At 53.3% G+C, this 57,671-nt stretch carries 50 protein-coding genes, 1 tRNA gene, 1 other RNA gene and 1 pseudogene (1 of these 53 running past the window's edge); 19 read left to right on the plus strand and 34 right to left on the minus strand.

The annotated features are described in order from the left end of the window. Window positions 1-22: 22 nt before the first annotated feature. Complete coding sequence (ompW, locus tag ACKI5T_RS20095) at window positions 23-658, minus strand: outer membrane protein OmpW (RefSeq protein WP_407439731.1); 636 nt, start codon at window positions 656-658, stop codon at window positions 23-25. Window positions 659-838: 180 nt separating this feature from the next. On the opposite strand from ompW, the pseudogene ACKI5T_RS20100 reads away from it, so the two are divergent. From ACKI5T_RS20100 to yciA, 4 genes and pseudogenes are all read left to right on the plus strand, one after another. Next, window positions 839-919, plus strand: a pseudogene (locus ACKI5T_RS20100) (YkgJ family cysteine cluster protein); the annotation flags it as partial. A gap of 25 nt (window positions 920-944) precedes the next feature. Continuing rightward, complete coding sequence (locus ACKI5T_RS20105; protein WP_012017667.1) at window positions 945-1,688, plus strand: YciC family protein; 744 nt, start codon at window positions 945-947, stop codon at window positions 1,686-1,688. Between the two features lie 59 nt (window positions 1,689-1,747). Beyond that, the gene (locus tag ACKI5T_RS20110; protein ID WP_407439733.1) at window positions 1,748-2,287 is read left to right on the plus strand and encodes a septation protein A; all 540 of its coding nucleotides are present in this window, start codon (window positions 1,748-1,750) and stop codon (window positions 2,285-2,287) included. Window positions 2,288-2,410: 123 nt separating this feature from the next. Then, complete coding sequence (gene yciA, locus ACKI5T_RS20115) at window positions 2,411-2,809, plus strand: acyl-CoA thioester hydrolase YciA (protein WP_012017669.1); 399 nt, start codon at window positions 2,411-2,413, stop codon at window positions 2,807-2,809. A 28-nt stretch (window positions 2,810-2,837) separates the two neighbouring features. Here the strand turns inward: yciA and tonB are convergent, their stop codons facing one another. Beyond that, window positions 2,838-3,563, minus strand: coding sequence for a TonB system transport protein TonB (gene tonB, locus ACKI5T_RS20120; protein ID WP_407440100.1), 726 nt, complete (start codon window positions 3,561-3,563; stop codon window positions 2,838-2,840). A 221-nt stretch (window positions 3,564-3,784) separates the two neighbouring features. Here tonB and ACKI5T_RS20125 point away from each other — a divergent pair, with 221 nt between their 5' ends. Further along, window positions 3,785-4,081: a YciI family protein gene (locus ACKI5T_RS20125; RefSeq protein ID WP_407439735.1), complete on the plus strand. Its 297-nt coding sequence runs from the start codon at window positions 3,785-3,787 to the stop codon at window positions 4,079-4,081. 160 nt (window positions 4,082-4,241) lie between these two features. On the opposite strand, the gene ACKI5T_RS20130 is transcribed toward ACKI5T_RS20125, so the two are convergent. From ACKI5T_RS20130 to ACKI5T_RS20160, 7 genes are all read right to left on the minus strand, one after another. Further along, a complete protein-coding gene (locus ACKI5T_RS20130) occupies window positions 4,242-5,132 on the minus strand; it encodes an oxidoreductase (RefSeq protein WP_407439737.1) in 891 nt (296 codons plus the stop codon). 20 nt (window positions 5,133-5,152) lie between these two features. Next, window positions 5,153-5,980, minus strand: coding sequence for a DMT family transporter (locus ACKI5T_RS20135; RefSeq protein ID WP_407439738.1), 828 nt, complete (start codon window positions 5,978-5,980; stop codon window positions 5,153-5,155). Window positions 5,981-6,055: 75 nt separating this feature from the next. Then, entirely contained in the window at window positions 6,056-6,961 is a 906-nt protein-coding gene (gene gcvA, locus ACKI5T_RS20140) for a transcriptional regulator GcvA (protein WP_407439740.1), read from the minus strand. Window positions 6,962-7,133: 172 nt separating this feature from the next. Then, a complete protein-coding gene (locus ACKI5T_RS20145; protein WP_407439741.1) occupies window positions 7,134-7,652 on the minus strand; it encodes a DUF2569 domain-containing protein in 519 nt (172 codons plus the stop codon). Window positions 7,653-7,804: 152 nt separating this feature from the next. After that, a complete protein-coding gene (gene leuE, locus ACKI5T_RS20150) occupies window positions 7,805-8,440 on the minus strand; it encodes a leucine efflux protein LeuE (RefSeq protein WP_235133419.1) in 636 nt (211 codons plus the stop codon). A gap of 120 nt (window positions 8,441-8,560) precedes the next feature. Continuing rightward, window positions 8,561-8,692 (minus strand): KPN_01571 family protein, encoded by a 132-nt coding sequence (locus ACKI5T_RS20155; RefSeq protein WP_407439743.1) that lies wholly within the window; start codon window positions 8,690-8,692, stop codon window positions 8,561-8,563. Between the two features lie 141 nt (window positions 8,693-8,833). Next, window positions 8,834-9,007, minus strand: a complete 174-nt coding sequence (locus ACKI5T_RS20160; protein WP_012017677.1) for a YciY family protein — start codon at window positions 9,005-9,007, stop codon at window positions 8,834-8,836. A gap of 143 nt (window positions 9,008-9,150) precedes the next feature. Between ACKI5T_RS20160 and cls the strand changes: the two genes are divergently transcribed. After that, the gene (cls, locus tag ACKI5T_RS20165) at window positions 9,151-10,611 is read left to right on the plus strand and encodes a cardiolipin synthase (protein WP_012017678.1); all 1,461 of its coding nucleotides are present in this window, start codon (window positions 9,151-9,153) and stop codon (window positions 10,609-10,611) included. 34 nt (window positions 10,612-10,645) lie between these two features. Next, a complete protein-coding gene (locus tag ACKI5T_RS20170) occupies window positions 10,646-10,975 on the plus strand; it encodes an HI1450 family dsDNA-mimic protein (protein ID WP_012017679.1) in 330 nt (109 codons plus the stop codon). A 29-nt stretch (window positions 10,976-11,004) separates the two neighbouring features. On the opposite strand, the gene ACKI5T_RS20175 is transcribed toward ACKI5T_RS20170, so the two are convergent. The 7 genes from ACKI5T_RS20175 to ACKI5T_RS20205 all read right to left on the minus strand — a co-directional run bounded on the left by ACKI5T_RS20175 (window position 11,005) and on the right by ACKI5T_RS20205 (window position 18,937). Further along, complete coding sequence (locus ACKI5T_RS20175) at window positions 11,005-11,841, minus strand: ion transporter (protein WP_407440102.1); 837 nt, start codon at window positions 11,839-11,841, stop codon at window positions 11,005-11,007. Between the two features lie 47 nt (window positions 11,842-11,888). Then, window positions 11,889-12,893, minus strand: coding sequence for a murein tripeptide/oligopeptide ABC transporter ATP-binding protein OppF (oppF, locus tag ACKI5T_RS20180; RefSeq protein ID WP_133630128.1), 1,005 nt, complete (start codon window positions 12,891-12,893; stop codon window positions 11,889-11,891). Next, window positions 12,890-13,903 (minus strand): ABC transporter ATP-binding protein, encoded by a 1,014-nt coding sequence (locus ACKI5T_RS20185; protein WP_407439746.1) that lies wholly within the window; start codon window positions 13,901-13,903, stop codon window positions 12,890-12,892. The genes oppF and ACKI5T_RS20185 overlap by 4 nt, the downstream gene beginning before the upstream one ends. Before the next feature lie 11 nt (window positions 13,904-13,914). Next, window positions 13,915-14,823, minus strand: a complete 909-nt coding sequence (gene oppC / locus ACKI5T_RS20190) for an oligopeptide ABC transporter permease OppC (protein WP_407439748.1) — start codon at window positions 14,821-14,823, stop codon at window positions 13,915-13,917. Between the two features lie 14 nt (window positions 14,824-14,837). Next, window positions 14,838-15,758: an oligopeptide ABC transporter permease OppB gene (gene oppB / locus ACKI5T_RS20195; protein WP_012017684.1), complete on the minus strand. Its 921-nt coding sequence runs from the start codon at window positions 15,756-15,758 to the stop codon at window positions 14,838-14,840. A 124-nt stretch (window positions 15,759-15,882) separates the two neighbouring features. After that, entirely contained in the window at window positions 15,883-17,517 is a 1,635-nt protein-coding gene (oppA, locus tag ACKI5T_RS20200) for an oligopeptide ABC transporter substrate-binding protein OppA (protein ID WP_133630125.1), read from the minus strand. A gap of 772 nt (window positions 17,518-18,289) precedes the next feature. Beyond that, window positions 18,290-18,937 (minus strand): YchE family NAAT transporter, encoded by a 648-nt coding sequence (locus ACKI5T_RS20205; protein WP_407439751.1) that lies wholly within the window; start codon window positions 18,935-18,937, stop codon window positions 18,290-18,292. 487 nt (window positions 18,938-19,424) lie between these two features. Here ACKI5T_RS20205 and adhE point away from each other — a divergent pair, with 487 nt between their 5' ends. Then, window positions 19,425-22,100 (plus strand): bifunctional acetaldehyde-CoA/alcohol dehydrogenase, encoded by a 2,676-nt coding sequence (gene adhE, locus ACKI5T_RS20210; protein WP_407439753.1) that lies wholly within the window; start codon window positions 19,425-19,427, stop codon window positions 22,098-22,100. Between the two features lie 83 nt (window positions 22,101-22,183). Here adhE and tdk read toward each other — a convergent pair whose 3' ends face one another. Beyond that, entirely contained in the window at window positions 22,184-22,798 is a 615-nt protein-coding gene (gene tdk / locus ACKI5T_RS20215; RefSeq protein ID WP_012017688.1) for a thymidine kinase, read from the minus strand. Between the two features lie 548 nt (window positions 22,799-23,346). Here tdk and hns point away from each other — a divergent pair. Then, on the plus strand, window positions 23,347-23,760 hold the full coding sequence (gene hns / locus ACKI5T_RS20220) for a histone-like nucleoid-structuring protein H-NS (RefSeq protein WP_407439755.1): 414 nt from the start codon (window positions 23,347-23,349) through the stop codon (window positions 23,758-23,760). Between the two features lie 200 nt (window positions 23,761-23,960). Here the strand turns inward: hns and galU are convergent, their stop codons facing one another. From galU to rssA, 3 genes are all read right to left on the minus strand, one after another. Further along, entirely contained in the window at window positions 23,961-24,869 is a 909-nt protein-coding gene (gene galU / locus ACKI5T_RS20225) for a UTP--glucose-1-phosphate uridylyltransferase GalU (RefSeq protein WP_012017690.1), read from the minus strand. Window positions 24,870-25,066: 197 nt separating this feature from the next. Continuing rightward, window positions 25,067-26,080 carry a two-component system response regulator RssB gene (gene rssB, locus ACKI5T_RS20230; RefSeq protein WP_407439757.1) on the minus strand — a complete coding sequence of 338 codons (1,014 nt, stop codon included), beginning with the start codon at window positions 26,078-26,080 and terminating at the stop codon, window positions 25,067-25,069. Between the two features lie 92 nt (window positions 26,081-26,172). Beyond that, window positions 26,173-27,075 carry a patatin-like phospholipase RssA gene (gene rssA, locus ACKI5T_RS20235; RefSeq protein ID WP_407439759.1) on the minus strand — a complete coding sequence of 301 codons (903 nt, stop codon included), beginning with the start codon at window positions 27,073-27,075 and terminating at the stop codon, window positions 26,173-26,175. 115 nt (window positions 27,076-27,190) lie between these two features. Here rssA and ACKI5T_RS20240 point away from each other — a divergent pair, with 115 nt between their 5' ends. The 4 genes from ACKI5T_RS20240 to ACKI5T_RS20255 all read left to right on the plus strand — a co-directional run bounded on the left by ACKI5T_RS20240 (window position 27,191) and on the right by ACKI5T_RS20255 (window position 28,955). Next, the gene (locus ACKI5T_RS20240; protein WP_407439761.1) at window positions 27,191-27,649 is read left to right on the plus strand and encodes a YchJ family protein; all 459 of its coding nucleotides are present in this window, start codon (window positions 27,191-27,193) and stop codon (window positions 27,647-27,649) included. A 47-nt stretch (window positions 27,650-27,696) separates the two neighbouring features. After that, complete coding sequence (gene purU / locus ACKI5T_RS20245) at window positions 27,697-28,539, plus strand: formyltetrahydrofolate deformylase (RefSeq protein ID WP_012017694.1); 843 nt, start codon at window positions 27,697-27,699, stop codon at window positions 28,537-28,539. A 156-nt stretch (window positions 28,540-28,695) separates the two neighbouring features. After that, window positions 28,696-28,780: transfer RNA gene (locus tag ACKI5T_RS20250), tRNA-Tyr, on the plus strand. 44 nt (window positions 28,781-28,824) lie between these two features. After that, a non-coding RNA gene (locus ACKI5T_RS20255) (RtT sRNA) lies at window positions 28,825-28,955 on the plus strand. A 159-nt stretch (window positions 28,956-29,114) separates the two neighbouring features. On the opposite strand, the gene narI is transcribed toward ACKI5T_RS20255, so the two are convergent. From narI to ACKI5T_RS20280, 5 genes are all read right to left on the minus strand, one after another. After that, the gene (gene narI / locus ACKI5T_RS20260) at window positions 29,115-29,792 is read right to left on the minus strand and encodes a respiratory nitrate reductase subunit gamma (RefSeq protein ID WP_235133432.1); all 678 of its coding nucleotides are present in this window, start codon (window positions 29,790-29,792) and stop codon (window positions 29,115-29,117) included. Beyond that, complete coding sequence (gene narJ, locus ACKI5T_RS20265) at window positions 29,792-30,502, minus strand: nitrate reductase molybdenum cofactor assembly chaperone (RefSeq protein ID WP_407439764.1); 711 nt, start codon at window positions 30,500-30,502, stop codon at window positions 29,792-29,794. The genes narI and narJ overlap by 1 nt, the downstream gene beginning before the upstream one ends. Further along, window positions 30,499-32,034 carry a nitrate reductase subunit beta gene (narH, locus tag ACKI5T_RS20270; protein WP_407439766.1) on the minus strand — a complete coding sequence of 512 codons (1,536 nt, stop codon included), beginning with the start codon at window positions 32,032-32,034 and terminating at the stop codon, window positions 30,499-30,501. Before narH ends, narJ begins: the two co-directional genes overlap by 4 nt. Next, window positions 32,031-35,774 carry a nitrate reductase subunit alpha gene (locus ACKI5T_RS20275; protein ID WP_407439768.1) on the minus strand — a complete coding sequence of 1,248 codons (3,744 nt, stop codon included), beginning with the start codon at window positions 35,772-35,774 and terminating at the stop codon, window positions 32,031-32,033. Before ACKI5T_RS20275 ends, narH begins: the two co-directional genes overlap by 4 nt. A gap of 382 nt (window positions 35,775-36,156) precedes the next feature. Beyond that, complete coding sequence (locus ACKI5T_RS20280) at window positions 36,157-37,554, minus strand: NarK family nitrate/nitrite MFS transporter (RefSeq protein ID WP_407439770.1); 1,398 nt, start codon at window positions 37,552-37,554, stop codon at window positions 36,157-36,159. Between the two features lie 310 nt (window positions 37,555-37,864). Here ACKI5T_RS20280 and narX point away from each other — a divergent pair, with 310 nt between their 5' ends. Then, on the plus strand, window positions 37,865-39,661 hold the full coding sequence (gene narX, locus ACKI5T_RS20285; protein WP_407439772.1) for a nitrate/nitrite two-component system sensor histidine kinase NarX: 1,797 nt from the start codon (window positions 37,865-37,867) through the stop codon (window positions 39,659-39,661). Beyond that, window positions 39,654-40,304, plus strand: coding sequence for a two-component system response regulator NarL (narL, locus tag ACKI5T_RS20290; RefSeq protein WP_012017701.1), 651 nt, complete (start codon window positions 39,654-39,656; stop codon window positions 40,302-40,304). Before narX ends, narL begins: the two co-directional genes overlap by 8 nt. 2 nt (window positions 40,305-40,306) lie before the next feature. Here narL and ACKI5T_RS20295 read toward each other — a convergent pair whose 3' ends face one another. From ACKI5T_RS20295 to nasR, 7 genes are all read right to left on the minus strand, one after another. Beyond that, the gene (locus ACKI5T_RS20295; RefSeq protein WP_407440103.1) at window positions 40,307-41,713 is read right to left on the minus strand and encodes a YchO/YchP family invasin; all 1,407 of its coding nucleotides are present in this window, start codon (window positions 41,711-41,713) and stop codon (window positions 40,307-40,309) included. Window positions 41,714-42,205: 492 nt separating this feature from the next. Further along, window positions 42,206-44,713: a molybdopterin-dependent oxidoreductase gene (locus ACKI5T_RS20300; RefSeq protein ID WP_407439774.1), complete on the minus strand. Its 2,508-nt coding sequence runs from the start codon at window positions 44,711-44,713 to the stop codon at window positions 42,206-42,208. Then, the gene (gene nirB, locus ACKI5T_RS20305) at window positions 44,710-48,696 is read right to left on the minus strand and encodes a nitrite reductase large subunit NirB (RefSeq protein ID WP_407439776.1); all 3,987 of its coding nucleotides are present in this window, start codon (window positions 48,694-48,696) and stop codon (window positions 44,710-44,712) included. The genes ACKI5T_RS20300 and nirB overlap by 4 nt, the downstream gene beginning before the upstream one ends. A gap of 10 nt (window positions 48,697-48,706) precedes the next feature. Next, the gene (locus ACKI5T_RS20310; RefSeq protein ID WP_407439777.1) at window positions 48,707-49,495 is read right to left on the minus strand and encodes an ABC transporter ATP-binding protein; all 789 of its coding nucleotides are present in this window, start codon (window positions 49,493-49,495) and stop codon (window positions 48,707-48,709) included. 9 nt (window positions 49,496-49,504) lie between these two features. Continuing rightward, a complete protein-coding gene (gene ntrB, locus ACKI5T_RS20315; RefSeq protein WP_407439779.1) occupies window positions 49,505-50,386 on the minus strand; it encodes a nitrate ABC transporter permease in 882 nt (293 codons plus the stop codon). A 1-nt stretch (window position 50,387) separates the two neighbouring features. After that, window positions 50,388-51,635: a CmpA/NrtA family ABC transporter substrate-binding protein gene (locus ACKI5T_RS20320; RefSeq protein WP_407439781.1), complete on the minus strand. Its 1,248-nt coding sequence runs from the start codon at window positions 51,633-51,635 to the stop codon at window positions 50,388-50,390. Between the two features lie 227 nt (window positions 51,636-51,862). Next, complete coding sequence (nasR, locus tag ACKI5T_RS20325) at window positions 51,863-53,047, minus strand: nitrate regulatory protein NasR (RefSeq protein WP_407439783.1); 1,185 nt, start codon at window positions 53,045-53,047, stop codon at window positions 51,863-51,865. 73 nt (window positions 53,048-53,120) lie between these two features. Here nasR and ACKI5T_RS20330 point away from each other — a divergent pair, with 73 nt between their 5' ends. The 3 genes from ACKI5T_RS20330 (at window position 53,121) to ACKI5T_RS20340 (ending at window position 55,821) form a co-directional block, all read left to right on the plus strand. Next, complete coding sequence (locus ACKI5T_RS20330; RefSeq protein ID WP_407439785.1) at window positions 53,121-53,474, plus strand: DsrE/DsrF/TusD sulfur relay family protein; 354 nt, start codon at window positions 53,121-53,123, stop codon at window positions 53,472-53,474. Window positions 53,475-53,580: 106 nt separating this feature from the next. After that, the gene (locus ACKI5T_RS20335) at window positions 53,581-55,365 is read left to right on the plus strand and encodes a methyl-accepting chemotaxis protein (RefSeq protein ID WP_407439787.1); all 1,785 of its coding nucleotides are present in this window, start codon (window positions 53,581-53,583) and stop codon (window positions 55,363-55,365) included. 213 nt (window positions 55,366-55,578) lie between these two features. After that, complete coding sequence (locus ACKI5T_RS20340) at window positions 55,579-55,821, plus strand: DUF1883 domain-containing protein (protein WP_012017712.1); 243 nt, start codon at window positions 55,579-55,581, stop codon at window positions 55,819-55,821. Window positions 55,822-55,868: 47 nt separating this feature from the next. Here the strand turns inward: ACKI5T_RS20340 and ACKI5T_RS20345 are convergent, their stop codons facing one another. Beyond that, window positions 55,869-56,564, minus strand: a complete 696-nt coding sequence (locus ACKI5T_RS20345; RefSeq protein ID WP_407439789.1) for a gamma-glutamylcyclotransferase — start codon at window positions 56,562-56,564, stop codon at window positions 55,869-55,871. 178 nt (window positions 56,565-56,742) lie between these two features. Beyond that, window positions 56,743-56,973, minus strand: a complete 231-nt coding sequence (chaB, locus tag ACKI5T_RS20350) for a putative cation transport regulator ChaB (protein WP_012017714.1) — start codon at window positions 56,971-56,973, stop codon at window positions 56,743-56,745. Window positions 56,974-57,243: 270 nt separating this feature from the next. Here chaB and chaA point away from each other — a divergent pair, with 270 nt between their 5' ends. Next, window positions 57,244-57,671, plus strand: the start of a protein-coding gene (gene chaA / locus ACKI5T_RS20355) for a sodium-potassium/proton antiporter ChaA (protein ID WP_407439791.1). 667 nt of this gene lie beyond the right edge of the window; the window shows 428 of its 1,095 coding nt (coding positions 1-428); it begins with the start codon at window positions 57,244-57,246; its stop codon lies off the right edge, out of view.

Consider the following 57,671-nt stretch of genomic DNA (forward strand, 5'->3'; position numbering starts at 1 on the left):
AGAAGGGTTTTGCAGAAGAGCTTTAGAAACGATAACCCGCCGAGAACATAAACACCCACGGGTCCAGTCGTGTATGGACACTTTGCTGTTCACCGCCCGCTTTAAAGCGCACGTCGGTGTCGATATCCATGTACCAGACCGACATATTCAGCAGCCAGTCACGATTGACTAAATAGTCCAGCCCCACCTGCCCCGCAGCGCCCCAGGAATCTTTCAAACTGAGATCCGACAGTCCATTCTCTTTGCCGTTATCGTTAAATTTTTCGTCAAAGAACGTCGTGTAGTTAACGCCCGCCCCAATATAAGGGCGCGCCTTGCTGGCGGCATCACCGAAATACCATTGCGCCATAAGCGTCGGAGGGAGCTGATGAACGGTTGCAATATTTCCCGTCGGTCCTGTGCCTACTTTATGGCGGAACGGCGTAGCTGCCAGCAACTCAACGCCGATATTTTCCGTCGCCATATAGGTGAACGTTAAACCTAACTGCGTGTTATTGCTGACGTTAAAGCCACCGAGACTTCCCAATACGTTATCCGATCCTTCCGTCGGGCGAACTGTTGCCGAACCCGCGCGAATAAAGAATTCGCCAGCTTCATGCGCATAAGCGCCACCAGAGAGACTGCTTAAGATCAGGGCTGCCACTGCTAATTTTTTCATATCCGCTCCATCGTTGTGGTTTTATTGGCGCGGAGAATATAACTACAAATGAGTAGAAAGTGATCCAACACAGATCACATTCAGCCCAGCAATTTAACATTTGTTGATCCAGATTAATTTTTACCAAAAATAGATAAACTTGATTCCCCCAATCAGGTCAAATCTGTTCAATACGCTTTGCTTTACAAAGATATGCTTTTCCATACAAGTCATGGTGCTGCCACGACAGAGTTATCCAGGGTACAATTGCCCGCTTATTAACACCTGCAATACTCAAGGAGAGTGCATGTCTATCACGGCGAAGTCCGTCTACCGTGACACCGGGAACTTTTTCCGCAATCAGTTCATTACTTTTTTACTGATCGCTTTGCTTTGCGCGTTAATCACCGTCGTGCTTGGCCATGCGTTTTCACCGAGTGATGAGCAAATTGCCAGCCTCAGCCAGGGCGACAATCTCGCTGGCAGCGTAGGGTTATTTGATCTGGTGCAGAACATGACGCCTGAACAGCAGCAGATTTTGCTGCGCGCCTCTGCGGCCTCAACCTTTTCTGGGTTGATCGGCAACGCGATTATGGCGGGGGGAGTATTGCTCATGGTTCAGTTGGTTTCCGCGGGGCAACGCGTGAGTGCACTGCGCGCCATCGGTGCCAGCGCGCCGGTGTTACCAAAACTGTTCATCCTGATCTTTTTGACCACGCTGCTGGTGCAAATGGGGATCATGCTGGTCGTCGTGCCGGGTGTGCTGCTGGCGATTATCCTCTCCTTTGCTCCTGTGATGCTGGTACAGGACAAGATGGGGATTTTTACCGCCATGCGCAGCAGTATAAAACTGGCGTGGTCGAATATGCGTCTGGTTGCGCCTGCCGTCATCGGATGGCTGCTCGCCAAAACGTTACTGCTGCTGTTTGCACCGAATTTTGCAGTGCTCACGCCAAACATTGGCGCGGTGGTTGCGAATACGATCAGTAATCTGATCTCCGCCGTATTGCTGGTTTACTTGTTCCGCCTGTATACGTTGATTCGCCAATAATATCCTGATGGCAGAGTGCGCGCGTGCACTCTGCCCCACGCAGAAAATGGAATCTAAGAATGAAGCAGTTTCTTGATTTTTTACCGCTTGTCGTGTTTTTCGCATTTTATAAGCTGTACGACATTTATGTCGCAACAACGGCCTTAATCGTCGCCACCGCCATCGTGTTGATCTACACCTGGATTCGCTATCGCAAAGTCGAAAAAATGGCATTGATCACTTTTGTCTTAGTTGCTGTGTTTGGTGGCCTGACGGTGTTCTTCCATAACGATGAATTTATCAAATGGAAGGTTACGGTAATTTACGGCCTGTTTGCCAGTGCCCTACTCTTCAGCCAGTGGGTGATGAACAAACCGTTGATTCAACGCATGCTGGGCAAAGAAATCACGCTGCCGCAAGAAGTATGGTCGCGACTGAACATTGCCTGGGCCGTATTCTTTATTCTCTGCGGACTGGCGAATATCTATATTGCGTTCTGGATGCCGCAAAATATCTGGGTCAACTTTAAGGTGTTTGGTCTGACGGCTCTGACGCTGATTTTTACCCTGCTCAGCGGTGTATACATTTACAAGCACATGCCTCAGGACGATAAGCACTGAGCCCCGTATGCCAGGCGGTACGCCGTCTGGCCATTTTATTCGTGTCTGCTTTTCGTATTTCCCACCGAGTGTAAATCATAGTAGCATCCCGCCTGTCGTCTTCCGTCACGAGCACAAATAGCAATGACAACAACGAATGACGCCCCTCAGGGCGAACTGGTTTTACGCACACTTGCAATGCCCGCCGACACCAATGCGAACGGTGACATTTTTGGCGGTTGGTTAATGTCGCAAATGGATATGGGTGGCGCGATCCTGGCTAAAGAGATCGCGCACGGCCGCGTGGTGACGGTCAGAGTCGATGGGATGACGTTTTTACGTCCGGTCGCGGTGGGCGATGTGGTCTGCTGCTACGCCCGCTGCGTTAAGCGCGGTAACACGTCAGTTTCCATTAATATTGAAGTGTGGGTCAAAAAGGTAGCTTCGGAGCCAATCGGCCAGCGCTACAAGGCGACCGAAGCGCTGTTCATCTATGTTGCGGTGGATAACGACGGGAAACCTCGCCAGCTTCCGCAGGTATAAAAAAAGCCTCCATTCTGGAGGCTTTTTACTATTCCATCTGCGCCCCGCCGTTCAGGCGGAACACGATATTCACGATCATTCCATTTCCCGGTTTCCCGGCTTCATATCGCCATTTGCGCATCGCCGCTTTCACTTCGCGCTCAAACATATTAGCAGGCTGAGCGGAAAGAATTTCCACGTTATCCACACGGCCATCAGCCGTCACGTCAAATTTCACGCGCAGACGCCCCTCAATACGCAGGGCTTGCGCACGCGCAGGGTACTGCGGCTGATTGCGGCTTAGCGCGCGCGGGCCAGAAGGTGCCGAGACCACCGGTTTTGTCGTTGCCGGCGAATTATTCATCACGGGTTTCGCCGGCACCGTATTTTGCACGGTCTGCGTCGCACGCGGTTCAACGGGACGCTCTTCTCGTTTTGGACGCTCTTCCACCTTTTTAACCGGCTTTGGTTTTGGCTTCGGTTTCGGCTTTGGCTCCGGCTTATGGATCACCACTGGCGCTTCTTTCGGCGGCTCAGGGATCGGCTCCGGTTCAGGTTCCGGCTCGACAACCGGCTCTGGCGGTGGCGGTGGCGGGACAACCTGCGGCTCTAGCTCAGCAGGCGTCACCATGGTCACCGAAATCGGCTGCGCGGGCGCTGGCATTTCAATAACCTGATGTACCGATGTGTAGAGCAGACCCGCGACGACAGCACCGTGAATCACAACGGAGAGCAGCGTCGGCCAGGGAAAGCGGCGAGGTAAATCCAGGGTCATCGAAGTCATAATCGTTACAGTTAAAAAACCAGACCCCGATTTTAAATGCAAATAGCAATCATATTCAATAAGACACTCCATCTTCTCGCAATTTAAGTGCGCGAGCGGCGTGTGTGGGCCGTTCTTTGTTACAGTTTTAACAAGGTCGTTATCTTTACATTGCAGTCATCGCTGCTTTCACATAACGTAAATGCCACTTTTTATGGTTAAGGAGCTCCGCCGTGCTTTACGTTATCTACGCTGAGGATGTTGCTGATTCTCTTGAAAAACGCCTTTCCGTCCGCCCTGCGCATTTAGCGCGACTGCAACTGTTGCACGACGAAGGAAAACTGCAGACCGCGGGGCCAATGCCTGCCGTTGACAGCAACGACCCCGGCGCGGCTGGTTTTAGTGGCTCTACGGTAATTGCCGAATTCGAATCCCTGGAAGCAGCACAGTTTTGGGCCGAAGCCGACCCGTATGTCGCGGCAGGCGTTTACGCAAAAGTCACCGTCCGCCCGTTCAAGAAAGTGTTCTGAGGTCGTGAATAAAAGCGTCTTTACGCGCTGTTAAAACACCTCAAAAATTGAAATAAATGAATTTGTTGCATGACAGCCCCGCGCAGACGGGGCTTTGTTTTTTACGGGCCAGTTCAATTAGATGTCACCCGTTCTTTTGCTAAGTGTAAGGCTCGCAATTTCACCCCGGCCCTTCGCTTCCTGCCGCCAGCAGAGGGACCAGCACGTCACTGATGGGCGTAGGAATTCCATGGGATTTACCTAAACGCTGGATCACGGCGTTACGGACTTCCCATTCCATCGGGCGGTGAGACTGACGATCGGCCAGAATGGAAGTGCCTAAGTCCGCAGGTGCACGACGAAAACCGTCCACAATTTCACGCGCAACATCATCGTTCAGGATTGCCTTTTGCGCACGCGCAACCGCCAGACACTCACGCAGGTAAGTCAGTGCCAGTTCAGTGACATCTTCCCGCGAGAACATGCCAGCGCGGCGATTGGCAAGTACCATCAAACCCGCCACCGCATTCTGAAGCAGTTTGCGCCAGGCGATGGACGTGAAATCCTCGGAAAGCTCAACGGCGCAACGCGTATCAATAAGCGCATCAGCAATCCGTTTTGCCTGCGGCGTATCCGGCAGCGTCAGACGTGGTTTGGCACGCAGCCAGACAGAAGCGTCCGGTTCGCGCTGTGCCGGAAACCAGACGACCGAAGGCACGACCGTGGCACCATTAACATAAGGCTCCAGCTGGCTTTTCTGCTCTACCCCGTTTTGCAGCGCGCAGACCACCGTGTTTTCATCACACAGTTTGTTCAGCCAGCCTGCGCTGGATGCCGTCTGGGTCGCTTTCACCGCAATGAATACCAGATCGCACGGCTGAGTGATATCCGCTACGTTGCTCAATACAGGACCGGGCACGGTAATCTCGCCCTCGTCAAAGCGCAGCACTAATTTCGGATGGGCTGTGCGCCCGCACAGTATCGGCTTGCGGCCAACCTCATGCAGTAGCGCCGCAATGGTGGTACCGATTGCGCCGGGACCGATGAGGGCAATAGTTGGACTGTCAGACATGTCACATTCTCCCAAACTCGTTAACCGATAATGAGCGTGCCGGTTGCGATGACGATGCACGCAAGCATTTTTCTTAGCGTTAGCGATTCGCCGAGGAATAAATAGCCTAATACGGCGGCAAAAAGCACGCTGGTTTCACGCAAAGCTGAGACGGTGCCCATCGGGGCGCCCTGCATGGCGTAGATAATGATCCCGTACGCCAGAAGTGAAACAAGGCCCCCAATCGCTGCGCGAGGTAAACCTGGCTGCCAACGTAACAAACTTCTGCGGTCGCGCAAGGCGATATAGAGTGCGGGCATCAGTCCTCCCCATAAGGTGCTCATCCACGCGGTGTATGAGAGCGCATTGCCGGACAATCGCACACCTATCCCGTCCACCACGCTATACGCCGCGATGAAAGCACCGGTTGCCAGCGCATATTCCAGGTCCGGCATCGCCAGTTTGTAGCCCTTCATGGCGAGCATCAGAATACCGCAGAACACCAGCGTGATACCGCCAAGCGTGTTCAATTCAATTTGTTCACCGGCGAAAAGTGCCGCCGCGCACGCGACCAGTAGCGGAGAGCAACCGCGCGCAATCGGATAGGATTGCCCAAGATCCCCGCTCTGATAGCTGCGTATCAGACACAGGTTATAGCCCACATGCAGCAGCGCCGAAACAAACATGTATTTCCAGCTGGCACTGGACGGCATTGGCGCAAACAGTGCGATTACGGCGCTGGTCACGGCAATCGCTACGCACATAATGGTCATCGCCCATAACCGGTCAGTTGCCCCGCGTAACAAGGTATTCCAGCTGGCATGCAGCAGAGCGGCGAATAGCGTCAGGAAAACAATATGGCTTGGCATAGGGTGATGCTAAGCAACCTATGCCAATTTTAAAAGTGATGTGTCGTCATCCAGTCATGAGTGGAAACTCATACCTCAGGTATAGCTCAGCTGCGCCCTATGTGATTCTGCCATAAGCCAGGAGCAGAATTTCATAATGTGCGGCTGGGTTTCGATGCCTCTTGGGCAGACAAAATAATAGGCAGCGGGCGACGGAAAACGCACATTAAACAGCCTGACCAGACTGCCCTCCTTGATCTCTTTTTCAACGTGTCCGCTGCGCGCTAACGCAATGCCCTGTCCCAGCAACGCGGCTTCAATTGTCATATTGGTGTCGGCGAAGCGGACGCTTTCATGCAACGCATCCGTCTGTATGCCCGCCCGTTCAAACCAGGAGTCCCATTTAGGAACCAGATCCGCACCGTCGCGCGTCAGAAGCGGATAACGCAGCAGCTCAGCCGGGTCATGGGGTGTTCCAAAACGTTGTAATAATGCCGGACTGGCAACTGGAAAAAGCTGCTCGCGAAACATAAATTCCGAGTGCAGCGCGGGGTAATTGCCGTGACCAAAGCGGATCGCCACGTCGGAATCTGAATGGGTGAAATTAATGGCCCTGTCGGTGCTTTCAAGCGTAACCAGAATCTCAGGATGCAGCCGTGTTAACTCAGGAAGACGTGGTAGCAGCCACTTCAGCGCGAAAGAATAAGTGGTGCTTACACGTAATCGAACACGACTTTTTTGTTCGCGAAGGTCGGCTAATGAAGTTTCCAGCTTACTGAAGAACTCACGCACGATAGGCGCGAGCGCAGCGCCCGCAGGCGTCAGTGTGAGAGTTTTGCCGCGCTGAAAGAGCTGCAGCCCCCATAATTCTTCAAGATTTTTTAACTGATGGCTGACCGCACTCTGCGTGATGAATAGCTCTGTGGCGGAGGAAGTAAAAGTGGGATGGCGGGTAGCGACTTCAAACGCACGTAGCATGGCTGTGGGAGGAATGTCTCGCATCTGTCTTTTCCTGTGAATGAACTCAGACTCATGACACGATAGGCCGACTCCTCTGCAAAAGAAAGCGTAAGAGTGATTGCCATCTACGCGGATATTACGCTGAGATGTTTCACCATCAATAAAAATGGCTGCGAGAATATGGCAGCCATAGACTGTTTAAGACTCGATTGGGTTAACGAATGAAAGTCTTCTTAGCGCGCACGGAAAAGCGGAAGTAAGGGATCCAGATGCAGGCGTAAATTATGTGGGTAACAATTGGCATGATCTGGTTAAAGTCCAGGGCAATCTGTGGGAACAGGTAAGGTGTGATGCACCGGTCAATCAACATGACGACGATACCAGCGACGAGCAACACACTGTACACCAGCGGAAGTTCTTTCTTCTTACGCAAAAAGAGTGAGGCAACATAGATAATGTAAAGCAAGAAAACAAAATTCACCCCCGCAGAAATAAACAGATAGGCTGATTGCGGAAGCGGAAGATAACCTAGCGTATCAATGCTGGCCTTTAATGTGACGGCCAGTGAAGTGAAGTAACCATACGCAATGAGGAACATGTTCAGAAATGGCACAAACAGCAAACCGCCAATTTTGCGATACCGTTTTTCCTCACATTCAGGACAGTATTCCTGGTGCTGTGGAATGGTCTTATCACATTTAATGCACGTCCATTTGAAAGCGGTATCGGTCATTATTTTTCCTTATTAACACGCAGGCTCTTAACGGCTCAGCTTGATTCCAGAGTGGGTAAAATGGGTACTCAGAGATATCGGCTAATCCAGGCGCAATCTTGAGCACTATTACACTCATCGCATCTCCGCTCTCAGCAACGGTATGCGTTCCTTCAGTGTAGCGATGCAAGTCGTGCAGCAAACCCTACAAACAACAGCCCGATCAACCCATTTCCCAGCTTCGCCAGTTTCTTTTTCGTCTTGAGATAGCGCGTCACAAATGCTCCAGAGAAAATCAAGAAGCTCATGTACATGAAGCTGATCAGTTCTAAGGTCGTTGCGAGGATCAGGAAAGAGGTGCCTGTATTTGTCGCGCTGACATCAATGAACTGCACGAAAAACGAGACGTAAAACAAAATGGCCTTGGGATTGGTCAAACTCAATACCAGCGAACGCTTAAGGATCGTACTGGACGGTTCAGCCCCCCCAGCCTGAGCGCTGTTTTTGCGCATGATGACCGACCAAAGCATTTTGCCACCGAGCCACAGCAAATACAGTGCGCCAAGATAACGGACAATATTGAATAGCACGGGTGTGGTTTGAATTAGTGCCGCCACGCCGGCCCACGCCAGAAACATCAATACGGCATCGCCGATAAATACGCCCGTAGCGGCCAGATAGCCTTTTTTGACGCCGTGACCTATGCCCGTTTTGAGAACAAATAAGGTATTGGGGCCAGGAACGAGAACAATAAAGAAAGCGCCAACAACGTAGGTCCAAAAATTCAGTACACCAAACTCCGCAAACACAACCTGCTCCTTTTTAAAATAGCGCGTCACGGGGTGGCGAAGAGAACCGAAGACCGTGAACGCGCTATGCGTGTCATTTTGACGTTCGCCAACCTTTGCTGACGTCAGTACCGTCTGTCCTTAAAGCATCACCCAATGCACAAAAAGAGCGTAAATAAATTGCCCTAGCTGCGTGAGTGACGAAAGCCCTAAATATTCCCTTAATACATCTACGGCTAAAATGGCTATTAATACCCAAAGGAAAGGATTCATTTTTCTTATTCATAGCCTAAATCGCCGCACATCATACCGCAGCAGGATGAGGATTTAACAAGCGGGAAGCAAAATAATACGCGCTCAGGCGCTGATGGCCTAAAAAAACATCAGGCACCAAAAAAGGTGCCTTCAGGGAACTCAGAGATCGCGGACAGCGAACACCAGTGCATTACGGTGACGGCTTAGCCCACATTTCCTGATAGCGTGAATACGCATATTGCGGCGGGATTGAGCTTCCAGCCAGCGAGCCTTGCGGCGGCTCGTTTGTCGCAACATACGCCAGCGCCCTACTTCTGTTCTACTGCGCTTCATGGTTAAAACTCTTTCCTTAACAGAAACGCCATTATAAACCCTTGGTCGCGGCAAACCAGCGCTTTTAGCCGTCCTTTTTATTTGCCAGATCAATTCTGATGCGTACACTCATAACAATACGCTTTCAAAAGGATTTTTAAATTATGACAACCTTCTACACCGTGGTGAGTTGGCTGGTCATTCTGGGATACTGGCTGCTGATCGCAGGTGTGACGCTTCGCATCCTGATGAAACGCCGAGCTGTTCCCTCTGCCATGGCCTGGCTACTGATTATCTACATCCTGCCGCTGGTGGGGATTATTGCGTATCTTTCATTCGGTGAATTGCATCTGGGCAAGCGTCGCGCTGAGCGCGCCCGCGCCATGTGGCCGTCGACTGCAAAATGGTTAAACGACCTGAAATCCTGCAAACACATTTTTGCCGAAGAAAATAGCAGCGTGGCGTCTTCACTGTTCAAACTGTGCGAGCGACGTCAGGGCATTGCGGGCGTGAAAGGTAACCAGCTGCAGTTGTTGACGACCTCTGAAGACGTTATGCAGGCGCTGATTCGCGATATCCAACTCGCTCGCCATAATATCGAAATGGTTTTCTACATCTGGCAGCCGGGTGGGATGGCGGATCAAGTTGCTGAATCGCTGATGGCGGCGTCACGTCGGGGTATTCATTGCCGGTTAATGCTCGATTCTGCAGGGAGTGTGGCTTTCTTCCGCAGCCCCTGGGCTGGGATGATGCGCAATGCGGGTATTGAAGTCGTCGAAGCGTTAAAGGTGAATTTACTGCGCGTGTTTTTGCGTCGTATGGATTTACGCCAGCACCGCAAAATGATCATGATCGACAACTATATTGCCTACACAGGCAGCATGAATATGGTTGATCCGCGCTTCTTCAAACAAGATTCGGGCGTGGGACAGTGGATCGATTTGATGGCGCGTATGGAAGGCCCTGTCGCTACCGCAATGGGTATTGTGTACTCCTGCGACTGGGAAATTGAAACCGGCAAACGCATTTTGCCGCCACCGCCCGATGCCAATATTATGCCGTTCGAGCAGGAAAGCGGCCACACCATTCACACCATCGCTTCCGGTCCTGGTTTCCCGGAGGATTTGATCCATCAGGCGTTGCTCACTGCGGCCTATTCTGCGCGTGAATATCTGATCATGACCACGCCCTACTTTGTGCCGAGCGATGACCTGTTGCATGCGATTTGTACCGCCGCCCAGCGCGGTGTCGATGTCAGCATTATCATGCCGCGCAAAAACGACTCGGTACTGGTGGGATGGGCCAGCCGCGCATTCTTTACTGAGCTTCTGGCCGCAGGGGTAAAAATCTATCAGTTCGAGGGTGGACTGCTGCACACCAAAAGCGTGCTGGTGGATGGAGAACTCAGTCTGGTCGGGACCGTGAATCTGGATATGCGGAGTCTGTGGCTGAACTTTGAGATTACGCTGGTGATTGACGATGCAGGCTTTGGTGGCGATCTGGCGGCCGTTCAGGATGATTACATCTCCCGCTCGCGCTTGCTGGACGCCAGTTTGTGGGTCAAGCGGCCTTTGTGGCAGCGAATCACCGAACGACTGTTTTACTTCTTTAGTCCGTTGCTGTAAAACGTGCCCAACGATGTTTTAACAGGTAGTCATCATGGAAATGGATCTGAATAATCGTCTTACCGAAGACGAAACGCTTGAGCAGGCCTACGATATTTTCCTCGAACTGGCGATGGATAATCTCGATCCCGCGGACGTTATCCTCTTTAATTTGCAGTTTGAAGAGCGCGGCGGCGCCGAGTTATTTGACCCGTCCGAAGACTGGAGTGAGCATGTCGATTTTGACCTCAACCCGGACTTTTTTGCCGAGGTCGTGATTGGTCTTGCGGAGACCGACGGCGGCGAAATCAATGATATTTTTGCCCGCGTCCTGCTGTGCCGGGAAAAAGATCACAAGCTGTGCCATATCCTCTGGCGTGAATAACAAAAGGCTGCGAATGCAGCCTTTTTTATTTAATCCGCTAATTTTGTCCCGCAGTGATTACAAAATTTCGCGCTGTGCTCATGGTTCGCCTGTTGACACTGAGGGCATTTGCGCTGCTGTTGCCGATTTTGAAATGCAGCGCTCATGTGCGTAGTGATAAGACCGGTAGGAATCGCTATCACGGAATAACCAATCAAAATGAGCACCGACGCCACAATTCTCCCAAGCGGCGTATGCGGTGTAATATCGCCATACCCTACCGTCGTCACCGTGACGATCGCCCAATAAACGGATGCATTCAGTGTGGCGAATCCATATTTGGGTCCTTCTATCAGATACATCAGCGCGCCAAATACAATCATCACAATAGCAATAAACGAATAGAACAGAATTAACTGATGCCGGGCACTAAATATCGCCTTCCAGAACACGCGCAATGACGGCATTAGACGCAGTAACTTCAGGACGCGCAGCACGCGTATGGCGCGCATTGCCCGCCAGGCAAAAACATAATCGACGCTAATTTCAGGCCACAGCCACATCACGTAGAGCGGCAAAATGGTCGCCAGATCGATAATGCCCCAAAAGCTAAAGACATATTTCGCCGGATTGGGCCAGCTGAAAACTCGTAGCAAATACTCAAGGGTAAAAACCAGCGTTACGAAAAGTTCCAGCCAGACGAAGAGATGCCACTCATCAATCGTCAGGTGATATTGCGTCCCAAGACCTGACTCAATAAATATGATAAGTACGCTGAGTAGCGCAAACAGTCCGCACAATCCTTCGAAATGACGACCTGAGCGGGTATTTTGATCGAATAGCAGGCGGAACATCCGACGACGAACTGAAGAAACGGATAGCGACACGATAACCTCGCAAAAATTAAGGGCTGACATCATGTCAGCCCTTGCGATTATAACGGGTCTACTTTCAGGCAGGAAACCGCGTGGCGGAAACTTCCTTCAAGTACTGGCCGGGTTTGCGCACATTCCGGTCCAGCCAGCGGGCAGCGCGTGCGGAATACGCAGCCAGATGGCGGGTTTATCGGTGACGGCAACTCACCTTCCAGCAGCTGAATTTTTTTGTTTTTTTCCAGATCCGGATCGGGAACTGGCACCGCTGACATCAACGCTTTGGTGTATGGGTGCAGCGGATTGTGGTAAACCTCATCGTAGGTCCCCAGCTCTACCGCATGGCCCAGATACATCACCAGAACACGATCGGAAATGTGTTTAACCACCGCCAGGTCGTGCGCGATGAAGATCAACGACAGCCCCATTTCTCGCTGTAATTTTTGCAGCAGGTTAACCACCTGCGCCTGAATAGAAACATCCAGCGCGGAAACCGGCTCGTCGCAAATAATCAGCTTAGGTTCCAGAATCAACGCTCGAGCAATACCAATACGCTGACACTGACCACCGGAAAACTCATGCGGGTAGCGGTTGATGAGGTTAGGCAACAGCCCGACTTTCATCATCATCGCTTTCACACGGTCACGAGCTTCCTGACGGGACATCTTGGGGTGATAAGTGCGCAGGGGTTCTGCGATAATCTCCCCAATCGTCATACGTGGGTTCAGGGATGCCAGCGGATCCTGGAAAATCATCTGGATGTCGCTACGCACTTCGCGCCACTCGTCCGGCTTCATGCCCAGCAGATCTTTGCCCAGCCACGCCACTTTACCTTCAGTGGCTTTAACAAGACCGATGATGGCACGAGCAAACGTCGACTTACCGCAGCCCGATTCCCCAACGACACCCAAGGTTTCGCCTTCGTAAAGGCGCAGCGTGACGCCATCTACCGCTTTGAGGGTTTTGGACGGCTGCCAGAACCACTGCTTACCGTCCTTGATGTCAAAATGAACTTTCAGGTCGGCAATTTCGAGCAGCACATTTCTTTTTTCATCTATCGCGTTCATACCAGCTCCTCGTACGGCTTAAAGCAGGCGCGCAGACGGCCTGGCGCAAACTCTTCCAGCGGCGGAGCGCTGTTACAGATTTCCATCGCATGCAGACAGCGTGGCTGGAATGGACAGCCTTTCGGCAGACGCAGCAGGTTTGGTGGGTTGCCTGGAATCGTCAGCAGAGATTCCCCCTCCGCATCGAGACGCGGAACCGCATTCAACAGACCAATAGAATACGGGTGCGCGGGATGATAGAACACATCGCGCGCCTTGCCGTATTCCATGGTACGGCCGGCATACATCACCAGCACCTTGTCGCAGATACCCGCGACCACACCCAGGTCATGGGTGATCATGATAATCGCCGTGTTGAACTCGTCTTTGAGTTCATTCAGCAACGTCATGATCTGTGCCTGCACGGTGACGTCCAGCGCGGTGGTCGGCTCATCGGCAATCAGCAATTTAGGGCGACAGAGCAACGCCATCGCGATCATCACGCGTTGACGCATACCACCTGAAAATTCATGCGGATACATGCGCATACGCTTACGCGCTTCCGGCATTTTCACCGCATCCAACATTTTTACCGACTCTTCAAACGCTTCGGCTTTGTTCATACCTTTGTGCAGCATGAGGACTTCCATCAGCTGCTCACCCACGCGCATGTACGGGTTCAGCGAGGTCATCGGGTCCTGGAAAATCATCGAAATCTGTTCGGCACGTAGCTTGTTCAGCTCATGCTCCGGCAGGTTCAGAATGTTTTTACCGTTAAAGGTCGCGGTCCCGCCGATACGGCCGTTTTGTGCCAGAAGGCCCATCAGCGCAAAGGCAGTTTGCGATTTACCGGAGCCAGACTCACCCACGATACCCAGCGTCTCGCCAGCACGCAGATCAAAGTTCAGATCGTTTACGGCCGTTACATCGCCATCGGGCGTTTGAAAGGTGACGCGTAAATCTTTGACGTCCAGCAGGACATTTTGCTGACGCTGCGCTTGTGGCGCGGTTGCCGTTTCAATAATAGTCATGGCGGCACTCCTTAACGGTCTTTCGGGTCGAGGGCATCACGTAAGCCATCGCCGATAAAGTTGAAACAAAACAGGGTAACCACCAGGAAACCAGCCGGGAACAGCAGCAGCCAAGGAGAAACTTCCATTGAGTTCGCGCCATCACTCAGCAGTGCACCCCAACTACTCAGCGGCTCTTGTGTACCCAACCCGAGGAAGCTCAGGAAAGATTCAAACAGAATCATGCTTGGCACCAGCAGAGAGGCGTAAACCACGACGACGCCCAGCACATTCGGAACGATGTGGCGTACCACGATCCCACCGACGGAAACACCGCCAACCTGCGCCGCTTCAATAAATTCTTTGCGCTTCAGGCTCAACGTCTGGCCACGCACAATACGCGCCATGTCCAGCCAGGACACCATCCCGATTGCCACGAAGATCAGCAGGATGTTTTGTCCGAAGAAAGTGACCAGCAAAATAACAAAGAACATGAACGGGAAGGAGTTCAGGATCTCCAGCAAGCGCATCATCACGGAGTCGACTTTGCCGCCCAAATAGCCGGAAAGAGAGCCGTAAAGCGTGCCGACAACGACAGCCACCAGCGCGGCGGCGATACCGACCATCAGGGAGATACGTCCACCGATCGCCACACGCACCAGCAGATCGCGTCCGGATGAGTCGGTACCGAAATAGTGTCCAGACGTCATATCAGGCGCACTGGACATCATGCCCCAGTCGGTATCGAAGTAGGTAAACTGCGACAATACGGGGGCGAACGTAACGAATAATGCGATAAAGATCAGGACCACCAGGCTGGCGACCGCTGCACGGTTGTGCATAAAGCGACGGCGGGCGTCCTGCCATAGGCTGCGCCCTTCGACTTCGAGTTTCTCACTGAAGTTTTCCAGCGCCTCGCTGTTTTTATTACTCAACATCATGGCGTACTCCAGTGCTAGTAGCGAATTTTCGGGTCGATAACGGCATACAGCACATCGACAACGGCGTTAAAGAGGATCGTCAGCGCGCCGACGAGAATCGTCAGGCTCAGTACTAACGAATAGTCACGGTTCAACGCGCCATTCACGAACAGCTGGCCGATACCCGGCAGGCCATAGATAGTCTCGATAACCATAGAGCCGGTGATAATCCCGACAAACGCTGGCCCCATGTACGAGAGCACAGGTAGCAGCGCAGGTTTCAATGCGTGGCGAAGCACAATACGATGCATCGGCAAGCCTTTAGCGCGCGCGGTACGAATGAAGTTTGAGTGCAACACTTCAATCATCGAACCACGGGTGATACGCGCGATACTGGCAATGTATGCCAGCGATAATGCCACCATCGGCAAAATCATGTACTTCGGTGCCCCGCCGTTCCAGCCGCCTCCGGGCAGCCATTTCAGCGTTATGGCAAACACCATCACCAGCAACGGCGCAACAACGAAACTGGGTATGACGACCCCGGTCATTGCTATCCCCATCACTGAATAATCCCATTTGGTATTTTGTTTGAGCGCGGCGATAACCCCTGCGCTGACGCCAAGAACAACGGCGAGAATAAAGGCCGCGGCGCCTAATTTAGCCGAAACGGGGAAGCTTGCAGCCACCAGGTCGTTTACGGAATAGTCTTTGTATTTGAATGACGGTCCAAAATCACCCTGCGCCAGCTGCTTCAAATAATTGAAGTACTGGGTAGAGATAGGATCGTTTAAATGGTATTTAGCTTCGATGTTCGCCATCACTTCTGGCGGCAGCGCGCGCTCACTGGTAAACGGACTACCCGGGGCGAGTCGCATCATGAAGAACGAAATAGTAATAAGAATAAAGAGCGTCGGTATCGCTTCAAGACAGCGACGTAAGATAAATTTCAACATTGCCCGTACCTTCTGGCGTGTGCCTTTTACACATGCTCATTCAATTCGAAATGAATGATGCCGTGTAGTTAGTGCGATGAGTTAAGACACAGTGGGGCAAATTGCTTTGCCCCACGGATTGCCATTAATGCTTAATGATGTACAGATCTTTGGTGTAGATGTTGTCCATCGGGTCTTTGCCGGTATAACCGCCAACCCAAGGTTTCACCAGACGCGCGTTCACATAGTAGTAAACCGGTACAATCGCAGAGTCTTTACCCAACTGCTGCTCCGCTTTGTCGTACTGAGCGGAACGCTGCGCTTCGTCGGTGGCTTTCAGAGACTCTTTCATGATCGCGTCAAACGCCGGGCTCTTATAGTGCGCGGTGTTCATCGAGCTGTCAGAAAGCATCGTGTTCAGGAAGGATGTTGGTTCGTTGTAATCCGCACACCAGCCTGCACGCGCCACGTCATAGTTGCCCTGATGACGGGTATCCAGGAAGGTTTTCCACTCCTGGTTAACCAGCTTCACGTCAACACCCAGGTTTTTCTTCCAGATGGATGCCGCGGCGATCGCCAGTTTTTTGTGCAGATCTGACGTGTTATACAACAGGTCAAATTTCAGTGGTTTGTCAGCGGTGTAGCCCGCTTCAGCCAGCAGTTTTTTTGCTTCTTCGTTACGTTTTTCTTGAGTCCAGGTGAACCACTCAGGTTTGGTCAGTTTCGCGCCGTCAGCATATGGCGGGGTATAACCGAAAGCAGGCAGATCGCCCTGCGCTTTTACTTTGTTCACGATGATATCGCGATCCAGACCCAACTTCAGCGCGGTACGAACGCGCGCGTCGTTGAACGGTGCTTTCTGGTTGTTGATTTCATAGTAATAAGTACACAGATACGGATCGACGTGAACTTCTGTCGGGATCTCTTTCTTCAGTTTCTGGAAGAGTTCAATCGGCAGGTTGTTATAGGTCATGTCGATTTCACCGCTGCGGTAGCGGTTAACGTCAGTGACTTCTGAAGAAATAGGCAGATAAGTAATCTGATCAACGATGGTTTTGGCGTTATCCCAGTAATTGGTATTACGCTCCATCACGATACGTTCGTTAACAACCCAGTCTTTCAACTTATACGCACCGTTGGTCACGATGTTCGCAGGCTGTGTCCATTTTTCGCCAAATTTTTCGATGGCGGCTTTATTGACCGGGGACATTGCCGGGTTAACCAGCAATTTGTAGAAATACGGAACCGGTTCGCTCAGCGTGACTTCCAGAGTGTGGTCGTCAACTGCTTTCACGCCAAGTTCAGACGGTTTCTTTTTGCCGTCGATGATTTCATCAACGTTCAGGATGTGACCATATTGCGGATAGCTCGCATATGGGGACGCGGTATTAGGATCAACAAGACGCTGCCAGCTATACACGAAATCTTGTGCGGTGACAGGTTCACCGTTGGACCATTTTGCGTCTTTACGCAGATGGAATGTCCAGACTTTAAAGTCTTTATTATCCCAGCTTTCAGCCACACCTGGGATTGGGTGACCGTCTTTCGTTGAGGTAATCAGCAGACCTTCAAACAGGTCGCGGCTGATGTTTGCTTCCGGAACGCCTTCGATTTTGTTCGGGTCAAGAGACTGTGGCTCTGCACCGTTGTTACGAATCATGGTTTGCTTTTCTGCCAGTGTAATTCCGGCAGGCACTTCGGCAGCCATTGCCATATTACCCGCGATTAGCGCAGTGAAAATTCCCGCGGCAATCAGATTTTTTTTTGTGATGATGGACATTGTGTTGATACTCCACTCATTATAATTACTGGTTTTATAACCAGCCTGTTTAATTCCCCTGAGGGGTCCTGAACAACGCAGGAGTTGAGCTGCTGTCAGGTCGTTTACTTCTTGCTATCACCGACTTTACTTATTGCTGATGACTCGTGTGGCCACCTTGCGTCGATTCCTGACACGCCTCCCCTGTTTTGAGACGTGTGATATCAGGCTGAGATGAGCGTTATATTTGAAAATCATTCTCATCTACAGGAATACTGGAGCAAAATATAAGGCCGGAAAGTACCAAATGGCTTAATTTCGCGCCAATACATTTTGCAAATTTGTTAAGCAATTCTCTTTTACTACGATGGGGTTTTCGGTGAGGGCAGCCTTGCCGTACTACAGACACATTGAAAACACAGAACATTCAATGTGATAGCGAGATTCATCTCTCGTCGCGCTTCGCTGCGCTATCATCGACTCGTATTTGTACAAAAATTTAACAACTGGTTATTATTTAGCACATTCATCTAGGGGAATGTTGAAATTACTAATAACATTTCAGTTATCTCACAGCAAGCCCCAGAGTATCATGTGATTAAAATAACAGACTGTTTGCGCGGTTTATGCGCAGAGAAAAGAGAGGGAAACGACTAAGCTACTGAAACGTAAAGAAAGTGATTTATTAGCGGAAATTATTATTTCTTGTGAAGATTTCAACTTTATTTATATGATTTGCTGATAATAACGAAAAAAAACGGAGCCACAGGCTCCGCCCTTTCATATGAAATAATTAATTTACCAGACCCGGGAAAATACTTTTCAGCCCCGTCACAATAAATTCGATGCCCAACGCCATCAGCAACAGGCCCATAATTCGGGTGATTACGTTGATACCGGTTTGCCCCAGTAAACGTACAAGCCAGGGAGCAATGCGAAACACGCCCCAACAACACAGCGCAAAAAGCGCAATAGCGATAGAAAAACCGATCAAATGCACCAGATTATGGTTGCGCGTGCCCCAGACGATAGTGGAACTGATCGCACCCGGCCCCGCCATTAAAGGCAGCGCAAGTGGAACGACGCCTATGCTTTCGCGAACCGCGGATTCTGATTTTTCCTGCTTATTCTGTTTGTCTTCCCCCAATTTGCCGCTGATCATCGACATCGCAATCGTCACGACGAGAATGCCACCCGCGATACGGAAGGAGTCAATGGAGATACCGAAGATTTGCAGAATCGAGTCGCCAAGAAAAAGTGACGTCAGCAATATGATGGCTACGGACAGATTGGCTGTCAGGTTAGTTTTATTTCGGGCAACCGCCGTCTGGTAGCTCGTCATACTAATGAATACTGGGATGATCCCCACCGGGTTAACGAGTGCGAACAAACCAATAAAAAATTTGAAATAGGTAGAAAAATCAAAGAGCAATGGGGTCACAATTAGCTCCGCAAATCAGCATGGCCCGAACAATTAATTAAAGGGAGTAAATCCGCGCTGAAGATACGCTTTTTATCAGCATACTTCACCAGAAATCTGCTCCAAAACGCTATGAATTTCATGTGTTAAGTATATGTGTCACTGATGGAATATTCGATTCCATTACTTTTGTAATTATTTAACACTTGATATGATTACTCAAAATACCCGTGCTGAAAGGTATCAGCTTCGGTATAAATTGATTCAGATCATGTTTTCCGTACTCAGAAGTGAGTAATCTTGATGACACCAACAGGGAGTGGGCCTCATAAAAAGGGATGATGCTAAAGTCAGGCTCTTTTAGTAAGTTAGTGCCGGAGAGTTGATTGCGAACCTCAGTAAACCTTTGTTTTATTGTGTGTTAAGCAAGTACTGACACCTCGGCTATACTGGTGTCGTATTGAGCGCTGGTTTACTAAAAGAGTTTAAACATTATCAGGAGAGCATTATGGCTGTTACTAATATCGCTGAACTTAACGCACTCGTTGAGCGCGTCAAAAAGGCCCAGCGTGAATATGCCAATTTCACCCAAGAACAGGTTGATAAAATCTTCCGCGCGGCCGCACTGGCTGCTGCAGATGCTCGAATCCCTCTCGCTAAAATGGCTGTTGCCGAATCTGGCATGGGTATCGTTGAAGATAAAGTGATTAAAAACCACTTCGCTTCAGAGTATATCTACAACGCCTATAAAGATGAGAAGACGTGTGGCGTTCTGGATGAAGATCATACGTTCGGTACTATCACTATCGCAGAGCCAATTGGCATCATTTGCGGTATCGTTCCGACAACCAACCCGACTTCCACCGCTATCTTCAAATCACTCATCAGCCTGAAGACCCGTAACGCAATTATCTTCTCTCCACACCCACGCGCTAAAGATGCGACAAACAAAGCGGCAGATATCGTTCTGCAGGCAGCTATCGCAGCGGGTGCGCCAAAAGATCTGATTGGTTGGATTGACCAACCTTCTGTAGAACTGTCCAACGCTTTGATGCACCACCCAGATATCAACATGATTCTGGCAACTGGTGGCCCAGGCATGGTTAAAGCAGCATACAGCTCCGGTAAACCTGCAATCGGTGTTGGCGCCGGTAACACCCCTGTTGTTGTCGACGAAACCGCCGATATCAAACGTGTTGTTGCGTCTATTCTGATGTCTAAAACCTTCGATAACGGCGTAATCTGTGCGTCAGAGCAGTCAGTTATCGTTGTTGACTCTGCATACAACGCAGTGCGTGAGCGTTTTGCGACCCACGGCGGTTACATGCTGCAGGGTAAAGAGCTGAAGGCCGTTCAGGATATCATTCTGAAAAATGGTGCACTGAACGCAGCAATCGTTGGTCAACCGGCTGCTAAAATTGCCGAACTGGCAGGCTTTACGGTTCCGTCTGACACCAAAATTTTGATTGGTGAAGTCAGCGTTGTTGATGAATCTGAGCCATTTGCGCACGAAAAACTGTCCCCTACTCTTGCCATGTACCGTGCTAAGAGCTTCGAAGACGCTGTAATGAAGGCAGAAAAACTGGTTGAGATGGGCGGGATCGGTCATACCTCTTGCCTGTATACCGATCAGGACAACCAGCCTGAGCGCGTGAAGTACTTCGGCGACAAAATGAAAACTGCACGTATTCTGATCAACACCCCGGCGTCTCAGGGTGGTATCGGTGACCTGTATAACTTTAAACTCGCGCCTTCCCTGACTCTGGGTTGTGGTTCATGGGGTGGTAACTCCATCTCTGAAAACGTTGGTCCTAAGCACCTGATCAACAAGAAAACCGTTGCTAAGCGAGCTGAAAACATGTTGTGGCACAAACTTCCGAAATCTATCTACTTCCGCCGTGGCTCACTGCCAATCGCGCTGGATGAAGTGATTACTGATGGCCACAAACGTGCGCTCATCGTGACTGACCGTTTCCTGTTCAATAACGGTTATGCAGACCAGATCACTTCTGTTCTGAAAGTTGCGGGCGTTGAGACTGAAGTCTTCTTTGAAGTTGAAGCGGACCCAACCCTGACCGTTGTTCGCAAAGGCGCAGAGCTGGCTAACTCATTTAAACCAGACGTGATCATCGCACTCGGTGGTGGTTCCCCGATGGACGCCGCGAAAATCATGTGGGTTATGTACGAACACCCAGAAACGCACTTCGAAGAACTCGCACTGCGCTTTATGGACATCCGTAAACGTATCTACAAGTTCCCGAAAATGGGCGTGAAAGCGAAAATGATTGCTGTCACCACCACGTCTGGTACCGGTTCTGAAGTGACTCCGTTTGCGGTTGTGACTGATGATGCGACGGGTCAGAAATACCCACTGGCTGATTACGCTCTGACTCCAGATATGGCGATTGTTGATGCCAACCTGGTGATGGATATGCCGAAATCACTGTGCGCATTCGGTGGTCTCGATGCCGTTACTCACGCACTGGAAGCTTACGTTTCTGTCCTGGCGAGTGAATTCTCTGACGGTCAGGCTCTGCAAGCACTGAAACTGCTGAAAGAAAACCTGCCAGCGTCTTACAACGAAGGTTCTAAAAACCCAGTGGCGCGTGAGCGTGTTCACAATGCTGCGACCATCGCGGGTATCGCGTTTGCTAACGCCTTCCTGGGTGTGTGTCACTCAATGGCCCACAAACTGGGTTCTCAGTTCCACATTCCTCACGGTCTGGCGAACGCCCTGCTGATTTCGAACGTTATCCGTTATAACGCTAACGACAACCCGACTAAGCAGACAGCATTTAGCCAGTACGACCGTCCGCAGGCTCGTCGTCGCTACGCAGAAATCGCTGACCATCTTGGCCTGAGTGCTCCTGGTGACCGTACTGCGGCGAAGATTGAGAAACTGCTGGCATGGCTGGATAGCATTAAAGCTGAACTGGGCATTCCTAAATCTATCCGTGAAGCAGGTGTTCAGGAAGCGGACTTCCTGGCACATGTTGATAAGCTGTCTGAAGATGCATTCGATGACCAATGTACTGGCGCTAACCCGCGTTATCCATTGATCTCCGAGCTGAAACAGATTCTGCTTGATACTTTCTACGGACGCGAATTCAGCGAAAACGACACAGCTGCAGTGAAAATTGATGCACCTGTAAAAGCTGACAAAAAAGTGAAGAAAAACGCTTAATTGATAGCTTAAATAAAAAACCCGCCATTGGCGGGTTTTTTTATGTCTGGTAAACATCCATCAGCAAAAACGCATGATCACGTCTAATGACGATTCTCTTCAAGGAGGGCTGTAAGAGACCCCACCGCTAGCGCTTCTTTATAGTGCTTACGGCACACGGATACATAGCGCTCGTTGCCCCCTATGACGACCTGTTCACCCTCAGCGAAGGGTTTCCCTTCATGATCAAGACGAAGCACCATGCTGGCTTTGCGGCCGCAGAAACAAATCGTTTTCAATTCGACCAGTTTGTCTGACCAGGCCAATAAATACTGGCTGCCGATAAACAGCTCACCGCGAAAGTCCGTACGCAACCCGTAGCACAGGACGGGAATATCGAGTTCATCAACGACTTCTGAAAGAGCGTGGACCTGCTGACGCGTCAAAAACTGACTTTCATCTACCAGAACGCAATGAATCGGCTTGAGAGCATGTTCAGCGCGGATGTCGCTGAGTAAATCGGTTCCGTTATTAAAGAGCTTTGCCGGAGACGACAGGCCTATACGTGAGCTCACCTTTCCTGCACCAAAGCGATCGTCAATCTCAGCGGTGTATACGAGCGAACGCATGCCCCTTTCTTGATAATTATAAGAGGATTGCAGCAGCGCTGTAGACTTGCCTGCATTCATTGCGGAATAGTAGAAATAAAGTTGTGCCATTGGTCGTTAAACCCTAATCAATGTGTAATATTCCCGATGGATGATTGTACCATAAATTGCCTCATCCTCAGTGTGACGAACCACAAAGCAGGCGCATGGGCAATGTCAGCATTCAGGAGTGATTAACAAAATAACATGTTAAAACATGCAGTAATCTCATGTTCCATTTGTCAGGCGAGAGGTTATAGCCGCGTAAGTCATGACTTTTTATAATGGAATTGTTGAACAGGTAAATTCAATATTTATTAACTATTCTGGCAATAAGACCCCCTGCGGATGGGGTAATACAAAAGGTTGATATTTATGCGCCGTAACTATAATCACCTGCCGGAATGTCACTTAACAAACATGCTGCCTAACGGTTGATGCCATTAGTGATGATAACAAGCCCGCCATCCTGACAATGAAATTTAAGTTAACGTAATTAATATTAGCGCCAGATATTATGTATTTTTTGAATTCCTTACATTCCCACCTATTGCACATCCTAAATTATCACTCTATTATTAGGACAACAAACCCCCCATTATAAGTTTGAGATTACTAAAATGAGCGAAGCACTTAAAATTCTGAACAACATCCGTACTCTTCGTGCGCAGGCAAGAGAATGCACCCTCGAAACGCTGGAAGAAATGCTGGAAAAATTAGAAGTTGTTGTGACTGAACGTCGTGAAGAAGAGAGCGCTGCGGCTGCAGAAATCGAAGAACGCACTCGTAAACTTCAGCAATATCGCGAAATGCTGATTGCCGACGGTATCGATCCAAACGAATTACTGAGCAGCATGTCTGCTGCTAAAACCAGCACTAAAGCAAAACGTGCAACTCGCCCAGCTAAATATAGCTACGTTGACGAGAACGGCGAAACTAAAACCTGGACTGGCCAAGGCCGTACGCCAGCAGTAATCAAGAAAGCCATGGAAGAGCAAGGCAAACAGCTGGATGATTTCCTTATCAAGGATTAATCCCCTGCCTTTCAGAAAAATCCCGTTTAATACGGGATTTTTTATGGCCGTAATTTATACCGATACATCCGCTTACACCCGATTATATAGCCACACACCTTTCCTCATGCTTCCTTAAGAATCAGCTTATACCCGTTATCAGACATAAAAAAGCCGATATCATGTGACTGATACCGGCTACATACATCTGAGTGCTCAGATTAGTTTTTAATACCCATCGTGTCTTTCAGCCAGGCTTTAAATTCTTCGCCCAGTGAATTGTGACGGATACCATATTCAACGAAAGCCTGCATATAACCGAGTTTATTACCGCAATCGTGGCTCTTACCTTTCATGTGGTAAGCCTCAACCGTCTCTTTCTCGATCAGCATATCAATGCCATCGGTGAGCTGGATTTCATCACCCGCTCCTGGAGGGGTTTTCGCCAGCAGCGGCCAAATCTCTGCGCTCAGCACATAGCGACCCACCACTGCGAGGTTAGACGGTGCAACGTCTGCTTTTGGCTTCTCTACGACGCCTACCATCGGCACACTTTCACCCGGCTTCAGCTCAACGCCTTTACAGTCAACCACACCGTAGGCCGTCACATCTGCCACTGGCTCTACCATGATTTGGCTGCTGCCGGTTTCGTCAAAGCGTTTAATCATCTCTGCGAGGTTGTCCTGAGACAGGTCCGATTCGAACTCGTCAAGAATCACGTCTGGCAGGATAACCGCGACGGGTTCGTTACCCACAACCGGATGCGCGCACAACACCGCATGGCCCAGGCCTTTAGCAAGACCCTGACGCACCTGCATAATGGTGACGTGTGGCGGACAAATAGATTGCACCTCTTCCAGCAGCTGACGTTTAACACGTTTTTCCAGCATGGCTTCAAGTTCAAAACTGGTATCGAAATGGTTTTCGATAGAGTTTTTAGACGAATGCGTTACCAGTACAATTTCCGTAATACCCGCGGCAATACACTCATTAACGACATACTGGATTAATGGTTTATCGACCAACGGCAGCATTTCTTTCGGAATGGCCTTAGTAGCCGGTAGCATCCTGGTTCCCAATCCCGCTACTGGGATAACGGCCTTTGTAACTTTCGAATTTAGGGCAGCCATTGAAATCTCCTGAACTGTTCAAGTTTTGAACTTTATGCAATAAATAACGCGTTCAGTATATCAGTCTCGCAATGTGATCCGGGTCTGAAAAGGGCGCGTTACCGATCAATTAGGATAAATACGTATCAAACTGGCAACGATAGTAGCACTGCCAGTAAAACGAAGATAAAGCTATCTGAAGAATAAAATTCAACTGCTTATTCCGTGGACAACATTAAGCGTAAACGCCCGCCCGCACCCCAAATTTGACACTGCCATGATGAACAGCGATGGCTTATTTGGTTCAAATATGTCGTCCCCATGGTGCCTAACGGCACGCCATTACTGACCTGAATATTATGCTCGCCGGTATTAAGCGTAGCGTTAAGGCCCGCGGAGACCAGGATAAGGTTTTTCAACTCGCTATGGTAATACCCGACTAACAGCGGAAACTGTCCCGGCAAACTTGCCTGGCGGAAAAGATGGTTGACTTGTTTAAGCAACGTCCCTAATTCAGGAAGTCGTTGTCCCTGGTGAGAAAGTTGTTCCTGCAAGAGACCATTAAACAGGGCACGCAATAATAATGCAGCTAATACCCCGTTATCACCGGCTCGTGTCACATCCAGGCAATAAAAGGCGAGATCGGTATCAGAGAGCGGGGCGATATCGAGCACCAATCCAGGTTGGTCTGCGGCAACCAACTGACGGTAATTGACGCGACAATGCGATATATTTTGCTGAACGGGCGGCTGAAGTTCCTGTAATAATTTCGCAGCGGCATGCGGATTACTGACCAACGCATCCCAGTCCTGGAAAAGACGCTCCTCTTCTTCGACGCGAGAATTAAACATATTCGGATAAAGGCAAGCGAACACGGTTTCGCGCAATCTGTTCAGATCTTTGACGGGTTTGAGCAGCACATCTTGTACGCCCAGGCGCAGCGCTTTAGCGATATCAGCCATGTTTTCTGTCGCCGAGATAACCAGGATCGGGGTTTGATCACCTTCATTGCGTAAATGCTCAACCAGCTTAAGGCCGTTCATACGCGGCATGGCGATATCGCAAATCATCAGATCCGGCGTCATGTCGGCTAATTTTTCCAGGGCGTCCTGACCATCGGTAGCCAGTGTCGTGGTCGCGCCCAAAGAGGATAACCACGAATCCAACAGCGAACGGAAAACGGGCTCGTCTTCAACTATTAAAATGTGTTTTCCGGTCAATGGCTGTGTCATGTTCTCTCCCCTGCCAGACAATAGGTAAATAGTGGCACGCTATTGTAGCTATCGCCTGTCAGAATTTGCTGAAGTCATCAAAATACGGGTGCTCATACGGTGGTGCGCACCAAAGGTAGCAACTCATCTATTTTCTTTTCGACGGCTAACGCACCGGCGGCGATGGCGGCGTCGGCGCGATGAAAATCGAGCGTGGAGATTTGCGGACAGAAAGGTTGGATCAGAATGTCCGGCGGATCGCCCGCCATTCGATTGCGCTTCAGTCGATTTTCCAGCACCTGGATTGAGGTCGTCATGATCTCCATCGCCGTCGGCGCCGTGACCGTTTTACGTGTGGCGATTCGCCCTAAGCGCTCTCGCAGGCGTGCATGCCAGACGAGTTTATCAATATCCGGCTCTTCGCTCTGAACATTTATCGGCATTAAATCTTGCTGCATCAGATGGGCGTCATGCTGTAAATCCACGGCAATCACCATATCCGCGCCCATTGCGCGCGTCAGAGAGATCGGAACCGGATTGACGACGCCACCATCGACCAGCCAGTAACCATTATGAGGAACCGGCGCCATCAAGCCCGGCATACTACATGACGCGCGCACGGCCAGGTGGAGATCACCCTCGGTGAACCACAATTCTCTGCCCGTACTGAGATTGGTTGCCACTGCGCCGAACGGCATTTGGCAATGACTGAAATTATCGAGTGGCATGATTTCGCGAAAGCGATTAAAGACGCGCTCGCCGCGCAGGAGTCCACCACGCTGCCACGACAGATCCATGAGACGCAAGACATCCCAATAGCTGAACGAACGTACCCACGATTCCAGCTCCGGCATTTTGTCGCACGCGTAGGCGGCTCCGACCAACGAACCAATGGAGCAGCCTGCAACAAGATCAACGTCGATGCCGATTCGTTTTAATGCGTTAATCACACCAATGTGTGACCAGCCCCGCGCTGCACCTGAGCCCAACGCCAGACCTATTTTTACTTTTCTCATTAGCCCTGCTTCACTTCCCCTGAATTCCCGGCGTAGCGTCATCGCTACCGCTCAGTTAACATAGTGCCGTCCAGGCGTTAAGACGCCATTAGTTTATTATTCCAGGAAGAGCATTGTGACTCAACTCTGTCCCTGTGGTAGCGCCCTCGAGTATAGCCTATGTTGCCAACGATATCTTTCTGGCGACCAGCTAGCTCCGGACCCGTCACACCTTATGCGCTCCAGATACACAGCTTTTGTGATCAAAGACGCAGACTATCTGATCAAAACCTGGCATCCGTCGTGCCAGGCCGCTGATTTTCGCCAGGAGATCGTTTCGGGATTCGCCAACACGCAATGGCAGGGTCTCACGATTTACGAAACCTCAATCGGTCAAACAGCGAATGAAGGTTTTGTCAGTTTTGTCGCGCGTTTCATTGAGCATGATAAACCGGGTGCCATCATTGAACGCTCGCGGTTCATTCTTGAGGGCGGACAATGGTACTATATTGATGGTACTCGTCCGCAATTTAGTCGTAATGACGCCTGCCCTTGCGGCTCAGGTAAAAAATTTAAAAAGTGTTGCGGGCAATAATGCCTGACCACCAATAACAAGCAAACACTCAACAGGATTTCCTCGCGATGCAATCACTACAACGCAAAGTACTGCGTACCATTTGCCCTGATCAGAAGGGCTTAATCGCTCGTATCACCAACATTTGTTATAAGCACGAATTAAACATCGTGCAGAACAATGAGTTTGTTGATCACCGTACCGGACGCTTCTTTATGCGTACCGAACTGGAAGGGATTTTCAACGACACGACCCTGCTCGCCGATCTTGATGGCGCGTTACCAGAAGGCTCAGTTCGTGAGTTAACCCCTTCCGGCCGTCGTCGGGTCGTCATTCTCGTCACCAAAGAAGCGCATTGCCTTGGCGATTTGTTAATGAAAGCCAATTACGGTGGTCTGGACGTTGAGATTGCTGCGGTCATCGGCAACCACGATACGCTGCGCACCCTGGTTGAACGTTTTGATATTCCGTTCGAGCTGGTGAGCCATGAAGGCCATACCCGCGAAGAACACGACGATTTGATGGCTCAGGCTATTGAAGCGCACGATCCGGATTACGTGGTGCTGGCAAAATACATGCGCGTCCTGACGCCGTCGTTTGTCTCACGCTTTCCGAACAAAATTATCAACATTCACCACTCATTCTTGCCGGCCTTTATTGGCGCGCGCCCCTATCACCAGGCGTACGAGCGTGGCGTGAAGATCGTGGGTGCCACCGCGCACTACGTCAATGACAATCTGGATGAAGGTCCAATCATCATGCAGGACGTCATTCACGTGGATCATACGTACACAGCGGAAGATATGATGCGTGCGGGACGCGATGTCGAGAAGAACGTGTTGAGTCGCGCGCTCTATCAGGTGCTGGCGCAGCGCGTCTTTGTTTACGGCAACAGAACGATTATTCTTTAATCCTTCATAAAATGAATTGATTAGCTTTGCACCTTTACGAATAAAAAGCAGCCAACTGATTCATTTTAAAGAAAGGAATGCTTTACAGGGGCGCGTCATTTGATATGATGCGCCCCGCTTCCAACAGGAAGCAGGCCAGTAAAAGCATTACCCCGTGGTGGGGTTCCCGAGCGGCCAAAGGGAGCAGACTGTAAATCTGCCGTCATCGACTTCGAAGGTTCGAATCCTTCCCCCACCACCATCTTCCCCGATATCACCTCTTTCGAATCAAAATTCTGCACTGCATATTCCGTCCATGCGGGAAGGATGAGAAACTTCGACCAAGGTTCGATTCGAGCGCAGCGAGAAAGCGTTGCCGCAGGCAACGACCTGAAGGGCGAAGCGCATCGCGCTGAGTAATCCTTCCCCCACCACCATCTTTCCAGACAGCACCTCTTTCAAATCAAAATTCTGCACTGCATATTCTGCCCATGCGGGAAGGACGAGGAGCCAAGATGTTCTCTCGTTGCCAAATATTCAGGCATAAAAAAACCCCGCCGAAGCAGGGTTTATTCTTTCACTCATTCACAGAATGATTAGCGACGTGCGCGCACAATCTGATATTTACGCGTCAGATATTCGACCGGCGCACTCCAGATGTGAACCAGGCGTGAGAACGGGAACAACACAAACAGCGTCATCCCCAGCACCAGATGCACGCGGAAGACAAACGCTACGCCGTCCAGATACTCAGACGCGCCACCGTGGAACGTCACCACCGACTGCGCCCAGCCAACCAGTTTCAGCATTTCACTGCCGTCCATATGTTGGGCAGAGAAAGGAATGGTCAGCAGGCCCAGCGCGCACTGCACCATTAGCAGAGACAGAATCAGAATGTCGGCAGCTGTGGTCGTTGCGCGAACGCGTGGGCTGAACAGACGACGCTTCAGCAGCATCAGGCCCCCCACCAGCGTCATGACACCGCATGCACCACCGGCAATCATCGCCATTTTCTGCTTCACCTCGATCGGCAGGAACGATTCGTACATCCAGTGCGGCGTCAGCATCCCGAGGAAGTGACCGGCGAAAATACCCAGAATCCCGATATGGAACAGGTTAGACGCCATGTTCATCCCTTTGCGGTCCAGCATCTGGCTGGAACCCGCGCGCCAGGTATATTGACCGTAGTCGTAACGCAGCCAGCTCCCGACCAGGAATACCGTACCCGCGATATACGGATAGATATCGAAGAAGAACATATTCAGGAATTGCATTATTGCTGTCCTCCGTTAGAGATATTCAAATATTGCGGGGCAACAGCTCCGGCAAAACGACGCTGATGATTCGAGATTTCCGATTCGCCGCAATTCTGGTCAGCAAAGAATTTCACCTGCTCTTCTTCCCATACCGCATCCAGCGCCTGAGGGGTATCATCGCGCGCTTCGTCCGCGATTTTCTCCGCCACTTTGTCACTGTCGATAGCCGTATTCGCCAGTTTTACCAGCAGATCAAACAGCACCGCATAGCGACTTTCACGCTGTTGCAGGCGTGCGCTCAGCAACGCCAGAATCGGCGCAATATCCTGCAAACCGCCCAGCGCCTCTTCCTGTGGCAATTGCGCCAGATATTCCAGGTACAGCGGCAGATGATCCGGCAGTTCGCGGCTGTCGATCTGCAATCCGTGCTCTTCGTACTGGGCCATCAGGTCAACCATCGCCTGACCACGATCGCGGGATTCGCCGTGAACATGCTCGAACAACAGCAACGAAGTGGCACGGCCACGGTCGAACAGTTGGCTGTAGTCAGACTGCGCATCCAGAAGATCCTGCGCGAGCAAATCGCGCAGGAAAACGCCCAGGTTCTGGGCATCCTCTTTATCCAGGGTTTCCGATGACGCGAGTGCATCAAAGAGTTCTCGCTGATGCTCCTGCAGAGCTGCATCAGGGTACTCAAGCAGACGCGAAACAATGACGAGTTCAATCATTGGTGCGGCTCCGTTTTGCTGGTCACATCCATCGCATCAATACGACGGCTGTTGAACAGGTTGAATTTGGTGTCTGAACCGTGGCAACCGTCGCCGAAGGTAAATCCACAGCCGCTTTTTTCCGGGAAGGCTTCACGCGCCAGCTCACGGTGACTGCTTGGGACCACGAAACGATCTTCGTAGTTAGCGATCGCCAGATAACGGTACATTTCCTGTGCCTGCGCTTCGCTCAGACCCACCTCTTCCAGCGCGCTGGTATCAATCACGCCATCCACCGTTTCGGCACGTTTGAAGTGACGCATCGCCAGCATACGTTTTAGCGCCAGCAGCACCGGCTGGGTATCACCAGCCGTCAGCAGATTGGCAAGGTATTGCACCGGAATACGCAGGCTTTCAACATCCGGCAGGATCCCGTTGCTCCCCAGTTCACCTGCATCCGCAGCAGACTGAATCGGAGACAGAGGCGGCACATACCAGACCATCGGCAGCGTGCGATATTCCGGGTGTAACGGCAGAGCCAGCTTCCAGTCCATCGCCATTTTGTACACCGGAGACTTCTGCGCCGCATCGATCACGCTTTGCGGAATTCCGTCTTCCAGCGCCTGCGCGATCACTTTCGGATCGTTCGGATCGAGGAATACGTCCAGCTGACGCTGATACAGGTCTTTTTCATGTTCGGTGCTTGCCGCGTTCTCGATTGCGTCTGCGTCGTACAGCAGTACGCCAAGGTAACGAATACGGCCTACGCAGCTTTCTGAACACACGGTCGGCATACCCGCTTCGATACGCGGATAGCAGAAAATACACTTCTCAGACTTACCGCTCTTCCAGTTGAAATAGATTTTTTTGTACGGGCAACCGGTGATGCACATACGCCAGCCGCGGCATTTGTCCTGGTCAATCAGCACGATGCCATCTTCTTCACGCTTATAGATGGCGCCGCTCGGGCACGTCGCCACACACGCCGGGTTCAGGCAGTGCTCGCACAGACGCGGCAGATACATCATGAAGGTGTTTTCGAACTGGCCGTACATCGCCTTCTGCATGTTTTCGAAGTTTTTGTCTTTCGACAGTTTCTCGAACTCACCGCCCAGATCGTCTTCCCAGTTCGGGCCTTTTTCGATCTTCGCCATACGCTGACCGGTGATCAGCGAGCGTGGACGGGCGATCGGCTGATGCTTACCTTCCGCGGCGTTATGCAGATTCTGGTAGTCAAAATCAAAGGGTTCGTAGTAATCATCGATGCCCGGCATATGCGGGTTGGCGAAGATTTTACCCAGCAGCAGCGCTTTGTTACCCATGCGCGGCACCAGTTTGCCGTTGATTTTGCGGATCCAGCCGCCCTTCCATTTTTCCTGGTTTTCCCAGTCGGTCGGGAAGCCAGTACCCGGTTTGGTTTCAACGTTGTTGAACCAGGCGTACTCCGTCCCTTCGCGACTGGTCCAGACGTTTTTACAGGTGACTGAGCAGGTATGACAGCCGATGCATTTATCGAGGTTCAGCACCATGCCGACTTGTGAACGAATTTTCATTTTACGCTCTCCTGTACCTGGTCATTGCCTTCGCCGTCTAACCAGTCAATATTTTTCATTTTACGCACCACTACAAACTCATCGCGGTTCGAGCCGACGGTGCCGTAGTAGTTAAAGCTGTACGCCAACTGCGCATAGCCGCCGATCATATGGGTCGGTTTCGGCGTAATACGCGTCACCGAGTTATGAATACCGCCGCGCTGCTGGGTGATTTCAGAACCCGGCAGGTTCACGATACGTTCCTGCGCGTGGTACATCATGGTCATCCCGGCCGGCACACGCTGGCTGACGACAGCACGGGCGGTCAACGCGCCGTTGCTGTTGAACACTTCAATCCAGTCGTTATCGACGATATCCAGCTCTTTCGCATCCACTTCGCTCATCCAGACAATCGGACCACCGCGACCCAGCGTCAGCATCAACAGGTTGTCGCTGTATGTGGAGTGAATTCCCCACTTCTGGTGTGGCGTCAGGAAGTTCAGCGCTTTTTCCGGATAACCGTTGGATTTCGCGCCCATCACCGCTTTCACCGAGCGGGTATCAATCGGCGGACGGTAAACCAGCAGGCTTTCACCAAAATCTCGCATCCACTGGTGATCCTGATACAGCGACTGACGACCTGTCAGGGTACGCCATGGGATCAGTTCGTGAACGTTGGTATACCCGGCGTTATAGGACACATGTTCATCTTCCAGGCCTGACCAGGTCGGGCTGGAGATGATTTTGCGCGGCTGCGCCTGAATATCGCGGAAGCGAATTTTCTCGTCTTCTTTATTCAGCGCCAGATGGGTATGGTCACGCCCGGTAAATTCGCTGAGCGCAGCCCAGGCTTTCACCGCCACCTGACCGTTGGTTTCCGGTGCCAGCGTCAGGATCATTTCGGCTGCATCAATCGCCGTGTTCAGCATCGGCTGGCCTTTAGCCGGGCCGTCCGCTTTGGTGTAATTGAGCTTACGCAGCAGATCCATTTCAGTCTGGGTATTCCATGCGATACCTTTCCCGCCGTTACCGATTTTCTCCATCAGCGGACCGATAGAGGTAAAGCGCTCATAGGTCGCCGGGTAGTCACGTTCAACCGGAATAATGTGTGGCGCGGTTTTGCCTGGAATCAGATCGCACTCGCCTTTTTTCCAGTCCTTCACATCCAGCGGCTGCGCCAGTTCGGCGGCAGAATCGTGCTGGATTGGCAGGGTCACCACATCGGTTTCCACGCCCAGATGGCCGACACACACTTCGGAGAATTTCTTGGCGATATTTTTGTAGATATCCCAGTCGCTTTTCGAATCCCATGCCGGGTCAACCGCGGCAGACAACGGGTGAATAAACGGATGCATATCCGAGGTATTCATGTCGTCTTTTTCGTACCATGTGGCGGTTGGCAGCACGATATCGGAGTACAGACAGGTACTGGACAGACGGAAGTCCAGGGTCACAACCAGATCCAGCTTGCCGTCGAGACCGTTGTCTTTCCACTCGACTTCTTCTGGCTTCACGCCGCCCTGTTTACCGAGATCTTTACCCTGGATACCGTGATCGGTACCGAGCAGATACTTCAGCATGTACTCATGGCCTTTACCGGACGATCCCAGCAGGTTCGAGCGCCAGATGAACAGGTTACGCGGATGGTTTTTACCGTTTTCTGGCTCTTCAGCCGCAAAACGAATTGAGCCGTCTTTCAGCGATTTAACGGTGTAATCCACCGGCGACATGTCCGCTTTTTTCGCGTCTTCCGCAATGCGCAGCGGGTTGGTCCCCAGCTGTGGTGCAGACGGCAACCAGCCCATGCGCTCGGCACGCACGTTAAAGTCGATCAGATGGCCGGTGTAGCGCGATTTATCCGCCATCGGCGACAGCAGTTCCTGTGCGGTAACGGTCTCGTAGCGCCACTGGCTGGAGTGATTGTAGAAATACGAAGTGCTGTTCATGTGACGCGCCGGACGCTGCCAGTCAAGGCCAAACGCCAGCGGCTGCCAGCCGGTCTGCGGACGCAGTTTTTCCTGGCCCACATAGTGTGCCCAGCCGCCGCCGCTCTGGCCGATACAGCCGCAGAACACCAGCATATTGATCAGACCACGATAGTTCATATCGAGGTGATACCAGTGGTTCAGACCGGCACCCACGATAATCATTGAGCGACCGTGCGTTTTATCTGCGTTCTCTGCAAACTCACGCGCGATGCGAGTGATCTGCGTGCGCGGAACACCAGTGATTTGCTCAGCCCATGCCGGGGTATACGCTTTGATTTCGTCGTAGCTGGTCGCACAGTTTTCATCGTTCAGACCGCGCTCCAGGCCATAGTTGGCCATGGTCAGATCGTAAACGGTGGTGACCAGCGCAGTAGAGCCATCGGCCAGTTGCAGACGCTTCACCGGCAGTTTGTGCAGCAGGATATTTTCCAGCTCCACTTTGTTGAAATGTTCAGTGCCTTCGCCACCAAAGTACGGGAAGCCCACTTCGGCGATCTCATCCTGGCTGCCGAGCATGCTCAGACGCAGATCGGTCTCTTCACCGGTGGTTGCGTTGCGTTGCTCGAGATTCCATTTACCTTTTTCGCCCCAGCGGAAACCGATAGAACCATTCGGTGCCACTAAATCGCCATCGTTGTTACAGGCGACCGTTTTCCATTCCGGGTTATTTTCCTGACCCAGCGCATCAACCAGATCGGCGGCACGTAACATGCGGCCTGCAGCGTAGTAGCCGTCGCGCTCTTCCAGCAACACCAGCATTGGCATGTCGGTATAGCGACGCACGTAGTCGGTAAAGTACTGACTTGGGTTATCGAGGTGGAATTCACGCAGCATGACGTGTCCCATCGCCAGCGCCATTGCGGAGTCGGTGCCTTGTTTTGGTGCCAGCCACAGATCGCACAGCTTGGCGATTTCGGCATAGTCAGGCGTGATGGCAACGGTTTTGGTGCCTTTGTAACGGACTTCGGTAAAGAAGTGCGCGTCAGGCGTACGGGTTTGCGGAACGTTTGAACCCCAGGCCAGGATATAACTTGAGTTGTACCAGTCAGCGGATTCAGGAACGTCCGTCTGTTCGCCCCAGGTCTGCGGAGACGCTGGCGGCAAGTCACAGTACCAGTCGTAGAAGCTCAGACAGGTCCCGCCAATCAGGGAGAGATAACGCGCGCCAGAGGCGTAGGACACCATCGACATCGCCGGGATTGGGGAGAAGCCCGCCACGCGGTCCGGACCGTAGGTTTTGACGGTATAGACGTTAGAGGCGGCAATCAGCTCATTCACTTCCTGCCAGGATGAACGGACAAAACCGCCGCGACCGCGCGCTTGCTTGAAGCTTTTCGCTTTGTCGGCGTCTTCGATGATAGAGGCCCAGGCATCCACCGGATCGCTGTGCTGAATTTTTGCTTCACGCCACATTTTCATCAGGCGTTTACGCATCAGCGGGTATTTCAGGCGGTTAGCGCTGTACAGATACCAGGAATAGCTTGCGCCGCGAGGACAGCCGCGCGGTTCGTGGTTTGGCATATCCGGACGCGTACGAGGATAGTCAGTCTGCTGCATTTCCCAGGTCACTAAGCCATTCTTGACGAAGATCTTCCAGCTGCAGGAACCGGTGCAGTTTACACCGTGTGTAGAACGAACGACTTTGTCATGCTGCCAACGTTGACGGTATCCATCTTCCCAGTCCCGGTTTGTCTCCAGAACCTGGCCGTGCCCATCGGCAAACGTTTCGCCCTTCTGTTTGAAGTAGCGAAACCGGTCCAAAAATTTGCTCATCGGGTATCTCCTGTGTGGAGCCTGTGGCTCTCTAAATCGACATTGCTGATTTGCAGCGAAGGTAACGTTATGAAAGATGGCGGGAATTGATAACGATCAAGGCCGACGGGGTTACTCCCCCGCAGAATTTCCCGCCATACCCCTAAAGCGGTATAAAAAATGATATTTTATTTATATGATTTATAAGAGTTTTTCTTATTTACCGTACAAACAGAACGGTTTTATTTAACATCTTAGGTATTAAGGAGTAGGCGTGTCTGCAAAGCGATGGCGATCACAGTGTTACATGAGGCTAAGCAGTAAAACCCCTTTCAGTATGTTGTAACTAAAAAGTACATAAAAAAGAGCGCGGCACTGTGGCCGCGCAAACGGATAATCAAACTTACTTATTTTTCTTAGTATTACGGCCGTATACCAGCCACGTAATGACGACGCAGGCGATATAGAAGACGAGGAACACTTTCATCGCGCCGGCAGGGGAACCGGTCAAATCGAGAGAGATACCAAAAGCTTTCGGGATAAAGAAGCCGCCGATCGCGCCGATTGCAGAGATAAAGCCCAGCGCAGCCGCCGTGTCCGTTGCAGATTCGCGCATCGCTTGTTCTTCATTACCACCCTGCGCTTTCACACGATCCATCGTCAGCTTACGGAAAATCACCGAAATCATCTGGAAGGTCGAGGCGCTGCCCAGACCGGCCGTCAGGAACAGCACCATAAACACGGCGAAGAAGGCGCCAAAGTTACCGCCCTGACCGTTGGTCGGCAGCGTCAGGAACAGCAGTCCGCAGAAGATAGCCATCAACACAAAGTTCACCAGCGTCACGCGCGTCCCGCCCAGACGGTCAGAAATCATCCCGCCGGTAGAACGTGCCAGTGCGCCGATGAACGGGCCGAAGAATGCATAATGCAGGATTTGCACATCCGGGAACTGAGTTTTCGACAGCATGGCGAAACCGGCAGAGAAGCCGATAAACGATCCGAATGTTGCCAGATAGAGCAGCGCCATAATCCACAGATGCGCGCGCTTCAGGACCGGCAGCTGTTCGCTCAGAGAGGCTTTAGACGCGGACAGGTCGTTCATGAAGAACCACGCCATCAGGGTTAGCACCACCAGGAACGGCACCCAAATCCAGGCCGCATTCTGCAGATACAGCATTGAGCCGTCCGGTTGTACCGCACCACCGCCGCCAAACACCGCGAAGATGGAGACCGAGATCGCCAGTGGCGCAATCAGCTGCATAACGCTGACGCCCATGTTACCCATGCCGCCGTTAATACCGAGGGCACCACCCTGCTTCGCTTTCGGGAAGAAGAAGCTGATGTTCGCCATACTGGACGCGAAGTTAGCCCCCGCAAAACCGCACAGCAGTGCAATGGTTACGAAAACGCTAAACGGTGTCGAGGTGTCCTGCACTGCAAAACCCAGCCACACGCAAGGGATGATCATGATGCCGGTACTGAATGCCGTCCAGCGACGTCCACCAAACAGCGGCACCATAAACGCGTAAGGCACACGCAGCAGCGCACCCGACAACGCAGGCAACGCCGTCAGCATAAACAGCTGATCGGTCGTAAATTTAAATCCGACTTTAGGTAAGTTCACCGCCACGGCACTGAACAGCATCCACACACAAAACGCCAACAACAAACACGGAACAGAAATCCACAGATTACGACTTGCTATACGCTGCCCGCGCTGTTGCCAGAACGCCGGATCCTCCGGACGCCAATCGCTAATAACAGCACCAGTATCCCTTTCGGGGGCGGATGAGTGACTCATAGACACCTCTGATTATCAAAATGATGCTGCAAACTGTAGGGTTTTAAGCAGGCGGTAAGTTGATATAAATCAAAGGAAAAGGGGGCAGATTAACGCGCAAAAAAACGTCATTACCCTAAGTGAGTAGGTTTTTCCGGTAAAAAAGGTGTGGTTTTTCACGGTGCTGACGACTTAAGTTCACCGCCTCCCCCTGACGATTACCCACCCGGCAATTTAGGAGTAATCCCTTGTTGGTATGGGTATACTCCAGGGTATACACCAGAATAGCGCCATTCCTGGAGGCAGGCAAAATCCGGAGCAAGGCAAGCCCATGTTAAAACGACTCTTCTCCCCGCTGACGCTGGTTAATCAGTTGGCCCTCATCGTGTTGCTGTCCACCGCTATTGGTGTGACCGGCATGGCGATCTCTGGCTGGCTGGTACAGGGCGTACAGGGTAGCGCCCATGCCATCAACGAGGCAGGTTCGCTGCGTATGCAGAGTTATCGCCTGCTGGCGGCCGTGCCGCTTACGCCGGAAGACAAACCCCTGCTCGACGACATGGAACGCACCGCCTTCAGCCCGGAACTGGTTATCGCCGCCCAGCGTGACGGCCAGCAGGCCCAGTTGAAGGCATTACAGGGTTACTGGCATAGCCAGCTCGAACCCGGTCTTAAACAGGCAAAAAGTGCAGAAACCGTTGCCGATGACGTTGCCCGCTTTGTTGCGCGCATCGACACGCTGGTTTCTTCTTTCGATTCTTCCACCGAAATGCGCATTGAACGCGTGGTGATGCTCCATCGCGCAATGGCTCTTTTTATGGCTTTGCTGCTCATTTTTACCATCGTCTGGCTGCGCGCACGTTTACTGTACCCATGGCAACAGCTGTTAGCCGTCGCGCGGGCGGTGACGGAAAGAGATTTTACCCAGCGCGCGCACATTAGCGGACGCAACGAAATGGCCATGCTGGGACAGGCGCTGAACAATATGTCTGGCGAACTGGCCGAAAGCTACGCGGTGCTCGAAAAGCGCGTGCAGGAAAAAACGGCGGGTCTGGAGCAAAAGAACGAAATTCTCTCGTTCTTATGGCAGGCAAACCGCCGTCTGCATTCGCAGATCCCGCTTTGCGAACGCCTTTCGCCGGTGCTCAACGGTCTTCAAAGTCTCACGCTGTTGCATGATATCGAACTGCGGGTCTACGACGTTGAAGACGAAGAAAATCATCAGGAGTTCACCTGTCAGTCCGATATGTCCTGCGATGACAAAGGCTGTCATCTCTGCCCGCGCGGTTTACCGCCGCTCACCAGCAGCGGGACGACGCTGAAATGGCGTCTCACTGACAGCCACACCCAGTACGGCATACTGCTGGCAACGCTCCCGACGGGCCGCCATTTGAACCACGATCAGCAGCAGATGGTCGACACGCTGGTCGAACAGCTCACCGCGACCCTGGCGCTCGACAGACATCAGGAAAAACAGCAGCAGTTGATCGTGATGGAAGAGCGCGCCACCATTGCCCGTGAGCTTCACGATTCGATCGCACAGTCGCTCTCATGCATGAAGATGCAGGTGAGCTGTCTCCAAATGCAGGATGACGGACTGCCGGAGAACAGCAAGCAGCTCCTGGGGCAGATCCGCAACGAGCTGAACACCTCTTGGGTACAGCTTCGCGAGCTGTTAACGACTTTCCGCCTGCAACTCACGGAACCCGGGCTGCGGCCTGCGCTGGAGTCCAGCTGCCACGAATTTAGCGCCCGACTGGGGTTTCCGGTGAAGCTGGATTACCAGCTCCCCCCGCGTTTTGTGCCCTCGCATCAGGCCATCCATTTGCTACAAATCGCCCGCGAGGCATTGAGTAATACGCTCAAGCACGCCAGCGCGACGGCAGTCACCGTAACCGTAAGTTACCACCAGAATCAGGTGAAACTTATCGTCCAGGATAACGGCTGCGGCGTGCCGGAAAACGCTGAGAGAAGCAACCACTATGGTTTAATTATTATGCGAGACCGAGCGCAAAGCCTGCGCGGAGATTGCCAGGTTCGCCGGGGTGAGTCTGGCGGCACTGAAGTAGTGGTGACCTTTATACCCGAAAAGCCTCTAATCACTTCTCAAGGAGAAACCCATGTCTAATCAGGAACCGGCAACCATTCTGTTAATCGACGATCATCCGATGCTGCGCACCGGCGTAAGACAACTAGTCAGCATGGCGGAAGACATTACCGTTGTGGGCGAAGCCAGCAACGGCGAACAGGGTATTGAACTTGCCGAATCTCTCGATCCTGATTTGATCCTGCTTGATCTCAATATGCCTGGCATGAACGGTCTGGAAACGCTGGATAAATTGCGTGAAAAATCGCTGTCCGGACGGATCGTGGTGTTTAGCGTCTCCAACCATGAAGAAGACGTTGTGACCGCGCTGAAACGTGGGGCCGATGGCTATCTGCTCAAAGACATGGAACCGGAAGATTTGCTCAAAGCGCTGCAACAGGCGGCAGCCGGTGAAATGGTACTGAGCGAAGCGCTAACCCCCGTCCTCGCCGCCAGCCTGCGCGCCAACCGCGCCACATCTGACCGTGACGTCACGCAGTTGACCCCGCGCGAGCGCGATATCCTGAAGCTGATCGCTCAGGGCTTACCGAACAAAATGATCGCCCGCCGTCTGGATATCACTGAAAGCACGGTGAAAGTACATGTTAAGCATATGCTCAAGAAAATGAAGCTGAAATCACGCGTCGAAGCGGCAGTGTGGGTACATCAGGATCGTATCTTTTAATCTCACTCATTTGGCAGCAGCTGATAGCCGCCATCGTCATCTGGCAACGCCACCAGCGGTTGCGACAGAGAGAGCGTGATCTCATTGGAAGAGACACGCTGCCCATCTTTATCTTCGACGACGACGGACAGTTTCCAACGGTTAGTCGCCCCTTCACTCGCATCCCAGGCGGGCATAATTACGCTCCATCCCTCATCGCTATTGACGTTAGCGGGGGAGGTCAAACTCAGCGCGTGCGTATCGCCCTGCCAGTGAAGCTGTCGCACGCCGTGCGTACTGCGAACCTGCAATTTCAGGACCACCGTTTCCCCCGGCGTTAAATCCCACGGCGGCGTCGCCAGATAGACCGACAGTGTTTTACGCTGGCGGAACTCCATGACCGGCAGACTGGTGCGATCCACCGGATCGTAACGGCTTCCACGCAGCGAACGGGTCGTTGCCACCTCCTCCGACGACAGCTGTTTTTTCAGCGGCACGCCAAAGCGGTAGTTAAGCTTCATGCCCAGGTTATTTTGACTCACGCCACTTTCGCCCTGCTTATGCGCAGCGGAAAACGTCAGCAGAGGCACCGGCGTATAATCGAGACCCAAATTAACCGCCATCGGATTGTGATACCCCGTCCCGCTGCGAAACAGGTCAACGTTATCGCCAAAATACTGTTCAAAACTCACGCTGGTATTCAGATGATGAAAATACGGCAACCAGGCTTTGGCCGTCACATCATATCCCCGCGCCATGCGCTGCTCCTGGAGATCCGAGCTGTCACGCCAGTTGGCAAACGGCTGATAATAATTGGCCGAAAGGCGCAGGTTTTCACCCCAGGCTTCCGCCCCAAGCCCGGCTCTTTGCAGATTCTCATCCAGCAGATTGTCGTAAAACGTGTTGTAACCGAGCAGCCATTTTCCCGCCACCCAGCGCTGGCCAATCCCCGCGTTGCTCACCAGGCCATCCGTTTGCTGCGTAAGGCCCAGTTGGCTCCAGCTCAGGTAGCGATTATTGTCCTGCCAGGGGATAAACCACCTGCCGCTGCTACCGTTAAATTTGCCCTCTTCGTCGACCAGCAAATCGACGCTGGCGTTCCCCCAGGGCGAAAGCCAGGATTCAATCTGCTCATTCACTTCCCCGCTGACCGCATCACGCACTTTGCCAAACGCAAACTGACGCGCCTGCTCGCTGGTCGTCAGGCCGTTGTCGGTCATGCTCGCTTCGCCGAACGCTTTCGCCATTTCGGCGAGATGCTTTTCGCTTTCGCCAGTGGGTTTCGCGAGGCCGAGATCCGGGAGGCTATCGCCATTGTTATCGAACGGATTTTGCGCCTGCTGCATAAAGGAATTCGGCGCAGCCAAAACGGCTCCGGCTGGAACAAGGAGGAGGAGAAGAAGATTTCGAACGCGGGTAACAGCAACCATCAATGTATAAATGTGATCCAGATCTCATGTATGACCAGTTTACACCATAACGTGGTTTGGGACATTTTGCAGCTTTAAGGGGAATTTCCGGATTATCCTGAATCGGTTTTAGCCTGCCATGTACAGGAAGTCTGATTGATCGCTGTGGCCGATGTCGCGCTGAACAACCCCCTCGCCCCTTTGGGGAGAGGGACAAGGTGAGGGGAATATGCGGCTCAGTGGTGTATTCCGTTCACTTTACTTTTTTTGCCGATCTGTCACCGCCCCACACGTGAACGCGTTGAGGGGGCTATCGCCGCCCCTTAACAATCCTGGCTCCCGGCAAGAAAATCGCCGCTTCGAGGTGCTCTCAGCTTTTCCGTCAGCCTTTCGGGTCGGGCGCGATCCTGCATCCCTGCAGGTCGCCCCGGCCTGACGGAAACGCGTCGACGATTTACAGCCGGACCAGGTCACCGGTTTCAGAAATTGCTGCCATACATCCTCATCGTGGCATCAGATAATCTCGTTAACCTCAGCAATCAACCCTTTCAGCTCCGGCACGCACGACCCGCAGTTGGTCCCACAGCGCAACTTTGCGCCTAGCGCCGCAGCCGAATCACACCCGCCCGCAATCGCCTCGCGGAGGGTGTTTTCCCCCACGCTAAAGCAGCTACAGATTATGCGTCCTGGGTCTTTGCGCTCGCCAGGGCGTTGTCCGTCCAACAACGCATGACGTTCAAAGAGCGCAGACGGCGGCGTCTGAAACGCCGACACAATAAAATCATGTGCCAGCGCTGGCCGCGTTTTCCCTTCCCAGAATCCCAGCATCAGATCGCCGTTATGCCATGCCAGCATGCTGCTCCGCTCGCCGGTCTGGGCAATCTGTAACTGCCAGCCTTTCGCGCTACAGTGCGCCAGAATCACCTCTGACAGCGCTTTGTCACTCGCCAGCGTCAGACGTTCAACACCCACCGTTGCCTTGCGCCACCAGTGGGCAAAAGCGGGCAGTTCAGGCAGTTCGCGCGCGTAAAGTTCGCCCTGCCAGGCGGGTTGCCACGGCATAATCCTCACCGCCGTTTGTTTACTTTCGGGCTGACCGGAATGCGGATCGCAGCGCCCTTCCACCAGCGCGTTCACCTTTCCCTGACGCGCAAAACGGTTATTCCAGTGCATCGGGGTAAACACTTCACCGTCTCGTTGCCCTGCACTCACATTGACGCGCGCGACCATCACCCCGCGCGGCGAACTCAGGCGGGCCAGTTGGCCGTCCTGCAGCGCACAACGCGCGGCATCCGCCGTCGAGACATCCACCTGTGGCTCGGCGATATGCTGCATCAGCCGCGGAACATATCCCGTGCGGGTCATGGTGTGCCACTGATCGCGCACGCGACCGCTGTTCAGAATCAGCGGATAAAGCGCATCGGGTACCGTGCCATGAAGTGCCGGTTCTACCGGGATAATTCGCCGCACCGGCATTTCACCTGTAGCCCATTGATACGGTTCAAAATCATCCCACTGCTGACGCGTTAACGTGACAAGGTCACGTAAGTTAAACGCCCTCGCGCCCGTATTTTCAAACGCCGACAGCGCGGCGTGTTCGCGGAAAATTTCCTGCGGATGCTGCCAGTTAAACGCTGCGCCGTACCCCAGTTTTTTGGCTACCTCAGCGATAATCCACCAGTCCGGTTTTGCCTCGCCCGGCGCGGGCAAAAACGCACGCTGGCGCGAAATCCGGCGTTCAGAGTTTGTGACTGTCCCGTTTTTCTCCCCCCAGCCCAGAGCCGGAAAACGGATATGCGCAAAGCGACTGGTGTCCGTATCGCGCATCACTTCGGAGACGATCACCAGCGGACACGCCGCCAGCGCCTGACACACAGCGTGGCTATCAGGCAGCGAAACGGCAGGATTGGTGCCCATAATCCACACGGCTTTCACTTCACCGCGCGCAATGGCGTCAAACAGTTCGACCGCCATCAGCCCTGGCGTCTGCGCCAGCCGCTCGGTTCCCCAGAAACGGGCCACGCGCGCGAGATCGTCTGGCTCAAAATTCATGTGTGCGGCCAACTGATTGGCCAGCCCGCCCACTTCTCGCCCCCCCATCGCATTAGGCTGTCCGGTCAACGAAAAAGGTCCGCAGCCTTCACGGGCAAATTTCCCGCTGGCAAGATGGACGTTAATAATCGCGTTGCACTTGTCGCTCCCGCTCGTCGACTGGTTGATGCCCATGGTGTAGAGCGTGACGGCGCGCGGCGCGTCGCTGAACCAGCGATAAAACGTCTCTACGTCCGCGAGCGTTAATCCGCAAAACTCCGCCACGCGCGGCGCAGGCCAGCTATTTCCGCCCTGAATATGCTTGAGCAGTCCGACAAATAATCCCGCATCGCTGCCCGGCAGCAACGCGAGATGCAGATCGGCGATATCACAGGTCGCGGTTTGGCGCGGATCGATAACCACCACCTTTAACGCCGGATTAGCCGCGCGCGCCTGCACCAGCCGTTGATAAAGCACCGGATGCGTCCAGGCGGCATTCGATCCCACCAGCACCACCAGATCGGTCTTTTCGATATCGTCGTAGCTGCACGGCACGATATCTTCGCCAAACGCGCGCTTATAGCCGGTCACGGCCGAGGACATACACAGCCGCGAATTAGTGTCGATATTCGCCGCGCCAATGAATCCCTTCATCAGCTTATTGGCCGCGTAGTAATCTTCCGTCAGGAGTTGGCCGGAGGCATAAAACGCCACGGCCTGTGGCCCGTCAGTCGCAATAATCTCCCGTAAACGCTCGCCTGCCGTCTCCAGCGCCTGTGACCAGTCAACCTCAACATCATCGATCATCGGGCGCAATAGCCGCCCTTCCAGGCCGGTTGTTTCCCCCAGCGCCGAACCTTTCACACACACTCTGCCGTAATTCGCCGGATGCGTTTCGTCACCGCGTACGCGCACTTCGCCATTCGTTACGCTTGCCACCACGCCACAGCCGACACCGCAATACGGGCACGTCGTTCGGGTTTCTGTCATGAAGCCTCCGCTCGCATCACCAGCTCTTCGCTGCTCACCCACACTTTGTCGCCTTCGATTTTCACCGGCCAGGCGCGCACCGCCGGTTCGCCGCTCTCCACCAGACGCCCGTCGCGCAGGCGAATACGCTGTTTGTACAGTGGAGAGATAACGATCGGCTCGCCGCTCGCATCCCCCAGAATCCCGCGCGACAACACGCTGGCGCTGCTGCCCGGCTCGATGTCTTCCAGCGCATACACGGCTTTGCCGAAACGGAACAGCGCGATTTGCTGTTCGCCAAGATGCGCGCCAATACCCGCATGTTCCGGGATTTCGTCTACTGCACAAATTTCCTGCCAGCGTTTGAAGCCCTCCGTCACCGGCGCGTTCACGCGGGTACGGAACAGCGCCAGACGGTTCGGATCGGCGAGCGTGGTTTGCCATTCGCACTGATACGTGTCGACAATCCGCGCCATCTCCTGCTCCAGTTCGTAGGCAATCCCCAGACTGTCGTTCATGATCACGTCGCGCAGATACTCAATGCCGCCCTCCAGATTGTCCATCCAGGTGCTGGTGCGTTGCAGACGATCGGCGGTACGGATGTAAAACATCAGGAAACGGTCCACCGTGCGCAGCAGAGTTTCGTCGTCCAGATCGCTGGCAAACAGATCCGCATGGCGCGGTTTCATGCCACCGTTCCCGCACAGATAAAGGTTCCAGCCCTTATCGGTCGCAATCACCCCGACGTCTTTACTCTGCGCTTCGGCGCATTCGCGGGTGCAGCCTGACACCGCCATTTTGATTTTATGCGGCGCGCGCAGGCCTTTGTAACGATGCTCCAGCGTCACGGCCAGGCCCGTGGAATCCTGCACGCCGTAGCGACACCACGTAGAACCGACGCAGGATTTCACGGTACGCAGCGATTTCCCGTAGGCGTGCCCGGTCTCAAATCCGGCTTCGACCATTGCCTGCCAGATTTCCGGCAGCTGCTCCAGCGTCGCACCAAACAGGTCGATGCGCTGACCGCCGGTAATTTTACTGTACAGCTGATAGCGCCTGGCGATTTGCCCGAGGGCAATCAGCCCGTCAGCGCTGACTTCACCGGCAGGCATGCGCGGAACAATCGAATACGTGCCGTCTTTTTGAATGTTGGCAAAATAGCGGTCGTTGGTGTCCTGGAGCGGCAGATGCGCGGGTTTGAGCAGATATTCGTTCCAGCATGACGCCAGTACCGACCCAACCAACGGCTTGCAGATTTCGCAGCCATGCCCCTGCCCGTAGCGGGCAATCAGCTGTTCGAAGGTGTGGATGCGATTGACGCGTACGAGGTGGTAAATTTCCTGGCGCGAGTAAGCGAAGTGTTCACAGATATCCTTTTTCACCTCCACGCCCTGCGCCGCCAGCTGGAACTCCATCACCTGTTTCACCAGCGCGCTACACCCGCCGCAGCCGGTGGCAGCTTTGGTGCACTGTTTGACCGCGCCGATGTCCGTTGCCCCAGCACTCACCGCCTGGCAGATATCACTTTTACTGACGTTATGACAGGAGCAGATCTGCGCACTATCAGGCAGCGCGGCAACGCCAAGCACTTTAGGCGCACTCCCCGCAACCGCAGGCAAAATCAGCGTTTCCGGATCTTTAGGCAGGCTGATGTCGTTGAGCATCATCTGCACCAGCGTCGCGTATTCGCCAGCATCGCCCACTAGCACGCCGCCGAGCAGGGTTTTACCGTCTTCGCTGACCACGATTTTCTTGTAGATTTGCTGCGGACCGTGCGTCCACTGATAACTCTGTGCGCCCGGGGTGCGGCCATGCGCATCGCCAAAGGAGGCGACGTCAACGCCCAACAGCTTCAGTTTGGTGCTCATATCCGCGCCCGCAAACGCGTTTTCTTCCCCGGCAAGCTGTGCCGCCGCCACGCGGGCCATCTGATAGCCTGGCGCCACCAGGCCAAAGATTTTACCTTCCCACAGGGCGCATTCGCCGATGGCAAACACGTTTTCATCCGAGGTGCGACACCGGTTGTCGATACTGATCCCGCCGCGTTCACCGAGCGTGAGTCCACTGCTGCGTGCCAGCGCGTCCTGCGGGCGGATCCCGGCGGAAAAGACCACCATATCGGTGTTCAGCTCGCCGCCATCGGCAAAACGCAGCACCAGGCCGTCATCGGTTCGGGCGATTTCAGTCGTCGATTTGCTGGTGTGTACGCCAACGCCGAGGGCTTCAATTTTGCGGCGCAGCATCGCCGCGCCGTCGTTATCAAGCTGAACCGCCATCAGGTTCGGGGCGAATTCGACCACGTCCGTTTCCAGCCCCAGCTGCTTGAGCGCATTCGCGGCTTCCAGCCCTAGCAGACCGCCGCCAATCACCACGCCGCGTCGCGCATGGGCTGCATGCGCCGCGATACTGTCTAAGTCGTCCAGCGTGCGATAGACAAAACAGCCCGGCAGATCGCGACCCGGCACGGGCGGCACAAACGGATACGATCCCGTCGCCAGCACCAGTTTGTCCCAGTGGGTTTCATGACCACTAGCGTTGCGCACCACCCGCGCCTCGCGGTCGATATCGACAATTTGCTGTGAAAGACGCAGCTCAATGCCATTCTCGGCAAAGAAATCGCCCTGCACCAACGAGAGTGAATCGGCGTTACGATCGTCAAAATAGGCCGAGAGATGCACTCGATCGTAGGCCGCATGGCGCTCTTCGCCAAACACGACAATCTGATAGTGCTGATGCAAATTGCGGTTGACACAATCTTCGAGAAAATGGTGGCCGACCATACCGTGTCCAACCACCACCAGAGTAGGTTTTGTCATAGCGTTCTGTCCTGCAACCTGCGGTTGCGTAGTGAATCGATCGAACAGCCAGTCCGCCTGCGCGGGCACCGGCTTTGCCAGTAAATCGGTGAGCGTCGCCGCACTGCGGCAATCGCCAAACATCAGCACGCCCGCAAGCGTGCCGTTGCGAATCAATAAGCGGCGGTAATGACGCGTCAGCGGATCCCACGACGTCCAGAGGGCATCGTCCGCCTGCGCCGTCACGCAACCGGCGCTGAACAGCTCAATGCCGGTCACTTTCAGCCGCATGCCGCTGTCGCACGGAGTAAATGCGGCGCAGGTTTCGCCCGCCAGTCGGGCGGCCAAGATATCGGCCTGCGCCAGACACGGTGCGACCAGCCCCCACGTCTGGCCGTCAATTTCGCAGCACTCGCCAATGGCGCTGACGCCGGGATGGGAAGTCTGCATCAGGCGGTCCACCACGATCCCTTTGGCACACAGCAGCCCGCTGGCTTTCGCCAGTGCGGCGTTGGGTAATACGCCGGTCGCCAGCACCACACGCGTGGCGGGAAGCGTGCGCCCGTCAGTAAGGGTGACGGTGTGGGGGGTGATATCGGTAATCCCCGACGCCAGTTCGCCGTAAATTCCGCGCTCGCTCAACGCCTGTTCCAGCAACGCGCCTGTCTGCGGGTCAAGCTGCTGTTCCATCAGCCACGGTCCGCGATGCACGATCGTGACGTTGTCACATGACTGGCGTAGTGCGGCAGCGGCCTCAACGCCGAGCACACCGCCGCCGAGTACAATAACGGGGCCGGTCACAGCCAGAATGGCGTTCACGTCGTTCAGGGTGCGAAAGGTGAAAATGTTCGCCCCGTCGCACCCTGTTACGGGCGGAATAAACGGCTGCGACCCGGTGGCGAACACCAGTTCATCCCAGCTCACACACCGCTGTTCCGTGCGGATTTCCCGCGCGGCCAGATCCACCGCCGTCACCCTTTCACCCGTCATCACCGTCACGCCACGCGCCTGATACCAGGCATCATCATGAAACCGCGTGGCGGCCGCCTGTTTTTCGCCGCCCAGCACCGGAGAGAGCTGAATGCGGTTGTACGCGGGTTCTGCCTCCTCGCCGATGACGGTAATGGCGAAGCGACCGGGTGCACGCTCGGTCAGCGACTCGATCAGTCGCGTTGCCGCCATACCGTTGCCAATAATGACCAGTCGCATCGTTAACTCCTCAGGCCGCTTTCGGCTGTTTTTCGTAGAGGAAGCGCAGAACTTGCTGGCGCATGTGGTGATAGCGGCTGTCCTCCGCCAGTTGTACGCGATTGCGCGGACGCGGCAAATCGACATGCAAAATCTCGCCTACCGTGGCCGCCGGGCCGTTGGTCATCATCAGCACGCGATCGGAGAGCAGCACCGCTTCGTCGACATCGTGGGTGATCAGCACGATGGTGGTATTCAGCTCCTGTTGGATTTTCATGACCGAATCCTGCAGATGCGCGCGGGTCAATGCATCCAGCGCGCCAAAAGGTTCGTCCATCAGCAGCACTTTTGGCTTCATCGCCAGCGCCCGTGCGATGCCCACGCGCTGCTTCATCCCGCCGGAGATTTCACCCGGACGTTTATGCAGCGCATGACCCATCTGCACGCGGTCGAGATTGTGTTCGATCCACTCCTTGCGCTCCGCTTTGCTCATGGTGCGGCGGAAAACCTGATCCACCGCCAGCGCCACGTTGTCGAAACAGGTCAGCCACGGCAGCAACGAGTGGTTCTGAAACACCACCGCCCGTTCCGGGCCCGGCCCGGCGATTTCGCGGTTATCGCAGATCAGTCCGCCTTCCGTGGGTAACGTGATCCCGGCGATAAGGTTCAGCAGCGTGGATTTGCCGCAACCGGAGTGGCCAATCAGACTGACGGTTTCACCTTCGTGGATATCAAAAGAGACGTTTTGCAGCGCCAGAAACTCGCCGCTGGCGGTGGAAAAACGCTGGCTTACGCCCTGTACCTGAATTAATGGTTTCATGTTCGTTCCTTATTTTTCCTGCCAGCTAAAGCGGCGGGCGATCAGCATCAGCCCCTGCTCCAGCAGCAACCCGACCACGCCGATGATGACGATGGCGATGAGGATGTTTTCGACGTTGAGGTTGTTCCACTCATTCCAGATCCAGAAGCCGATCCCCAGGCCCCCGGTCAGCATTTCGGCGGCGACAATCACCAGCCACGCAATGCCAATCGAGAGCCGCACGCCCGTCAGGACAGCGGGCAACACGGCCGGAAACAGGATGCGGCGCATGATGATCCACTCAGAAAGTTGCAATACCCGCGCGACGTTGAGGTAGTCCTGCGGAATACGGCGCACCCCTTCGGCGGTGTTGATGACCATCGGCCAGATAGAACAGATGAAAATGGTCCAGCTCGAGGCCGGTTCCGCTTTCTGGAACAGCAGCAGACCGATAGGTAACCACGCCAGCGGGCTGACCGGGCGCAGAAGGGCGATGAGCGGGGTGAACATGCGCGAGAAAAAGGTGAATCGACCAATCAGAAAACCGAGCGGAATGCCGACAATCGCCGCCAGACCGAATCCAATCGCCACACGCTGGAGCGAGGCGAGAATGTTCCAGCCAATCCCCATGTCGTTCGGTCCGTCACGGTAAAACGGGTCGGCAAACAGCGTGATAGCGGAATCAAGCGTACTGAGCGGCGTAGGGAAACCTTTGCTGTTGATCGCAGCCAGTTGCCACAACACCACCAGCAATCCCAGGCCAAGAAACGCCGGGATCACGCGCTGGAGAAATTCATTTATCCGGCGGGCAAACGCCGGTGCGCGGCGACGAACCTGAACCGGTGGCAGCGTGATGACTTCACCGCTGACGGACTTTTCAGCCACGATCTGTGTAGTTTGCATCTGTTTCATTTCATGCCCCTTTACGGTGAATGGCGAAGCGATTGGCATAGCCTTCAGGATCGGTGCCGTTCCAGACGGTGCCGTCCATAAGTGTGCTGCTGCGCATGGGTGACGACGGCGTGCTGATCCCGCCCACGGCGGTAGCGGCGTCCTGCCAGACGGCGGTCTGATTAATACGCTGTGCAATTCCGGCGTAATCCGGTTCGGTTTTCAGCAGGCCCCAGCGGCGGAACTGAGTCAGGAACCACATGCCGTCGGAGTGCCACGGATAGCTGACCGCGCCGTCGTTGAAGAAACGAATCGGATGGGCATCCTGCCAGCGCTGGCCGATGCCGTTATCGTATTCGCCCAGCATGCGGCCGGTGAGATACTGCTCTTTGGTGTTAAGCCAGGCGCGACGCGAGAGAATGAGCGCCGTTTCACGTTTGTTTTCCGGTGAGGCATCAATCCAGCGAGCGGCCTCCATCACGGCGCAGACCAGCGCGCGCGCGGTGTGCGGATTTTTCTCTACCCAGTCACGGCGCGTGCCGAGAATTTTCTCCGGATGCTCCGGCCAGATGGATTGTGAGGTAGCGGCGGTAAAACCGATTCGGTCGTTGATGGCGCGGGCGTTCCACGGTTCGCCAACACAAAAACCGACCATATTACCGATGCGCATGTTCATCACCATCTGCGGCGGCGGAACCACTACGGTGCGCACATCGTCAAACGGATTGATGCCCGCGCTCGCCAGCCAGTAATAGAGCCACATGGCGTGCGTGCCGGTTGGGAAGGTATGGGCGAAACTGTAAGTGCCGGGAGCCTGCTGCTGAATCAGCTTTTTCAGCCCGTCAACGTCGCGCACGCCTTGATCCAGCAGATCGTTTGAAAGTGTGATGGCCTGACCGTTGTGGTTCAGGGTCATCAGATTAGCCATCGGCTGCGGTTTACCGGCGATACCCAGCTCCAGTCCGTACAGCAGGCCATACAGAATGTGTGCCGCGTCCAGTTCACCGGCGACCAGTTTGTCGCGCACCGCAGCCCAGCTGGCTTCTTTCGTTGGCACAATCGTAATGCCGTATTTTTTGTCAAAACCTTTTAGCGCGGCGATCACCAGCGGTGCGCAGTCGGTCAGCGGGATAAAGCCCACGCGCACCGTCTCCAGCTCCGGTTTATCCGAGCCTGCCGCCCACGCAGAGTGCATGACGCCTGGAAGCAGCATCGCCCCGCCCGCTATTGCGCTTGCCTGTAAAAATCGCCGTCTCGTCCAGTTCACCATGCTCACTCCCGAAAAAAAGCCAAAAAAAAGCGCCCGCCAATGCCGAAGCATTGCTGGACGCCTTTATCCTGAAAACGAACGCACCGCCGTTGGCGCGTCGTTAAAATTTGTTAATGTGATAATGCAAAGCGGATGCCAGGTTTTTACGCCTCAATCAGGCAGTTTTCACGCTATTGCTCCCGCTTTTCGCACCTCAATCAGGCAAACCCTGCCCGTCCATTGTGCATCTACCCCTTTGGTATTACCTGCCATAACGTCTTCACCGTGAGCAGCGCGCGGGCGATATCCACCATGCGTTGATTCTTATCCATCGCCATTTTGCGCAGGGCATACCATGCCTGTTCTTCGCTCATATTTTGATGCGTCATGAGCACGCTTTTCGCTTTATCGATGGTTTTGCGCTCCTCAAGCGTGTCGCGCAACGAGGCAAGCTGGCGGGACAATAGTTCGATTTCTCGCGCCTGCTGACGCACCAGCGACAGGAGCGGTTTGTCGGGCCAGTGCGTGAATGGGTCATCCGTCTCGTCAGTAAGCCCAAACGATTCATTATCTGAATGCATTCGCTCTTCGACGGCGTGCATCAGATCGGCAATCATCACCTCTTCAAGGGCGCGTAAATGTTCAAGACGCGCCGTTTGCAGCGCAAACCAGTTGAGCGCAGTCGCCCCCTGGTCGGCAGACGGTTGGCGGGTACAGGCGATTCGGCGCAGCTGTTCGGTTTCGACACCGGGCAGGCAGTGGTGATCAAAGGTGGTCTGCACGTCAGGCTGGACGCGCGAGAGGAAAACATCAAAACAGGCTTGCTGAGCGTCGATGCGATCGACCAGCGTCTGGCGCATGTCATCGCTGAAATGGCCTTCGGTAAAACCAATCGCCCCCAGCGCGCGCTCCTGCCCCGCCAGCTCTTTGCCCTGCATCAGGCTATACAGCGCCACAAAGCGACTGGCTATTTGCGGATCGTCAATGCTGTCATTGAGCTGAGGAATGATACTGAGGACATGGCGCAGCGTACGGCTGTATTGTTCCATCGCCAGATGCGCTTTGATGCTGCGCGACACGACGGCCTCCCGCAATGGACCCAACTGCTCAAGCTGATGGAGCGCGCTGGCGATACGCTCACAGACGGCGCTGCCTGAAAAAGGCGACTGCTGCGCCAGCGCAACGTGAAATGCTGCCAGGTTTTCATCGGCTAATGCCCGGCTGGCTTTACATTCGGCGGCATACAGCTTCCCCTGCGAGCAGAGCCAGATGTTTGACGCCCCGCGCTCGCACTGTAGCATGTGGGCAAGCGTGCTGATGCAGCTCACCAGTTCGCCGAGCTGCGCCAGGTTGCTGAACTGTTGTTTGCGTATCCGTTTTGCGCGCTGAAGCCATTCGGTTGCGCCGGGTGGACTGCCATAGATGTTCGTCATGCTTACTCTCCCGGATCGTTTTTATCCCTTGAGCTAAGCAATATCCGTGCCCCTTTATGAAACTGGAGTCAACATGCAGAAAATCGTTATCGTCGCCAACGGTGCGGCTTACGGAAGTGAATCCCTTTTTAACAGTCTGCGACTGGCAATTGCTTTACGCGATCAGGAGAGCGTGCTGGAACTGCGGCTGTTTTTGATGTCGGATGCGGTGATTGCCGGGCTAAAAGGACAGAAACCTGCCGAGGGCTATAACCTCCAGCAGATGCTGGAGATCCTGACCGCGCAGGACGTTCCGGTGAAGCTGTGCAAGACCTGCACTGACGGACGCGGGATCACCTCTTTGCCGCTGATCGAGGGCGTGGAAATCGGCACGTTGGTCGAATTAGCCCAATGGACGCTGGCCGCCGATAAAGTATTAACTTTTTAATAATAAACCTCAGAAAATATTATTTTCTTATGGACGCGGTTGCACCATCAAGTTCCCGGCTGGGTTGCCGATACGAATCTTAAGTCAACTCAGCAGGTATTAACGTATGTTCAGGTCAATTCGCGCTCGTATCATCGCCGCAACGACAGGCTGTCTGGTCGTTGCCCTTATTCTTAATACCGTTATCAACTTCTACGTCACACGGCAGGATAACCAACAATCTCAGCGTGATATCCTGGCCAGTACCAGCGCCAGCCATAATATGGCTATTGCCGACTGGGTGAATAGCAAGCTTACGGTGATTGCGTCTGCGCAATCCGTGGCCCTGAATGACGATCCGGTGCCGGTGTTCAAACAACTGGCTCAGGCGGGTGGGTTTACTAACGTTTACGTCGGCTACGCCAGTAAAACGGCGAAATTCTCCGATCCCGAGGGCGTACCGGCTGATTATGATCCGACCGTTCGCCCGTGGTATCAGCAGGTTGTTACCGCCGATGCGCCCGTCGCGACTGCACCTTATGTGGATGCCGGAACGGCTAAACTGGTGGTGACGTTTGCCGTGCCGGTGAAAGAGAACGGTGAGCTGAAAGCGGTCGTCGCCGGAGACGTGGCGATGGACAGCGTGGTCGCGAACGTTCGCGGTATCCATCCTACGCCTGCCAGCAGCGGGTTGCTGATCGATAGCGACGGGACGGTGATTGCCGCAAACGATCCGGCTCAAACAATGAAGCCGTTTTCCGAAGCCATCAAAAATGTGGATTTGAACGCGCTGAAAAAAGGTGCAGCCATCGACGGAACCTTAGCGGGCGTCGAGAAAACCTTTATCGCCACCCCGGTCGCGGGCACCCACTGGATGTTGGTGGTCGCGCTCGACAACAGCGATGCCACGTCGGGAATGCGTTCTCTGCTGAAAGCCTCTGGCCTGTCGCTGGTGATTCTGGTGCTGCTCAGCGGGGCCATTATTCACTTCGTGATCGCCCGATTGCTGAAACGCCTGTCAGATGTTCGTGATGCCATGCATGCCATCGCGAACGGGACCAACGATTTGTCTCAGCGCTTACCGGAAAATGGTCAGGACGAAGTGGCAGAAATTGCCCACGCGTTTAACGCCTTTAGCGATAAGCTCTCGACGGTGATGGTGCAACTGCGTGATGCCAGCGCCTCGGTGAAAAATGCGGCGCGTGAAATTGCGGCCGGCAACCAGGATCTTTCCGGGCGTACCGAACAAGCCGCCTCCAGCCTGCGTGAAACCGCCAGTGCGGTAGAGCAAATTACCGCGTCTGTGACGCAGTCTAATGAGTCCGCCGCTGAAGCCAACGATCAGGCCAGCAAAGCCTCTGCTGCTGCATCACGCGGGGGCGAAGTGGTTTCCCAAGCCATCACCACCATGCAGTCAATTGAAGTGGCCTCTGCGAAGATCGGGGACATCACCAGCGTTATCGACGGAATCGCATTCCAGACCAACATTCTGGCGCTGAACGCAGCGGTGGAAGCCGCGCGTGCGGGTGAACAAGGTCGCGGGTTTGCGGTGGTTGCGGGCGAAGTGCGCAGTCTGGCGAGCCGCAGTGCGCAGGCCGCGAAAGAGATCAAAACGCTGATTGATTCGACTGCCCACAGCGTGGCAACCGGATCGCGCTATGTTCACCTTGCTGGTGAAAGCATGGATGAGATTCGCGCGAGCATTGGTAGCGTGTCGGGGATTATGCGTGAAATTTCAGTGGCGACCAGCGAGCAGATGAAAGGCATTCATGAGATTAATCATGCCGTGACGCATCTCGATCGCATGGTACAGCAGAACGCCGAACTGGTGGTGGAATCCGCCGCGGCGGCAGGCGCTCTACAGAGTCAGGCGGGTGACCTGGCTGAAACGGCTGGTCATTTCCGCATTTAATGTTATGACGGCGCGTATTTGCCTGTTCAAATACGCGCCAGTTAACCCCTTTCAGGCATTTTGTCATTTTTGTTTAATCGTTATGCCATTTTTTGATCAAAATCAGCATCCCGACCCTTCCCCTTTGGTGTTATGCCATGAGTGAATTGTGAACAACATCACGCTCAGGATTAACCGCAGGGAGAGCGTTGTTTTCGGACTACGGGGTAAATAATGGCACTGGTAAAAACAAGTTTGAAACTGTTTGGCGGGGATACAGTGGTGGTGCGTTGCTCAGAGCGCTGTCATATTCATTTGATGAGCACAAAAGCGCAGAAGTCGTCGCAGGCGGATATTTTAAGCGTACAGAACAAAGACAATGCGTGGCTAACGGTGCCATATACCGGCACATGGGATGTGTTGATCGACAGCCACAGCCAGTCGCTCGAACACTCCGTGAGTTATGTAGCAGCGTGACAGCGAAGGATACGGCCCGGAACGCAAGGCGTGACCGGGCTTTTTTATCAGGCGAATCCTGGGCGTAACTGCCCTTCCTGAGATTCTCCATCCATCAACGTTTTGACCTTCGACACCAGCTCGTTCAGGCAGTCATCTTTCATTCCCAAACGTGCCAGTTCTTGATCAAGCGAGAACACATACTCTGCGTTGGTGCCCAGCGGGCCGCTGGCCGCTGCAATCAACGGCGCAATCACCTGCGTGCGGGTGTCCGCTTCGTAGAGCGCATGACGCGGGTCCATGATAAACACCAGCGCATTGACGGTGCGTCCGTCGTCGAGTTCTAGCTTGCACCAGCTCGGCATATAGCAGCCGGTGATCATTTCGCGCTTCCACAGCAGGGTCAGCTCGTCTTCCAGCGTGTCCTCCGGCAAACGGTACGCCACACCCGTGGTGCGCCCGCCCTCTTTCAGTGCAAGCATCCGGCCTGGCTGACAGGCACTGCCGCGTCCAGCCGTCAGGCGCAAACAAAACGCGCGATGCCAGCCAGGGAGCGTACCCGTAGCGGATTCGCGGTATTCCAGCGCGGGATTCCACATCAGCGAGCCATAGCCAAAGATCCACACCGGACCATTATCAGGACGGCAGGCCATCGTCGCCGCAAGCGACGCTGCACGCTGTTCGGCTGACCAGAGAAGCGATTCTTCTATGTCACCAAATGCCGTTTTACAATCTGCGTTCAACAAGAAATCACGCGTTAACACTTTACACCTCCGCCACTGCTTGCTTCCTTGCGACAACTGTTAGCGCCTTCCCGGCATTGTATTGACTGCTCATTTTGACAGCAGTTAATAAACGATAAGCAAATAACGGGCCGGTTGCAATACAACGGAAGTTCAACAGCCAGAAATGTCCAAACAGAGGCGGCTAATCATTTGGCCGCTATTTCTTTTTATGCCACTTATCATCCTCGCCTTTTTCGTAATCATGTTTGACCGCAGCCCAGGCAACGCGATGTGCGGTCTCTTCGCGGCTGGCATCGTCCCGGCGATCGTCTTTGTCTTTGTATTGATCCCAGGCGCTGTTAAACGCTTCTTTGTAAATCTCCTGCGCATGCGCTGGCAGCACATGCTGCACGCTATCGGGTAAATCGCTTTTGGATTTATACGGCATCGCTAACCTCTCTTTTCACTAAAATAATAAGTGTGGTCGATAGATTGCACCTCTGCCAGCACTATGACATTTGTGTTAAATAAGATATCTTAATGCGCTGTTAATTAGGATATATTTTTAATTAACACGTAATTACGGGCTGTTTGATTGAAAAATCAAACCTGACGTAAAATTAGGTAAAACATTACGCTGATTTACCTGTTTTCTGTTAGTTTATTGGGCTTGAATTTCACTCTATAATTACAATCATCTGCATTGACGGAGAATCGCATGACAACAACACAGGAGGCGGTAAAAACCCGCCACAAGGAGACGTCACTCATTTTCCCGGTCGTGGCACTGGCTGTGCTCTTCTTCTTAGGAAGCAGTCAGTCATTGCCAGTGGTCGTTGGGATTAATGCTCTTGCTCTGGTAGGTATTTTATTTAGCGCCTTTAGCGTAGTACGACACGCCGATGTTCTGGCACACCGTCTTGGAGAGCCTTACGGCTCGCTGATTTTAAGCCTTTCCGTCGTTATCCTCGAAGTCAGTCTCATTTCTGCATTAATGGCGACAGGCGATGCCGCGCCGACGCTGATGCGCGATACGCTTTATTCCATCATCATGATTGTGACCGGCGGTCTGGTCGGCTTTTCGTTATTGCTGGGCGGACAAAAATTTGCGACCCAGTACATGAATTTGTTTGGGATTAAACAGTA

This window comes from Lelliottia sp., from assembly GCF_045627565.1.
Lineage (GTDB): Bacteria > Pseudomonadota > Gammaproteobacteria > Enterobacterales > Enterobacteriaceae > Enterobacter.

What these genes read in the sequence shown, in the direction of transcription:
- narJ (WP_407439764.1), bottom strand. Translation starts at nt 30,502, where the DNA reads ATGATTGAACTCGTCATTGTTTCGCGTCTGCTTGAGTACCCTGATGCA.
- ompW (WP_407439731.1), bottom strand. Translation starts at nt 658, where the DNA reads ATGAAAAAATTAGCAGTGGCAGCCCTGATCTTAAGCAGTCTCTCTGGT.
- narH (WP_407439766.1), bottom strand. Translation starts at nt 32,034, where the DNA reads ATGAAAATTCGTTCACAAGTCGGCATGGTGCTGAACCTCGATAAATGC.
- ACKI5T_RS20155 (WP_407439743.1), bottom strand. Translation starts at nt 8,692, where the DNA reads ATGAATCCTTTCCTTTGGGTATTAATAGCCATTTTAGCCGTAGATGTA.
- ACKI5T_RS20145 (WP_407439741.1), bottom strand. Translation starts at nt 7,652, where the DNA reads ATGACCGATACCGCTTTCAAATGGACGTGCATTAAATGTGATAAGACC.
- cls (WP_012017678.1), top strand. Translation starts at nt 9,151, where the DNA reads ATGACAACCTTCTACACCGTGGTGAGTTGGCTGGTCATTCTGGGATAC.
- hns (WP_407439755.1), top strand. Translation starts at nt 23,347, where the DNA reads ATGAGCGAAGCACTTAAAATTCTGAACAACATCCGTACTCTTCGTGCG.
- oppC (WP_407439748.1), bottom strand. Translation starts at nt 14,823, where the DNA reads ATGATGTTGAGTAATAAAAACAGCGAGGCGCTGGAAAACTTCAGTGAG.
- oppB (WP_012017684.1), bottom strand. Translation starts at nt 15,758, where the DNA reads ATGTTGAAATTTATCTTACGTCGCTGTCTTGAAGCGATACCGACGCTC.
- rssA (WP_407439759.1), bottom strand. Translation starts at nt 27,075, where the DNA reads ATGAGAAAAGTAAAAATAGGTCTGGCGTTGGGCTCAGGTGCAGCGCGG.
- ACKI5T_RS20130 (WP_407439737.1), bottom strand. Translation starts at nt 5,132, where the DNA reads ATGTCTGACAGTCCAACTATTGCCCTCATCGGTCCCGGCGCAATCGGT.
- oppF (WP_133630128.1), bottom strand. Translation starts at nt 12,893, where the DNA reads ATGAACGCGATAGATGAAAAAAGAAATGTGCTGCTCGAAATTGCCGAC.
- ACKI5T_RS20310 (WP_407439777.1), bottom strand. Translation starts at nt 49,495, where the DNA reads ATGAAACCATTAATTCAGGTACAGGGCGTAAGCCAGCGTTTTTCCACC.
- ACKI5T_RS20320 (WP_407439781.1), bottom strand. Translation starts at nt 51,635, where the DNA reads ATGGTGAACTGGACGAGACGGCGATTTTTACAGGCAAGCGCAATAGCG.
- purU (WP_012017694.1), top strand. Translation starts at nt 27,697, where the DNA reads ATGCAATCACTACAACGCAAAGTACTGCGTACCATTTGCCCTGATCAG.
- nirB (WP_407439776.1), bottom strand. Translation starts at nt 48,696, where the DNA reads ATGCGACTGGTCATTATTGGCAACGGTATGGCGGCAACGCGACTGATC.
- ACKI5T_RS20280 (WP_407439770.1), bottom strand. Translation starts at nt 37,554, where the DNA reads ATGAGTCACTCATCCGCCCCCGAAAGGGATACTGGTGCTGTTATTAGC.
- galU (WP_012017690.1), bottom strand. Translation starts at nt 24,869, where the DNA reads ATGGCTGCCCTAAATTCGAAAGTTACAAAGGCCGTTATCCCAGTAGCG.
- nasR (WP_407439783.1), bottom strand. Translation starts at nt 53,047, where the DNA reads ATGACGAACATCTATGGCAGTCCACCCGGCGCAACCGAATGGCTTCAG.
- ACKI5T_RS20275 (WP_407439768.1), bottom strand. Translation starts at nt 35,774, where the DNA reads ATGAGCAAATTTTTGGACCGGTTTCGCTACTTCAAACAGAAGGGCGAA.
- ACKI5T_RS20300 (WP_407439774.1), bottom strand. Translation starts at nt 44,713, where the DNA reads ATGACAGAAACCCGAACGACGTGCCCGTATTGCGGTGTCGGCTGTGGC.
- chaB (WP_012017714.1), bottom strand. Translation starts at nt 56,973, where the DNA reads ATGCCGTATAAATCCAAAAGCGATTTACCCGATAGCGTGCAGCATGTG.
- gcvA (WP_407439740.1), bottom strand. Translation starts at nt 6,961, where the DNA reads ATGCGAGACATTCCTCCCACAGCCATGCTACGTGCGTTTGAAGTCGCT.
- ACKI5T_RS20105 (WP_012017667.1), top strand. Translation starts at nt 945, where the DNA reads ATGTCTATCACGGCGAAGTCCGTCTACCGTGACACCGGGAACTTTTTC.
- narL (WP_012017701.1), top strand. Translation starts at nt 39,654, where the DNA reads ATGTCTAATCAGGAACCGGCAACCATTCTGTTAATCGACGATCATCCG.
- narX (WP_407439772.1), top strand. Translation starts at nt 37,865, where the DNA reads ATGTTAAAACGACTCTTCTCCCCGCTGACGCTGGTTAATCAGTTGGCC.
- yciA (WP_012017669.1), top strand. Translation starts at nt 2,411, where the DNA reads ATGACAACAACGAATGACGCCCCTCAGGGCGAACTGGTTTTACGCACA.
- oppA (WP_133630125.1), bottom strand. Translation starts at nt 17,517, where the DNA reads ATGTCCATCATCACAAAAAAAAATCTGATTGCCGCGGGAATTTTCACT.
- ntrB (WP_407439779.1), bottom strand. Translation starts at nt 50,386, where the DNA reads ATGAAACAGATGCAAACTACACAGATCGTGGCTGAAAAGTCCGTCAGC.
- ACKI5T_RS20330 (WP_407439785.1), top strand. Translation starts at nt 53,121, where the DNA reads ATGCAGAAAATCGTTATCGTCGCCAACGGTGCGGCTTACGGAAGTGAA.
- ACKI5T_RS20185 (WP_407439746.1), bottom strand. Translation starts at nt 13,903, where the DNA reads ATGACTATTATTGAAACGGCAACCGCGCCACAAGCGCAGCGTCAGCAA.
- ACKI5T_RS20170 (WP_012017679.1), top strand. Translation starts at nt 10,646, where the DNA reads ATGGAAATGGATCTGAATAATCGTCTTACCGAAGACGAAACGCTTGAG.
- adhE (WP_407439753.1), top strand. Translation starts at nt 19,425, where the DNA reads ATGGCTGTTACTAATATCGCTGAACTTAACGCACTCGTTGAGCGCGTC.
- ACKI5T_RS20160 (WP_012017677.1), bottom strand. Translation starts at nt 9,007, where the DNA reads ATGAAGCGCAGTAGAACAGAAGTAGGGCGCTGGCGTATGTTGCGACAA.
- rssB (WP_407439757.1), bottom strand. Translation starts at nt 26,080, where the DNA reads ATGACACAGCCATTGACCGGAAAACACATTTTAATAGTTGAAGACGAG.
- narI (WP_235133432.1), bottom strand. Translation starts at nt 29,792, where the DNA reads ATGCAATTCCTGAATATGTTCTTCTTCGATATCTATCCGTATATCGCG.
- ACKI5T_RS20335 (WP_407439787.1), top strand. Translation starts at nt 53,581, where the DNA reads ATGTTCAGGTCAATTCGCGCTCGTATCATCGCCGCAACGACAGGCTGT.
- ACKI5T_RS20110 (WP_407439733.1), top strand. Translation starts at nt 1,748, where the DNA reads ATGAAGCAGTTTCTTGATTTTTTACCGCTTGTCGTGTTTTTCGCATTT.
- ACKI5T_RS20340 (WP_012017712.1), top strand. Translation starts at nt 55,579, where the DNA reads ATGGCACTGGTAAAAACAAGTTTGAAACTGTTTGGCGGGGATACAGTG.
- ACKI5T_RS20295 (WP_407440103.1), bottom strand. Translation starts at nt 41,713, where the DNA reads ATGGTTGCTGTTACCCGCGTTCGAAATCTTCTTCTCCTCCTCCTTGTT.
- tdk (WP_012017688.1), bottom strand. Translation starts at nt 22,798, where the DNA reads ATGGCACAACTTTATTTCTACTATTCCGCAATGAATGCAGGCAAGTCT.
- ACKI5T_RS20135 (WP_407439738.1), bottom strand. Translation starts at nt 5,980, where the DNA reads ATGCCAAGCCATATTGTTTTCCTGACGCTATTCGCCGCTCTGCTGCAT.
- tonB (WP_407440100.1), bottom strand. Translation starts at nt 3,563, where the DNA reads ATGACCCTGGATTTACCTCGCCGCTTTCCCTGGCCGACGCTGCTCTCC.